General features: G+C 71.9%; 46 protein-coding genes and 3 pseudogenes (1 of these 49 running past the window's edge). 24 read left to right on the forward strand and 25 right to left on the reverse strand.

All coding sequences use genetic code 11. The features are described 5' to 3' along the window. Positions 1 to 302 (forward strand): hypothetical protein (locus OJ962_RS14815; RefSeq protein ID WP_270006434.1); only part of this gene is annotated, 302 nt, incomplete at its 5' end. Between the two features lie 475 nt (positions 303 to 777). On the opposite strand, the gene OJ962_RS14820 is transcribed toward OJ962_RS14815, so the two are convergent. The 4 genes and pseudogenes from OJ962_RS14820 to OJ962_RS34425 all read right to left on the reverse strand — a co-directional run bounded on the left by OJ962_RS14820 (position 778) and on the right by OJ962_RS34425 (position 4,774). Continuing rightward, a complete protein-coding gene (locus tag OJ962_RS14820; protein WP_202953503.1) occupies positions 778 to 1,527 on the reverse strand; it encodes an alpha/beta hydrolase in 750 nt (249 codons plus the stop codon). Beyond that, positions 1,524 to 2,483 (reverse strand): MopE-related protein, encoded by a 960-nt coding sequence (locus OJ962_RS14825; RefSeq protein ID WP_202953502.1) that lies wholly within the window; start codon positions 2,481 to 2,483, stop codon positions 1,524 to 1,526. The genes OJ962_RS14820 and OJ962_RS14825 overlap by 4 nt, the downstream gene beginning before the upstream one ends. Positions 2,484 to 2,526: 43 nt before the next feature. Further along, positions 2,527 to 3,783 carry a cation:proton antiporter gene (locus tag OJ962_RS14830; RefSeq protein WP_202953501.1) on the reverse strand — a complete coding sequence of 419 codons (1,257 nt, stop codon included), beginning with the start codon at positions 3,781 to 3,783 and terminating at the stop codon, positions 2,527 to 2,529. Positions 3,784 to 3,800: 17 nt separating this feature from the next. Continuing rightward, a pseudogene (locus OJ962_RS34425) lies at positions 3,801 to 4,774 on the reverse strand (LysR family transcriptional regulator). Here OJ962_RS34425 and OJ962_RS14850 point away from each other — a divergent pair. From OJ962_RS14850 to proC, 4 genes are all read left to right on the forward strand, one after another. Further along, positions 4,773 to 6,038, forward strand: a complete 1,266-nt coding sequence (locus OJ962_RS14850) for an MFS transporter (RefSeq protein WP_202953499.1) — start codon at positions 4,773 to 4,775, stop codon at positions 6,036 to 6,038. The pseudogene OJ962_RS34425 and the gene OJ962_RS14850 overlap by 2 nt on opposite strands. Before the next feature lie 244 nt (positions 6,039 to 6,282). After that, on the forward strand, positions 6,283 to 7,767 hold the full coding sequence (locus OJ962_RS14855; protein ID WP_202953498.1) for a PP2C family protein-serine/threonine phosphatase: 1,485 nt from the start codon (positions 6,283 to 6,285) through the stop codon (positions 7,765 to 7,767). After that, positions 7,715 to 8,083 (forward strand): thioesterase family protein, encoded by a 369-nt coding sequence (locus OJ962_RS14860; RefSeq protein WP_202953497.1) that lies wholly within the window; start codon positions 7,715 to 7,717, stop codon positions 8,081 to 8,083. The genes OJ962_RS14855 and OJ962_RS14860 overlap by 53 nt, the downstream gene beginning before the upstream one ends. Next, positions 8,080 to 8,862 carry a pyrroline-5-carboxylate reductase gene (gene proC, locus OJ962_RS14865; protein ID WP_202953496.1) on the forward strand — a complete coding sequence of 261 codons (783 nt, stop codon included), beginning with the start codon at positions 8,080 to 8,082 and terminating at the stop codon, positions 8,860 to 8,862. The genes OJ962_RS14860 and proC overlap by 4 nt, the downstream gene beginning before the upstream one ends. On the opposite strand, the gene OJ962_RS14870 is transcribed toward proC, so the two are convergent. The 4 genes and pseudogenes from OJ962_RS14870 to OJ962_RS14875 form a co-directional block, all read right to left on the reverse strand. Next, on the reverse strand, positions 8,859 to 10,841 hold the full coding sequence (locus tag OJ962_RS14870; RefSeq protein ID WP_270006436.1) for an HYR domain-containing protein: 1,983 nt from the start codon (positions 10,839 to 10,841) through the stop codon (positions 8,859 to 8,861). The two genes, proC and OJ962_RS14870, sit on opposite strands and share 4 nt — an antisense overlap. Next, positions 10,772 to 11,968: an SGNH/GDSL hydrolase family protein gene (locus OJ962_RS34430; RefSeq protein WP_407697515.1), complete on the reverse strand. Its 1,197-nt coding sequence runs from the start codon at positions 11,966 to 11,968 to the stop codon at positions 10,772 to 10,774. The genes OJ962_RS14870 and OJ962_RS34430 overlap by 70 nt, the downstream gene beginning before the upstream one ends. A gap of 735 nt (positions 11,969 to 12,703) precedes the next feature. After that, a pseudogene (locus OJ962_RS34435) lies at positions 12,704 to 13,006 on the reverse strand (hypothetical protein); the annotation flags it as partial. After that, positions 12,963 to 16,871 (reverse strand): annotated as a pseudogene (locus OJ962_RS14875) (FlgD immunoglobulin-like domain containing protein); the annotation flags it as partial. The pseudogenes OJ962_RS14875 and OJ962_RS34435, both read right to left, overlap by 44 nt. Before the next feature lie 217 nt (positions 16,872 to 17,088). Here OJ962_RS14875 and OJ962_RS14880 point away from each other — a divergent pair. Beyond that, positions 17,089 to 19,884 carry an amidase gene (locus OJ962_RS14880; RefSeq protein WP_202953492.1) on the forward strand — a complete coding sequence of 932 codons (2,796 nt, stop codon included), beginning with the start codon at positions 17,089 to 17,091 and terminating at the stop codon, positions 19,882 to 19,884. Here the strand turns inward: OJ962_RS14880 and OJ962_RS14885 are convergent. Next, the gene (locus OJ962_RS14885; protein WP_202953491.1) at positions 19,859 to 20,377 is read right to left on the reverse strand and encodes a hypothetical protein; all 519 of its coding nucleotides are present in this window, start codon (positions 20,375 to 20,377) and stop codon (positions 19,859 to 19,861) included. The genes OJ962_RS14880 and OJ962_RS14885 overlap by 26 nt on opposite strands. Before the next feature lie 130 nt (positions 20,378 to 20,507). On the opposite strand from OJ962_RS14885, the gene OJ962_RS14890 reads away from it, so the two are divergent. The 7 genes from OJ962_RS14890 to OJ962_RS14920 all read left to right on the forward strand — a co-directional run bounded on the left by OJ962_RS14890 (position 20,508) and on the right by OJ962_RS14920 (position 26,956). Beyond that, positions 20,508 to 20,666 carry a hypothetical protein gene (locus OJ962_RS14890; RefSeq protein ID WP_270006437.1) on the forward strand — a complete coding sequence of 53 codons (159 nt, stop codon included), beginning with the start codon at positions 20,508 to 20,510 and terminating at the stop codon, positions 20,664 to 20,666. A gap of 87 nt (positions 20,667 to 20,753) precedes the next feature. After that, the gene (locus OJ962_RS14895; RefSeq protein ID WP_202953489.1) at positions 20,754 to 21,602 is read left to right on the forward strand and encodes a hypothetical protein; all 849 of its coding nucleotides are present in this window, start codon (positions 20,754 to 20,756) and stop codon (positions 21,600 to 21,602) included. A 46-nt stretch (positions 21,603 to 21,648) separates the two neighbouring features. Beyond that, positions 21,649 to 22,263: a hypothetical protein gene (locus tag OJ962_RS14900; protein ID WP_202953488.1), complete on the forward strand. Its 615-nt coding sequence runs from the start codon at positions 21,649 to 21,651 to the stop codon at positions 22,261 to 22,263. Positions 22,264 to 22,497: 234 nt separating this feature from the next. Next, positions 22,498 to 22,632: a hypothetical protein gene (locus OJ962_RS14905; protein WP_255525773.1), complete on the forward strand. Its 135-nt coding sequence runs from the start codon at positions 22,498 to 22,500 to the stop codon at positions 22,630 to 22,632. Positions 22,633 to 22,674: 42 nt separating this feature from the next. Further along, positions 22,675 to 23,454 (forward strand): class I SAM-dependent methyltransferase, encoded by a 780-nt coding sequence (locus tag OJ962_RS14910; protein WP_270006438.1) that lies wholly within the window; start codon positions 22,675 to 22,677, stop codon positions 23,452 to 23,454. Positions 23,455 to 23,601: 147 nt separating this feature from the next. Next, the gene (locus tag OJ962_RS14915) at positions 23,602 to 25,221 is read left to right on the forward strand and encodes a M28 family peptidase (RefSeq protein ID WP_202953486.1); all 1,620 of its coding nucleotides are present in this window, start codon (positions 23,602 to 23,604) and stop codon (positions 25,219 to 25,221) included. A 94-nt stretch (positions 25,222 to 25,315) separates the two neighbouring features. Further along, a complete protein-coding gene (locus tag OJ962_RS14920; RefSeq protein WP_202953485.1) occupies positions 25,316 to 26,956 on the forward strand; it encodes a calcium-binding protein in 1,641 nt (546 codons plus the stop codon). Between the two features lie 47 nt (positions 26,957 to 27,003). Here OJ962_RS14920 and OJ962_RS14925 read toward each other — a convergent pair whose 3' ends face one another. The 3 genes from OJ962_RS14925 to OJ962_RS14935 all read right to left on the reverse strand — a co-directional run bounded on the left by OJ962_RS14925 (position 27,004) and on the right by OJ962_RS14935 (position 30,324). Continuing rightward, on the reverse strand, positions 27,004 to 28,407 hold the full coding sequence (locus OJ962_RS14925; RefSeq protein ID WP_202953484.1) for a sugar phosphate isomerase/epimerase family protein: 1,404 nt from the start codon (positions 28,405 to 28,407) through the stop codon (positions 27,004 to 27,006). A 103-nt stretch (positions 28,408 to 28,510) separates the two neighbouring features. After that, positions 28,511 to 29,059, reverse strand: coding sequence for a S1 family peptidase (locus OJ962_RS14930; protein WP_270006439.1), 549 nt, complete (start codon positions 29,057 to 29,059; stop codon positions 28,511 to 28,513). 257 nt (positions 29,060 to 29,316) lie between these two features. Further along, the gene (locus OJ962_RS14935; RefSeq protein ID WP_202953482.1) at positions 29,317 to 30,324 is read right to left on the reverse strand and encodes a LacI family DNA-binding transcriptional regulator; all 1,008 of its coding nucleotides are present in this window, start codon (positions 30,322 to 30,324) and stop codon (positions 29,317 to 29,319) included. Between the two features lie 94 nt (positions 30,325 to 30,418). Here OJ962_RS14935 and OJ962_RS14940 point away from each other — a divergent pair, with 94 nt between their 5' ends. From OJ962_RS14940 to iolD, 10 genes are read left to right on the forward strand one after another with little or no spacing between them, the layout of a single operon-like run. Next, positions 30,419 to 31,324 carry a TIM barrel protein gene (locus tag OJ962_RS14940; RefSeq protein WP_270006440.1) on the forward strand — a complete coding sequence of 302 codons (906 nt, stop codon included), beginning with the start codon at positions 30,419 to 30,421 and terminating at the stop codon, positions 31,322 to 31,324. Beyond that, on the forward strand, positions 31,321 to 32,295 hold the full coding sequence (locus tag OJ962_RS14945; RefSeq protein WP_202953481.1) for a sugar ABC transporter substrate-binding protein: 975 nt from the start codon (positions 31,321 to 31,323) through the stop codon (positions 32,293 to 32,295). Before OJ962_RS14940 ends, OJ962_RS14945 begins: the two co-directional genes overlap by 4 nt. After that, positions 32,292 to 33,344: an ABC transporter permease gene (locus OJ962_RS14950; RefSeq protein WP_202953480.1), complete on the forward strand. Its 1,053-nt coding sequence runs from the start codon at positions 32,292 to 32,294 to the stop codon at positions 33,342 to 33,344. The genes OJ962_RS14945 and OJ962_RS14950 overlap by 4 nt, the downstream gene beginning before the upstream one ends. Beyond that, positions 33,341 to 34,117: an ATP-binding cassette domain-containing protein gene (locus OJ962_RS14955; RefSeq protein WP_202953479.1), complete on the forward strand. Its 777-nt coding sequence runs from the start codon at positions 33,341 to 33,343 to the stop codon at positions 34,115 to 34,117. The genes OJ962_RS14950 and OJ962_RS14955 overlap by 4 nt, the downstream gene beginning before the upstream one ends. 37 nt (positions 34,118 to 34,154) lie before the next feature. Then, positions 34,155 to 35,294, forward strand: coding sequence for a Gfo/Idh/MocA family protein (locus tag OJ962_RS14960; RefSeq protein ID WP_202953478.1), 1,140 nt, complete (start codon positions 34,155 to 34,157; stop codon positions 35,292 to 35,294). Further along, a complete protein-coding gene (iolG, locus tag OJ962_RS14965; protein ID WP_202953477.1) occupies positions 35,291 to 36,301 on the forward strand; it encodes an inositol 2-dehydrogenase in 1,011 nt (336 codons plus the stop codon). The genes OJ962_RS14960 and iolG overlap by 4 nt, the downstream gene beginning before the upstream one ends. Beyond that, the gene (locus OJ962_RS14970) at positions 36,298 to 37,143 is read left to right on the forward strand and encodes an SDR family oxidoreductase (protein ID WP_202953476.1); all 846 of its coding nucleotides are present in this window, start codon (positions 36,298 to 36,300) and stop codon (positions 37,141 to 37,143) included. Before iolG ends, OJ962_RS14970 begins: the two co-directional genes overlap by 4 nt. Beyond that, complete coding sequence (gene iolC, locus OJ962_RS14975) at positions 37,128 to 38,030, forward strand: 5-dehydro-2-deoxygluconokinase (protein ID WP_202953475.1); 903 nt, start codon at positions 37,128 to 37,130, stop codon at positions 38,028 to 38,030. Before OJ962_RS14970 ends, iolC begins: the two co-directional genes overlap by 16 nt. After that, entirely contained in the window at positions 38,023 to 38,751 is a 729-nt protein-coding gene (iolB, locus tag OJ962_RS14980) for a 5-deoxy-glucuronate isomerase (protein ID WP_202953474.1), read from the forward strand. Before iolC ends, iolB begins: the two co-directional genes overlap by 8 nt. Continuing rightward, positions 38,748 to 40,604 (forward strand): 3D-(3,5/4)-trihydroxycyclohexane-1,2-dione acylhydrolase (decyclizing), encoded by a 1,857-nt coding sequence (iolD, locus tag OJ962_RS14985; RefSeq protein ID WP_202953473.1) that lies wholly within the window; start codon positions 38,748 to 38,750, stop codon positions 40,602 to 40,604. Before iolB ends, iolD begins: the two co-directional genes overlap by 4 nt. On the opposite strand, the gene OJ962_RS14990 is transcribed toward iolD, so the two are convergent. After that, positions 40,548 to 42,608: an MMPL family transporter gene (locus OJ962_RS14990; RefSeq protein ID WP_202953472.1), complete on the reverse strand. Its 2,061-nt coding sequence runs from the start codon at positions 42,606 to 42,608 to the stop codon at positions 40,548 to 40,550. The genes iolD and OJ962_RS14990 overlap by 57 nt on opposite strands. Positions 42,609 to 42,672: 64 nt before the next feature. Here OJ962_RS14990 and OJ962_RS14995 point away from each other — a divergent pair, with 64 nt between their 5' ends. Further along, positions 42,673 to 43,266, forward strand: coding sequence for a TetR/AcrR family transcriptional regulator (locus OJ962_RS14995; protein WP_202953471.1), 594 nt, complete (start codon positions 42,673 to 42,675; stop codon positions 43,264 to 43,266). On the opposite strand, the gene OJ962_RS15000 is transcribed toward OJ962_RS14995, so the two are convergent. From OJ962_RS15000 to OJ962_RS15055, 12 genes are all read right to left on the reverse strand, one after another. Beyond that, on the reverse strand, positions 43,256 to 44,449 hold the full coding sequence (locus OJ962_RS15000; protein WP_202953470.1) for a threonine/serine exporter family protein: 1,194 nt from the start codon (positions 44,447 to 44,449) through the stop codon (positions 43,256 to 43,258). The genes OJ962_RS14995 and OJ962_RS15000 overlap by 11 nt on opposite strands. Positions 44,450 to 44,487: 38 nt before the next feature. Then, a complete protein-coding gene (locus OJ962_RS15005; RefSeq protein ID WP_202953469.1) occupies positions 44,488 to 47,007 on the reverse strand; it encodes a nucleoside hydrolase-like domain-containing protein in 2,520 nt (839 codons plus the stop codon). Next, the gene (locus OJ962_RS15010; protein ID WP_202953468.1) at positions 47,004 to 48,917 is read right to left on the reverse strand and encodes a DUF1593 domain-containing protein; all 1,914 of its coding nucleotides are present in this window, start codon (positions 48,915 to 48,917) and stop codon (positions 47,004 to 47,006) included. The genes OJ962_RS15005 and OJ962_RS15010 overlap by 4 nt, the downstream gene beginning before the upstream one ends. Further along, positions 48,914 to 49,870 carry a D-ribose ABC transporter substrate-binding protein gene (locus tag OJ962_RS15015; RefSeq protein WP_270006441.1) on the reverse strand — a complete coding sequence of 319 codons (957 nt, stop codon included), beginning with the start codon at positions 49,868 to 49,870 and terminating at the stop codon, positions 48,914 to 48,916. Before OJ962_RS15015 ends, OJ962_RS15010 begins: the two co-directional genes overlap by 4 nt. Before the next feature lie 65 nt (positions 49,871 to 49,935). Then, entirely contained in the window at positions 49,936 to 51,015 is a 1,080-nt protein-coding gene (locus tag OJ962_RS15020; protein ID WP_270006442.1) for an ABC transporter permease, read from the reverse strand. A 14-nt stretch (positions 51,016 to 51,029) separates the two neighbouring features. After that, on the reverse strand, positions 51,030 to 52,529 hold the full coding sequence (locus OJ962_RS15025; RefSeq protein WP_407697514.1) for a sugar ABC transporter ATP-binding protein: 1,500 nt from the start codon (positions 52,527 to 52,529) through the stop codon (positions 51,030 to 51,032). Beyond that, the gene (locus OJ962_RS15030) at positions 52,526 to 53,152 is read right to left on the reverse strand and encodes a DUF2291 family protein (RefSeq protein WP_202953464.1); all 627 of its coding nucleotides are present in this window, start codon (positions 53,150 to 53,152) and stop codon (positions 52,526 to 52,528) included. The genes OJ962_RS15025 and OJ962_RS15030 overlap by 4 nt, the downstream gene beginning before the upstream one ends. After that, complete coding sequence (locus OJ962_RS15035) at positions 53,149 to 54,132, reverse strand: sugar-binding transcriptional regulator (protein WP_202953463.1); 984 nt, start codon at positions 54,130 to 54,132, stop codon at positions 53,149 to 53,151. Before OJ962_RS15035 ends, OJ962_RS15030 begins: the two co-directional genes overlap by 4 nt. After that, positions 54,129 to 55,451 carry an FGGY family carbohydrate kinase gene (locus OJ962_RS15040; RefSeq protein ID WP_202953462.1) on the reverse strand — a complete coding sequence of 441 codons (1,323 nt, stop codon included), beginning with the start codon at positions 55,449 to 55,451 and terminating at the stop codon, positions 54,129 to 54,131. The genes OJ962_RS15035 and OJ962_RS15040 overlap by 4 nt, the downstream gene beginning before the upstream one ends. Further along, on the reverse strand, positions 55,448 to 56,389 hold the full coding sequence (locus OJ962_RS15045; protein WP_202953461.1) for a transketolase family protein: 942 nt from the start codon (positions 56,387 to 56,389) through the stop codon (positions 55,448 to 55,450). The genes OJ962_RS15040 and OJ962_RS15045 overlap by 4 nt, the downstream gene beginning before the upstream one ends. Then, entirely contained in the window at positions 56,386 to 57,216 is an 831-nt protein-coding gene (locus tag OJ962_RS15050) for a transketolase (RefSeq protein WP_202953460.1), read from the reverse strand. Before OJ962_RS15050 ends, OJ962_RS15045 begins: the two co-directional genes overlap by 4 nt. Then, on the reverse strand, positions 57,213 to 57,671 hold the end of the coding sequence (locus tag OJ962_RS15055; protein ID WP_202953459.1) for a sugar phosphate isomerase/epimerase family protein. It continues 519 nt past the right edge of the window; the window shows 459 of its 978 coding nt (coding positions 520-978); the start codon falls outside the window, past its right edge; the stop codon is at positions 57,213 to 57,215. The genes OJ962_RS15050 and OJ962_RS15055 overlap by 4 nt, the downstream gene beginning before the upstream one ends.

Consider the following 57,671-nt stretch of genomic DNA (forward strand, 5'->3'; position numbering starts at 1 on the left):
AGATCGAGGCGACGGTCGACCGTCGTGATCCGTCCGCGGTCGAGGTCGTGCTCGATCCCCGCAGGGACGGGCGATACCTCGCGCTGATGTTCCACTGGCGCGAGGGAGAGCGGACCTACGGCGTCTCGGTCTGGATCGAGCCGCTGGCGAGCCCTCAGGTGGTTTTGCCGTTCCAGGGTCCAGACTTCGCCGAGGCGGTCGACGCCGCCGCCGACTGGTTCGACGGGACGGACTACCACGGACGCGACGGCACGTGGGCGGCGCGGACCTTGCGCGAGCTCGCGGAACTTCGACCGAAGTAGCGCTTCTCGACGGTTCCGCCACTTCGCCGCCGGCCGTGGAGCTGTCGCGTTGCATGGAAGACGATCGCGGCAACTGCCGCGCGAAGTGCGACGAACCCTCCGGATAGCGAAAGGTTCGTTACGCCGACGCAGATCTTGTCGCCGCTGCTTGGGACGAGAAGCAAAGTAGTGCTCTTCGACGATATTCGCCGCTTTCGCGTTCGCGTGAATGCGGGAGGGCCGACCCTGATCTCTGGGAAGCCAAGGAGGCGTCCCGCCACCCACGAACCACCCACGCCACCCTCGCACGCCGCCCCCAGGAGAAGCCGCCGCGCTTGCCGACCCAGCTTCCTGGGCGGCACGCGGCGGTACCTCCCAGCGCGCTCAAGTGCCCCGCGAACGACCCACATCGCCACGCGAGGGAGAGGGCGAGCGCGGGGAGGTGCCGTCGCGGGCCGACTTCCAGCAGCGGGCGTCTATGCGACCACAGACCGACTCAGGCGACCCGTTCGACGAAGTCCGCCACGCGCGCGATCGTCGTGGCCTGGTCGGTCTCGTTGAAGACCTCGTGGCGCGCGCCGTCGATTACGACGAGCTCGCTGTCCTCGCCTGCGAGGCGTTCGACGACGGGCCGGGCGAACGCGACCGGGACGAGCTGGTCGTCGCCGCCGTGCACGTAGAGCAGCGGCAACGCGCCGAAGGCCGGGCCGTCCGCGATGGCGCGGTCCGCGTCGATGAAGGCCTGGATCGTGGGCCGCTTCCAGCCGCCGTGGTAGACGAGCGGATCGGCCGCGTAGGCCTCGCCGACCGCGGGATCGCGCGAGAGCACGGCGCCGTCGATCGGGTCCGACGGCGGGTCCGCGAGCCAGCTCTCCAGCACGGGCGAGAGCCCGATCGCCGGACCGCTGAGCACGAGCCCGGCGAGGTCCTTGCCGAAGCGCTGGGCGTAGCGGGTCGCGATCAGGCCGCCCATCGAGTGGCCGACCATCACGACCGGCAGGTGCGAGCGCGCGCCCGTGACGACCGCCCGCAGATCGTCGACGACCGGCTCGAAGTCCTCGATCAGCGCCGGCTCGCCGGGCGAGCGCCCGTGGCCGATGTGGTCGGGCGCGACGACGGCCGACCCGCGCGCGTTGAGCGCCGCGGCGACGTGCGCGTAACGCCCGCTGTGCTCGCCGTAGCCGTGCACCAGCACGACCAGGCGTACGGGATCTTCGACCGGCCATTCGCGGACGTGGAGGCTCATGCCGGGAGCGTCCGCGTCGTGAGCTTCGGCGTGCGGTTGGAGCGGATCTTGAACTGCAGCGCCTTGCCCTCGTGGCCCGGGGCCGTGATCCGCAGCGTCAGCGTCGCGCCCGGCCGCAGCTTGGCCTTCTTCATGCGCGAGAGCAGGTTGAGCGTCGCGCTACCGCGGCTCGCGGCGGCCCTGCGCGACTTGAACGGGCAGCCCTTGCCCGAGCAGGTGAGCTCGACGGTCGCGTTCGCGGGCAGCTCGCGCACGCGCAGCAGGTTCACGCGTGACCACGTCTTCTTCGCGTTGAAGCCGTAGCTGACCGGCGACTGGATCCGGGGCGCGGGCGGATCGACGCCGTTGCAGTCCTGGTCGACGCCGTCCTGGGGCGTGTCCACGGCCCCCGGCCGGATCGCGGCGTTGAGGTCGTTGCAGTCGAGCGTGTTCGCCACGCCGTCGCCGTCCATGTCGTTGAACGGCGTCGCGGGCGGCGGGGTCACGCCCGGCTGCACCGTCCCGCCGCCCGGAGGCGTCCCCGGCGGCAGCGCGCGGAACGCCGCGCGCAGCTCGAAGTAGTGCTCGCCCGTCGTGCTGCCCTGCAGGACGTGCAGCTCGCACGTGGGCGAGGCCGGGTTGGCGCAGTAGTGCCCGTACTGCCGGGACTCGGGCGGAGCCGTGAGCGTCCAGCTGACGAACTCGTAGCCGGCGGCGGGCGTCGCGGTCACGGCGAGGGTGGCGGGCGCGGAGCCGTACCACACCGAGCCGCAGGTGCGGCCCGCGTCGGCCGTGGACTCACAGGCGAGCGGCCCGTACGCCGACGGCCCTCGGGTCCCACCGGTCTGCTCTGCTTTGCCACGACCCTCGATGGCGAGGCTGAAGTAGTTCCCATCCTGGTCGGCGAACGCCGGCGGCGCCCAGCCGAGAACGATCGTGAGGGCCCCCGCGAGCCCCACCCTGCGCGCGAACGTCATGCGGCCAATCGTAGGCGCGACCGCCGCTTGGCGGCGTATCCGCTCAGTGACCGAGCCAGCGGCGGCTCAGCCCGGTCGCGCTCACCCCGTGGGCGACGATCGAGACCACGATGCAGACGACCGTCGTCCACAGCACGACGGCCGCCTCGCCGCCGCTCAGCACCCCTGCGCCGACGGCGACGGCCGCGTAGTAGAGCGAGCCGATGCCGCGCACCCCGAACCACGCCACGAACAGCCGCTCGCGGGCCGTCATCGAGCTGCCGACGAGCGCGATCAGCACGCTCACCGGCCGCGCGACCAGCAGCAGCGCCGGGGCGAGCAGCCAGCCCGACCAGCCCGGCGCCTGCAGGCCGTCGAGCGTGAGACTGGAGCCGAGCAGCAGGATCAGCGCGAGCTCGCCGAACTTCTCCACCGTCTCGGCGCCGTCGTGGACGCTGCGGTTGTACTCGTGCCCGTGCTCGTAGCGCCGGAACGCGACGCCGCCGACGAACGCCGCCAAGAAGCCGTACGCGCTGACCAGCTCGGTCGCCCCGTAGATGACGAGCACCGCGGCGATCGCCAGCCAGCCGTCGAGCTCGGGCGCGAGCAGGTCCCGGTCGCGCAGCCACACGGCGAGCGCGGCGATCCCGTACCCGAGCGCGCCGCCGACGATCACGGCGACCACGACGCGGTAGGCGACGTCCGCGAGCAACCAGTCGGCCAGCCACCCGTCCGCCTCGCTGCCGGCGAGGATGATCCCGAGCAGCACGAACGGGTACGCGAGCCCGTCGTTGAGCCCGGCCTCGCCCGTGATCGAGAAGTTCGGCTCACGCTCCTCCTCGTCGCCGGGCGGGCCGACGCCGACGTCGCCGGCGAGCACCGGGTCGGTCGGCGCGAGCGTCGCCGCGAGCACGATCGCCGCGCCGAGCGAGAGGCCCATCATCTGGGAGCCGAACAGCGCGACGAGCCCGATCGTCAGCGGCATCGCCACCAGCAGCAGCCGCCCCACGTGCTGCCAGGCGGCCGCCTTGAGCTCGCGCTCGAGCTTGAGGCCCGTGCCGAACAGCGCCACGATCACCGCCAGCTCGGCGGCCTTCTCGAACAGCGACGACTTCTCGACCGGCTCCAGCCGCGGCAGGTCGAGCACCTGCATCACGACCGCGGCGAGCACGCCCAGGCCGAGGTAGATGAGGCTCGCCGAGAACGCGCGGTCGTGCTGGTGGGAGAGCGCGCCGACGGCCGCGAACACGGCGACGCCGGCGAACAGCAGCCCGATCGGGTACGGCTCGGCGAAGGTCAGACCAGGGGTGGCGGCGATCACGAGCGACGCCTACCCACTCACGGCGTGGCGACCCGCGACTGCGCGAGCGCCAGCAACGCCGCGGCGGCCGCGCCGAGACGCCGGGCGCTCGGCGCGGCGACGAACGTCTCGAACACCGGGGCGTGGTCGCGGATCGAGATCAGCGCGATGCCCTCGGGGTCGCGCACGAACGACGGCGCGAGGAACGCCACGGCCACGCCATGGCGGACGAACTCGACCATCGTGCGCGTGTCGTTGATCTCGAGCGCGACGCGGCGTTCGAGGCCGGCGGCGGCGAACGCGCGGGCGGCCGCCACGCGCGTGGCCCAGTTCGACGGTCCGCCCGCGAACGTCTCGTCCGCGAGCGCGGCCCGCTCCACCTCGGGGGGGCCCGCGAGCGGATGCTCCGTGTGGACGCCGAGCGCCATCCCTCCCGCCGCAGCGGCGTGAGCGCGAGCCCGCTCGCACGCGGCGTCGGCAGCGCCAGGAACGCGAAGTCCAGCCGGCCTTCGCGGACCTGCTCGGCCATCTCGGCGGAATAGCCCTGGCGGACGTGGAACTCCACGTCGGGATGCTCGGCCCGGAACGCGCCCAGCAGCCGGGCGAGGCTGAAGCCGACGAGCGCGTCGGCCTGCATGGTCCCGATGCGGACGAGCCCGCGCAGGCCGCCGTGGACGAGCTCGACCGCTTCCCGCGCGGCGTTCGCCGCCGCCAGCGTCGTCCGGGCCTCGGGCAGCAGCGCTCGGCCCGCGTCGGTGAGCGTCACCTGGTGCGTGGTGCGGTCGAAGAGCTGGGCGCCCAGCTCGCGCTCGAGGGCGCGCACCCCGGCTGAGACGGCGGACTGGACGACGTGCAGCCGCGCCGACGCGCGCGTGAAGCTTCCCTCCTCGGCGACGGCGACGAACGTGGCGAGGTGACGCAGCTCCATGCCGTCAGTTATCGCAGATCGCGATAGCCGATAGCGACTATCTGCGTTGAACGCGATGGTTGCGCGGGTCACCATGCTCGGCATGACCCTCTTCCCGCACTCCTCGCAGGCCGCGGCGGGCCGCCACGGCGCCGGGCTGTGGGCGGTCGCGCTCGCCTTCCTCGCCGTCCTCGCGTTCTCGACGGTGCCGACTCCCCTGTACGCGATCTACCAGGCCCGGGACGGCTTCTCGACGTTCCTGATCACCGTGATCTTCGCCGCCTACGCCGTCGGCGTCGCCGGAGCGCTGTTCTTCGCCGGCCACGTCTCGGACTGGCTCGGCCGCCGCCGGACGCTCGTCGCGGCCCTGCTGCTGGCGCTCGTCAGCGCCGCCGTCTTCCTGCTCTGGGACACCCTGCCGGGGCTGCTGGTCGGCCGCGTGCTGAGCGGGCTGGCGGTCGGCGTCGTGACGGCCACCTCGACCGCGTTCCTCGTCGAGCTGCACCTCGCGCAGCGGCCGGGGACCTCGCCGAAGCGGGCGCAGATCGTCGCGACGACCGCCAACCTGGGCGGGCTCGGGCTGGGTCCGATCGTCGCGGGTGTGCTGGCCGAGACGGTCGCCTCGCCGCTGACCGTGCCCTACGCCGTGTTCGCCGCGTTGCTCGTCGTCGCGGTGATCGCGGTCGCGCTCGCGCCGGAGACGGTCACGCGGCCGCAGCGGCGCCCGGCGTACCGCCCGCAGCGGGTGGCCGTGCCGGCCGCGGCGCGCGGAAGCTTCTTCAGCGCCGCCGCGGGCGCGTTCGTGGCCTTCGCGGCGTTCGGGCTGTTCACGTCGCTCGCGCCCTCCTTCCTGGCGGGCACGCTGGGCCACACGAACCATGCGCTCGCGGGCGTGCCGGCGGTCACGGGCTTCGGAGCGGCGATCGTCGCCCAGCTCGCCGCGGGCGCGTGGGACGTGCGGCGGCTGGTGGGCACCGGCACCGCAGCCCTGTCCGCCGGGTTGGCACTGCTGGTCACCGCGCTGTGGGCGTCGAGCCTCGCGCTCTTCCTCACGGGCGTCGTGATCACCGGCGTGGGCGCCGGGCTGCTGTTCAAGGGCGGGATCGCGCGCGTGTCGGCGCTGGCCGCGGCGTCGCCGAACCGCGCCGAGGTGCTCGCCGGCTTCTTCCTCGCCGGTTATCTCGGGCTTTCGGTGCCGGTGCTGGGGCTGGGAGTCGCGAGCCAGTTCATGGCGCCGAAGGTGGCGCTGCTGGGCTTCGCCGCCCTGCTGCTCGTCGGCGGGGCCTTCGCGGCGCGGCCGCGCACTGACCGCGAGCGTCACGGTCAGCGCACGGATGGCCCACGAGCGTTCGCAACCCAGAACGGTTAGCAAGACCACTGTGACCGATCGTCCTTCTGACCCGCGGGCCGTATGGGACTCCCTCCCCGTCAAGTGCGGCCGAGTTCGCCCTACCGGAGAACTCCTCGGGTTCGGGCTCTGACGCGATCGAGCACATCTCGCGACCACTGCGGGGCGCCGACGGCGCCCCGCAGCACGCGCCGTGAACCTGCGATCGCGGCCGCAAAGTTGCCAAACGCGCTGATCGTCGCGGGTTCGTGCCGATCACCCGTGCGTGCGTGAACGGTCGAACGGGTTCTGGCTCGCGCTCTGCGGCGCGTGGCTGATCACGGTCGTCGTCGCGGACATCGTGCTGGACCGCGAAGGGCATCACCCCGTCGTGCTCGTCGGCCTGGTCATCGGCGCGCCGCTGCTCGCCAGCATCCGGCTGAACGCCCGCCGTACCGCGTTCGTCGGGGCGCTCGCGCTGTGCGTCGCCGCCGTCCTGTGGCACATCAACGCCATGCCCGCCGGCGCCGACTCCGCCGCCCGGCTCGCGGCGCTCGTGTGCGCGTGCGCCTTCGGCGTGCTCGCGGCGCGGCGACGCGAGCAGCTGCAGGCGCTGTCGGATCAGCGCCGGCTGAGCGCGACCCGCGCCGAGTTCCTGGCCGCCGCCACCACCGAGCTCGTCTCCTCGCTCGACTACGTGCAGACGCTCGCGCACGTCGCCCGCGCCGCCGTGCCGGCGCTGACGGACCGCTGCGTGATCGACATCGATGAGGGCCGTGACGTCCGGCGCGTGGCCGAGTACGGCGCTGCGGCGCGCGGCTCCGCGGTCGCCGTGCCGATCGTGTTCGAGGGGCAGTCCATCGGCTCGATCACGTTCGCCAACGGCCCCCGCTCCCGCGTGCTCGACGACGAGGACCGCACGCTCGTCGTCGACCTCGCGGCGCGCACCGCGCGGGCGGTCGAGCACGCCCGCATCAACGCCGAACGCGATCACATCGCCCGCACGCTGCAGGCCTCGCTGTTCCCGCCCACCCTGCCCTCCGCTCCCGGGCTCGAGCTCGCCGCCCGCTACCGGGCCGCGCGCGGTGGCGCCGACGTCGGCGGCGACTTCTACGACTGCTTCCCGCTCGGCGACGGCGAGTGGGTCACGCTCGTCGGCGATGTCCAGGGCAAGGGTGTCGAGGCCGCCACCGTCGCCAGCCTGATCCACCACTCGCTGCGCACGATCGCCGTCCAGCAGGATTCCCCCGCCCGCATGCTCGAGCAGCTCAACGACGTGGTCCTGCGCCGCCGCGAGGGCTGCCACGGCCGCTTCTGCACGCTGGCCCTGGTGCGCCTGCGGGCGCGGGAGGACGGCGGGTTCGACGCGTGCGTCGCGCTCGCCGGCCACGCGCAGCCGCTCGTGCGGCGCGCCGACGGCGCGGTCGAGGCCGTCGGAGCGCACGGCACGCTGATCGGCGCCGTCCCGGACGTGCGCCTGGATGACGCCTCCTTCACGCTCGATCCCGGCGACCTGCTGCTGCTGTTCTCCGACGGCATCACCGAGTCCCGCCGCAGCGGCGAGCTGCTCGGCGAGCGCGGCCTGTGCGCGCTGCTGGCCGGCACCGGCGACGACGCCGACCACGTGTGCGAGCGCCTTGTCCTGGCCGCCAGCGCGGACGTGCCCGCCGACGACATCGCGCTGCTCGCCGTCGAAGTCCCCCGGGTAGAGTCCCGCCATGGCGTTCAACGAGGGCAGCGAGCGGACGGAGCACTTCCGCGTCGAGGGTGAGTTGCTGACCGATGTCGACGGCACCCTGCCGATGCCGGTGCTGTCGACTCCCGGGATGATCTCGATGATGGAGTGGGCCGCGTCCAACCTCGTACGCGAAGACCTTCCCGCCGGCCACGCGACCGTCGGGTTCGAGGTCAACGTCCGGCACGTCGGCGGCGCGCTCGAGGGCGCGGAGTGCACGGCCCGGGCGCAGCTGCGCGAGGTGATCGACGGCCGCAAGCTGCGCTTCGAGGTGGAGGTCTCCGAGGGCGCGCGCACGATCGGCGTCGGGACCCACGAGCGCCGCCTGATCTCGGTCGCGCCCGAGCTGTGAGCGTTCCTCTGCTGCTGGTCGGCGGCGGCCGCATGGGCGAGGCGCTGCTCGGCGGGATGCTCGCCGCGGGCCGTCCCGCGCAGGACTTCGCCGTCGCCGAGGTGTCCGCGGCGCGCCGCGCGGCGCTGACCGCCACGTACCCGGGGGTGCAGGTCGTCGAGCAGCCCGTCGCCGCCGAGGGCGTCGTGCTCGCGACCAAGCCGAACGACATCGCCGCCGTCGCGGCCGCCGCCGCGCAGGCCGGCGCCCAGCGGCTGCTGTCGGTGGCCGCGGGCATCACCGCCGCCGCGATCGAGGCCGCCGCGCCATTGCCGGTCATCCGCGCGATGCCGAACACGCCCGCGCTGGTCGGCGCCGGCGTGACCGCGATCGCCCCCGGCGCGCACGCCGGCGAGGACGACCTCGCGTGGGCGGAGGCGATCCTGGGCGCGGTCGGCGTCGTCGTGCGCGTGAAGGAGGCCCAGCTGGACGCCGTGACCGGCGTGTCCGGCTCCGGCCCCGCGTACGTCTTCCTCATCGCCGAGGCGCTGAGCGACGCCGGTGTGCTCGCCGGCCTCCCCCGCGACCTCGCGAACACGCTCGCGTTCCAGACGCTGCTCGGCTCGGCCCAGCTGCTCATCGACGGCGACAGCCCCGCGAACCTGCGCGCGGCCGTCACCTCCCCCGGCGGCACGACCGCCGCCGGCCTGCGCGAGCTCGAGCGCGGCGGCGTGCGCTCGGCGTTCCTGGAGGCCGTGATGGCCGCCACGGAGCGCTCGAGGGAGCTCGGCAGCCGCTAGCGACGGAGGGTCACGGCGCGCTTGCCGAGCACGGTCGTGCCCTGACGGAGCTCGAGTGTCGCCTTCACGCGGCCGCGCTTGAGCAGGGCGCGGCCCTTTGCGTTCAGCTTGACCGTCAGCTTGGCCGTCTTGCCGCTCGCGAGCGCGCCCGTGCGGCCCGTGCCGACCACGGAGCGCTTGACCATCAGCCGCGCGGTCACGGCCGCGCAGCCGGACGTCCCCGCGGGACACGCGAGCTGGGCCGTGACCGTTTGGCCGCGCACGATCGCGCGCTTGAGCGCCGTGCGTCCCGCCGCGACCGGCTTGGGGTCTGCATGCCGGGGCGCCGGAGCGACCACCGGGTCGATCGTCACGACGAAGCGCACGCTCGCGGCGTTCCCGGCTCGGTCCGCGGCCGAGCACGTCACCGGCGTCGCGCCCACGGCGAAGACGGCGCCGGACGCGGGGGAGCAGCCCACGTCGACTGCCCCGTCGACCGTGTCCGTGGCGACCGGCACGGCGAACGCGCCCGTCCGGACGTCGGGCGCCGGACCGAACACGGGCGGTGTCGTGTCCTGCACGCGCACCGTGAATCGACTCGTGACGCGCTTGCCGCCGGCGGTCGCGCTGCAGGTCACCTCCGTCGCGCCGAGCGCAAAGACGCTGCCGGAAGCCGGTGCACATGTGGTCCCGATCGGCGCGCCGACCCCGTCGGTGGCGGACGGCGGCGTGAACTCGACCGCGCGTCCCGCACCCGAGGCGGCCTCGGCGACCACGTCGGCAGCCGTGGCGATCACCGGCGCCGACGCATCCGCCCCGCGCACGGTCAGCGGCGTCCACGTCGTCTGTCCGTCGGCAGCTGCGGTCTTGAGCGTCGCCCACAGCTCCCCCGCGTTCGTGAAGCGGTGTTCGACGCGCGCGCCGGTCGCCACGCCACCGTCGGAGAACGCCCACGTGTGCGTCGCGTCCGCGGGGCCGTCCGCGATCAGCCGGAACGTCGAGGCCGTCCCGTCCACCCGCTCGGCGCGCGCCGCCACGCTCGGTGGGGCGCGGTCGGGCGTCGTCGTGAACGCCTCGACGTCCACGGGCTCGTCCTCGTGCACGTCGTCACCCGTGACGCGCAGCTTCCACGTCCCCGGGCCCGGGTTGGCGAGCACGAGCTTGTGCGACGTCGGCGTGCGCATGCTCACCACGCCGGGGGAGTCCTCGTCCACCACGGTCCCGCCCGGGCTCACGAAGGAGAGCGAGACCGTGCTGCCCGGCCAAGTGGCCTGCGCCTGCAGGGTGTCCGCGCCGGCGGCGGGCTGCAACGTGCCGACGTCGATCGTCTGGCCGAGGTCGAGCAGCACTCGCTGCGGCGCGATGCGCTCGTTCAGCGCGCGCTTGAGCGCGCTCGCGTAGGCCTCTTGGCCGCGCGCGTTCGGGTGGAAGGCGTACGAGATCGGGCCGTAGTTGCCCGGCGTGCTGAAGAACGGGTTGGTCGCCGAGTTGAAGCCCGTCTGCGGGTTGATCCGGCCGTTCTTGCACAGCGGGATCTGGTCGAAGTCCGTGCCCAACTCGACGTAGCTGATGCGCGAGGACCCGGTCGCCTTCACGGCCTTGTGAACCTCGGCGTTGAGCATGGTGATCACGGAGTCGATCGCCCGCCGGTCGCCGCGGGTCAGCGACGGCTCCCCGGGGCCGAGCAGCTCGCAGTCGCCGTCGACATCGGCGCCGTCGACGATCTTCGGGTAAGGCATCACGTACACATGGGCCTTCGGCGCGCGCCCGAGCAGCCGCTCGTACGCGGACACGAGCCGGTCGTGGAGATCGTCGTCGACGAGGTTCAGCGGTGACACACGCCGCTCCTGGTTGATCGCTTCGTCGAAGTCGTTGATCAACCGCTCGCTGCGGTACTGGCAGAAGATCTTCTTCGGGATGTTCGCCCAGTTCAGGCATGAGTCCGCCCACTCGACCACATCGCGGATGTCGCTCGCGAGCGCGAACTGGTCGTCCCACACGTGCGCGAAATTGCGCAGCCAGGGCTCGCTGCCGAGCGCCTGAAGCGGCGCAGCGCTGCAGTCGATGACCGGCAGGATGCACGCGATCGCGATGTCCTTGAATCCGATGTCGTTGCCGCCCATCGACAGCGTGACGACATCGGTGAAGCGGTTGACGGACTGCTGCTGCGGGCCCTCGTCCGGATTGCGGCGGTTATCCATCCAGATGCCGCGGCGATCGCGCCCGAGCACGCGTCCGCGGTCATCGGCGCGAGGTTGCGCTGGATGCCGTCGTCGGCCGCGACCAGCCGCCCGTAGCTGCCCACGGAGCGGTGGCACTTGTTGCCGCCGTCACCGTCGACGTCCCCGGCGGTCCCCGGGTCGAACGCGGGCACGCCCTCACCCGAGGAGAACGAGTCACCGAGCGAGACGTAGCGCGAGGGGCCGACGCCGATCAGGTGCTCGAAGCGGACATCCTCCGGGCCGTGCTCGGTCGCGATCATGTAGTAGCGACCGGCGTCGCGGTCCGTGTCCGGGATCGTGGCGGCCTCGGTGATGAAGCGGTCGCCGTAGCGCTCCCACGTCCCAGAGTCCAGCCGCTGGCGCGTCCACAGCTGGTAGCCGGTGATCGGCGCGTCACCCGGCTCGACCGCAGGCCGGTCCCAGGTCACGACGATTCGCTCTCCACCACCGGACGGCTCGACCCGGTGGCGCACGTCGTACCGGGGCGGCGGCTCCGGCGGGCACGGCTCGCGTTTGACAAGCTCCGGGTCGAGGTCGACGTCGCCGCCGGTGCGCTGCACGAACGAGCGGTCGAGAGCGAGCTCCAGCGGGCGCGGGTCGTCCTCGTGCCCCAGCCCGGCGAACACCGTGTAGCGCGCCCGGAACGTCTCCCCGGGTGCGAGCTCGGCGATCCGCTGCCTGCGGTCGGCCGAGGCGTAGAAGAAGTCGGCGTGTTCAGGGGGCTTGTCCGCCGCCTGCTCGAACATCTCGACCTCGAGGTTGTAGACCGGCGCGTCCTTGACATTGGTGATCTCGACCTCGAACCCGTACGGGCCCCAGCGGTGGGTGTAGCAGTCGAGCACGATCCGCGTCTTGAGCGCGGATGCCCCGTAGACGTCGAGCGGCGTCCGGGTGCCCGCGGTCATGAACACCGGGGCGTCGACCGGCGCCAGCGTCGAGGAGTAGGTCGCTCTCAGGTCGTAGCTTCCCTCGGTGTCCCCGCGCACGATCCACTCCACGGCGCGACTGCGCCCGCCCACGATTGCCCCGACCTCTTGGGTCGCGGATTGCGGTCGTGGTAGCGGCGCGAGTGATAGGCCCGGCGGGAGCTGCAGGCTCGCGACCCCCGGCTCGAACGTGAATCCCGGGTCGGCGAGGTTCTGCACGATCAGCTGGACGTCGAAGAACGCCTTGAGGAACGACGCCTTCATCGGCAAGACGAGCCAGTGGATGAACGGCTTGCCGGCGACGTGGGTGAGCGTCGGGAGGTACTGGCGGCCGTTGAGCACCCAGCAGCCGATGAGCGTGTCGGCCTCCGGGCACGGGTTGGCGCCACCGCCACCACCACCGCCGCCACCGCCGCAGTTGGACGCGCAGACGATCTGCCCGTCCCAGTACCACAGATGCACGGTCTCGCTCGCGGGCGGGTCTTCCTCCTCGGCGCCGACCGGGTCGAACCAGAGGTGCACCTTCGCCTCGTACACGTGCGTGTTGGCGGGGTCGTCGACGTCGATGCCGGCGTCCAGGATCTCCGCGAGCGTCATGCGGCGATGCTCGAGCGTCGTGGCGCCGAGCTGGCCCTGCTCGAGATCGACCGCCACCTCGCCGCGGCCATCGGTAACGGTGACGGGCGCGGTCCGGGGCCGGTAGCCCGGCGCATAGAGATACAGCGTGTGGGTGCCGTCGGGGAGGCCGCGCAGGCGCGCGACGCCATCGGCGCCGCTCGTCGCCGACGTACGGCTGCCGTCCCCCGCGATGTAGGTGACAGTGGCGTCGCCCACCGGCATCCCGGACCCGGTCACGCGCACGGCCAGCGCTCGGTCGGCCGGCGGCGGGTCGGTGACCGTCACCCGCGCCGTGTCCGTCGCGGTCGACGTCCCGATCGTCGTGGTCAGCGTGACCGTGTAGGTGCCCGGCGCGCGCGAAGGGGTGCGTGGCCGCGCGGCCAGTCGCGCTCGAGCCATCGCCGAAGTCCCACTCGTAGCGAGTGATCAGCGCCGCGGGACGCGAGCCGCCGCCGTCGAACGCGACCGCCTCGCCCGCCTGCGCCTGCTGGTCGTCGCCCGCTGCCGCGGTCAACGGCTCCGACAGCGCCGTGACGACGCGCACGGTCCTGGTCGTGGTGCGCTCGCCGTCGTTGACCGAGAGTCGGACGAGGAAGCTGCCCGCGGTCGCGTACGTGTGCGTGAGCGGCGTCTGCGGAAGCGTGCCGGTGCGCTCCGGGCTGCCGTCGCCGAACGACACCCGATACGTGAGCGCATCGTCGTCGGCGTCCTCACCCGTGATCGTGGCGGTGACCGCGAACGGCGCGCTGCCCTCGTCGCGATCGAGTGTCAGCACGGCCGTCGGCGGGCGGTTGGGCGGCGCGGTGACCGTGACGAGTGTGCTGCGGCGCGCCCCGTTGCCGGCGCCGTCGTCCACGTCGGCGAGCACGCGGTAGGCGCCCGGCCGCGTGAACGCGTGCTCGAGCTCCAGGGGCGTGTGCGGGCTGGCCCGCGTGCCGGTCACGACTGGGCTGCCGTCACCGAAGTCGAGGCGATAGCTCAGTTCGCGCCCGCTCTCGCTGCGCGCATCGAGCCGGATGCGGCTGGTGACCGGCGCCTCGCCCGCCGCCGGCGCGGCCTCCAGCTCGAGCTGCGGCGCGGCCGTGTTGACGGTGACGGGCACGGGCGGCAGCGACGTTTGGTGGGCCGATCCGTATGCGTCGCGCCAACGGACCGTCACGGCCAGCGTGCGATCGCCATTGAGGTGCGGCGCGAGCTGCATCGCCGTCGCCCATTGACCGCTTGCGTTCGCGGCCGTGATGGGGAAGCAGACCGCCGTCGTCACGCACGGGGCGACCTCGGTGACCGGCACGTCGGCGGGCGTGAACGTGAACGCCGCCGAGCGCGAGAGCACGTCGGTCGCCACGGGCCGCAGCACGCGCCCCGGCGGATCTCGACGAACGCCGATCCGGCCGGCGACGGTCGTAGCTAGCCCTTCCGGGCCGGTGGCGACCAGTGTGTACGCGTAGCCGCCGTCGGGCGCCGCAGCGCCGTCCTCGTTGCGCCCGTCCCAGCTGAACGAGTGACAGCCCTGGGTGCGGTCGTCGCTGCGCACGGTGCGGACGGGCTTCCCGTCACGAGTGATCGCCAGGCGCATGTCCGCAGGCGCGTCGATGCAGTACGACGGGCCGCCCGTGTCCTCGCCGCCGTCACCGTCGGGCGTGAAGTAGCGGTCGCTGGAGACGTTGCTGATCTGTACCGCGCGCGTCACTACGACTCGCCGCGTCGCCATCGCATACGAGTGCGACGCCCCGAAATCGTCCTGGTAATACACGTGGCCCCACAGCCAGGTGGCGCCCGTGGGTGTCGTCGCGGTGTTCCATTCGAGTCCACGCGTGCCGTCGAAGTCGGGGACTCCGAGCGACCCGATGCCCTGCCAGCTACAGCGGAGGTCGGCGTAGCAGAGATAGAGCGAGCCGCCGGTGATCGTGCGGCCCTCTGCGGGGGCGATCTTGACGCGCACGCTGCCCGTGACGACAGCGTCGGCGGCGGGCGCGAGCAGCGTGGCGACCGGGCGCGTGTCCACGCCGAACCTCCCGCTCGCGATGACGGGTTCGCCGATCTCACCCGCGGCCTCGACCGAGTACCGGTAGACGCCGTCCGCGACCCGCTTGCCGTCCTCGTCGCGACCGTCCCAGGTGAAGCTGTGACCGCCCTCGTCGCGGGCCACGTCGGTCTCCAACCGGCGCACGAGTCCGCCGGCGTCGTCACGCACGCGGATGGTGACGCGCGCCGCGGCCGTGATCACGTAGCTGACGCCGACCGCGTCCTCGTGCCCGTCGTCGTCGGGCGAGAAGTACCGCTCCGGTGACTGCAGCGTCAGCGTCACCGCGCGCCGCACTTGCACGCGCCGCACCGCCAACGGGTACGAGTGGCCGGCGCCGAACGCGTCCGTGTAGTACGCGTAGCCCCATAGCCCTTTCTCACCCGTCGGGAACGCGACCGTGTCGAAGGTGACGCTCCGGACGCCGAACGCGTCCGCCTCCCCCAACGACCCGATCCCGTACCAGGCGCACTGCCCGGCGTAGTAGCACCCGTACAGCGTCCCGCCGGTCAATGCGCGCCCCGGATGCGGCGCCACGCGGACCGTCACCTGCCCGTCGACCACCGCACCGTCCTCCGGCGCGACGATCCGGGCCACTGGCGCCGTGTCCACGCCCACACGCAGGCTGGCGGATTGCGGCTCTCCGATCGCGCCGACGGCCCGCACGGTGTAGGTGTAGACGCCGTCGGGGACGCGCTCGCCGTCATCGTTGCGGCCGTCCCAGGAGACGGAATGCCCGCCCTCGGCGACGGCGACCGCGTCGGCGATCCGGCGCACCGGCTCGCCTGCGGCGTCGCTGACGTTGATCGTCACGGTCGCTGCGGCGGTGACCGCATAACTGAAGCCGACGGCGTCCTCGTGCCCATCGCCGTCGGGCGAGAAGTACCGCTCCGGTGACTGCAGCGTCAGCGCGACCGCGCGCCGCACGTCGACCCGCCGCACCGTCAGCGGGTAGGAGTGGCCGGCGCCGAACGCGTCCGTGTAGTACGCGTAGCCCCACAGCCCTTTCTCACCCGTCGGCAACGATGCCGCGTTCCAGGTGAGTCCGCGGACGCCGAGCGCGTCCGCTTCGCCCAGCGACCCGATCCCGTACCACGCGCACTGCCCGACGTAGTAGCACCCGTACAGCGTTCCGCCGGTCAGCGACCGCCCGGACCGAGGCGCCACCCGGATCATGACCTCCCCGTCGACCACCGCGCCCTCGTCCGGCGCCACGATCTCCGCCACCGGAGCCGTGTCCACGCCGACCCGGCCGCTGGCGCTCGCAGGCGCTCCGACGGCCCCGACGACGTCCACGGTGTACGAGTACTCGCCGTCGGGCACCGTCGCTCCGCTATCGTCGCGCCCGTCCCAGCTGACGCTCGAGCCGCCCTCGGCGACGAAGACATCGCTCACGAGCCGGCGCACGACGCTTCCTGCCGCATTGCGAACGCGCACGTTCGCCGTTCCGGGCGCCGTGGTGACGTAGCCGATGCCGTACGCGTCCTCGTGCCCGTCGCCGTCGGGCGAGAAGAACCGCGCCGCGCTGTTGACGCTGACGGTGACCGGCCGTTGGACGACAACGTGACGAGCATCCACCGGGAAGCTGTGTGAGGTGCCGAATTGGTCCGCGTAGTACACGTAGCCCCACAACCACGTGTCGCCGGTCGAGGAGGAGCGCGTGTCCCACTCGAGGGTGTCGTCGGCGTCCAGCGAGCCCAGCGACTGCCACGCGCACTGTGACGCCCAATAGCAGCGGTACAGGTTGCCGCCAGAGAGCGACCGACCGGCGTGCGGGGTGACGACCACGCGGACCGTTCCCGTCACGGTGGCGTCGGCCGCGGGAGCCGTGATCGCCGCGACGGGTGCGGTGTCGATGGCGATCCGCCGCTCCGCGCTCCCCGTCTCCCCCGCCTCGTTGACCGCCGTGATCCGGTAGCGATAGACGCCGTCCTGGGCAACAGCGGTGCTCGCGTCGCGACGGCCGTCCCACGCGAACGACGCCGACCCTTCCGTCGGCACGTCTGTCTGCACCCGGCGGACGACCTCGCCGCTCGCATCGACCACGACGATCGACACGCGGGAGCGCTCGGAGACCTGGTAGGAGAGCCCGAGGACGTCCTCGTGCTGGTTGCCGTCCGGGGAGAAGGATCGCTCGGGCGTCTGCAGCGTCACGGTCGGCGGAGCCGCGCTCGCCGGTGCGGCGAACGCGAGCAGACACAGCAGCAGTGCCGCCAGGGACAGCACTGAGCGCTGAGCCATTCGCGCGACCCTAGTGGAGAACCCGCGCCACGTTCAATCAAGCCTGACCGATGGTGGGGGTCGGCGTGCTCTCGGTCGAACGCGACGGCCGAGCGGTACGCCAAGACGTCGCTCCGGTTTCGACCGGCGGTCCAGGGTCCCCGGACCGCCTGCCGGATAGGTTCGGGCCGCCGCTCCAGCGAGCGGCGTCGGGTCAACCTTCTCCGGAGCATTCCCTTTGCGCAGACTTCCTCTCGCGTCGGCCGCCGCATGCGTGCTGCTGGCCGCATCGGCGTCCACGGCCTACGCCTGGACGACCGTCACGAACGCCAACCGCGACATCTGGAACGTCAATGACGCCGCGGACCCCGGGATGGACACGGGCTCCATCCACAACACGGGCACGAACTCGCTGCAGGGCTACGGCGGCCTGCGCGTGCAGGTGCCGGGCAGCCCGCGCATGAACGGCGTGCTGCTGCGGGGGTTCGACCTGACGGCCGACAGCGCCACGCAGTACACGAGCAAGAAGGCCGTCAAGCTCGGCGGCGTCGCGATCAAGCGCTCGATCGCGTTCAACACCGAGGAGGCGTACGCGCGCTTCTTGGACACGTTCACCAACACGACGGGCGCGCCGATCACGATCGAGACCGCGTTCGGTGGCCAGCTGGGCTACAACACCGGCACCAACCAGAGCGCGATCGCGGCGACCTCGAACGGCGACACCGCGCTCACCGCCGCCGACAAGTGGGCCGTCCACTACTCGCCTTCGGCGGGCGCCGGCTCGGCCACCGTCAACGGCACGAGCGCGACCGTCCCCGGCACGTTCGACCGCACCGGCAACTTCCTGCGCGGCCCGTTCGAGTTCCCGCTCGAGACCACGGGCGATCACGCCAACCACGTCGGCTACGTCAACACGCTCACGATCGCGCCGGGCGCGACCGAGGCGCTCGTCCGGTACGTCGTGACCGGCCTGTCGGAGACGCGCGCGCCCACCGGCGGCGGCAGCACGCCCGCCGCGGGTTCGCAGGTCGCGGCCGTCACGGCCAAGGCCACGGCGCTCGCCGCGGCGCCGCCGCTCGGTGACCTCGCCCCGGCCGAGGCGTGCGCGCTGGTCAACGTCGACATCTCCGCGATCAACTGCGGCAGCGCGCCGGCCTACGCGCTCGGCCCGGTCGCCGGGGACAAGGCGATCGGCGCGACCACGAAGTCGCCCTACAACGTCGTCGGCAAGACGATCACGCAGCTGATCGCGGACCTGCAGGCCGGCAAGACCACATCCGAGCAGATCACCCAGGCCTACCTGGACCGGATCGCGGCCTACGACCGCGGGCCGTTCGGCCTGAACTCGATGATCACGCTCGCTCCGGACGCGCTCGCGCAGGCCAAGGCCGCCGACGCCGCCCGCAAGGCCGGCGACACGCGTCCGCTGCTCGGCATCCCGATCGTCGCCAAGGACCTGATGTCCACCAAGGACATGCCCACCACGGGTGCCTCGCGCGTGTTCGAGGGCTTCCAGTCGACGACGGACGCGTGGCAGGTGATCAAGATCCGCGAGGCGGGCGCGATCGTGATGGGCAAGGCCAACCTGGCCGAGTACGCCAACGACGGCCACTTCTCACCGTCCGCGTACGGCCAGGTGTGGAACGCGTACAACCCGTCCAAGTCGCCGATCGGCTCCTCCGGCGGCACGGCCACGGCGGTCGCCTCCTCGTTCGCCGCCGCGGGCTTCGGCACGCAGACCGGTGACTCGCTGTGGGGCCCGTCGTCCGGCGCGTCGCTGGTGTCGCTGCGCGGCACCGACGGCATGCAGTCGAGCGACGGGACGATGCCGCTGACCTACATCCAGGACTACGTCGGCTGGATCGCCCAGTCGACCGCCGACCTCGCGCTGCTGCTCAACGCCACCGCGCGCAGCGACGCGCCCAACGACCCGCTCGACGACGTGGCCAACGGCAAGCGTCCCGCGGACTGGACCGCCGGGCTGGACACGAACGCGCTCCAGGGCAAGGTCATCGGCGTGCCGGACGGCACCGCGTGGGAGGACCCGTTCGGCACCGAGGGCACCGAGGCCGCGCTGCGCGACGCGTTCAAGTACTTCGTGCAGGCCGGCGCCACGATCACGACGATGCCGGCGGCGCCCAACGGCCCGTCCAACCCGCCCGGCGACCGCGGCTACGAGGGCTGGCGCCAGTGGCTGCTCGCGCACCCGAACGCGCCGTACACGGACGCCGCGCAGATCCTGCGCAGCCCGCTGCGCCTGCCGCAGTTCCGCAACACGACGCCCTACACCGGCACCGGCGCGATGACCGTCGAGCAGACCAAGGCGTGGGAGGCCCAGCGGGCGGAGTACCGGGCGCGGCTGGCCACGTGGATGGACGAGAGCGGCGTCGACGCCGTCGTCCTCCCCGGCCTACTCAGCGACATCCACCTCAACGACTCGATCCAGCCGTCGTTCGGCCGGCGCGATCCGCAGTCGTCGGCGGCGGGCGTCCCCACGGTGATCTTCCCGGCCGGCGTCAACGACCACGGCCAGCCGATCAACCTGCAGCTCCAGGGCAAGGCGTTCCAGGACCTCGAGCTGCTGAGCTTCGCGCACGCGTTCGAGGCCAAGGCGAACGGGCGGCTCGCGCCTCCGGTCGACGTCACGCCGGTGCTGCCGTTCGCGACCACGACGCCGGGCACGGTCGGCGGCACGGTCCCGGCCACGCTCAGCCTGACGCTGGCGGGCACGCCGACCTTCGGCGCGTTCACGCCGGGTGTCGAGCAGGAGTACACGGCGGGCGCGACCGCCAGTGTCATCTCCACCGCGGGTGAGGCGAAGCTCAGCGTGTCCGAGCCGGGGCACCTGGCCAACGGCGCGTTCACGCTGCCGGAGCCGCTGCGCGTCGAGTTCAGCAAGGCGAGCTGGACCGCGCCGGTGACCAACGACCGCGTCGACATCGCGTTCAAGCAGCTGATCAAGCGGACCGATCCGCTGCGGACCGGGACCTACAGCAAGACGCTGACGTTCACGTTGTCCACGACGACTCCGTAGCGGCGCTCGGGGGCGGCACGGCGATGATCGGCCGTGCCGCCTCCATCCGCTTGTGCAGCAGCGGGTTGGCCGTACTCGACCCCGCCGGGATGTAGCGCGCGAGCTCCCCGTAGAGCGGCTTCAAGCGCAAGTTCGTGGCGTCGAGCACCACGCGCTTGCCGTCCGCCCGGGTCAGCCACAGCTGGCGTCCGCGGTAGCGCTCGAAGCCGGTCAGCTCGGCGCGGAGCAGCTCGTCCATCCGGATCGGCTCCCGGTAGCCGAAGACGTGGCGCGAATACAGGGTGGGCCCGTCCACCCACACGCGCGCGTACGCGATCGAGGCCAGCCCGAACAGGGCGAGCAGCGTGAACGGGATGCCGATGACGAGCGACATGCTGATCCCGCCGAAAACGAGGACGGCGACGCCGATCAGCCCGAGGTAGAGCCAGATCGGGACGGCGAGGAGGCGCCCGCGCCCCACGAGGCGCGCGTTCGGGGACTGACGGTTGGACATCTCGGTCCGCTTACCCGCTAAACCTTCGGCCATCGCGGCCGATGTCTGGGTCGTGGGCCTCTCCGCGACCTCCGTCTCCGCGCCGTCGCAACCGGTGGACTCGGTTGCGATCATCGCCCCTGCGGCTGACGTGGCAGCCCCGAGCGAATTCGCCGCGATCCTGCGCTGCTACATCCCCGAGCAGGAGTGCGAGAAGACGGCGGGACGCTTCACGCGCCTGAACATGGCGCTGCGGGCCGGCCCGCCCTACCAGGACGCCGAGGGCGCGCGCTCCTGGTGGGCCTGGTAGCTCCCGGCCTCAGGGGTACGCGAACACACACCTTGGTGGTTGGCCGGACCCGGCGCCGGCTGAGAACGTGCTCCTATGCCTTCCCGGGTGAAGCGACCGCTCCTCTGGCTCGCGCTTGCTCTGCTGCTGCTCGTGGTGGGCGCTTCGGTGGCCGGCCGCTCGAGCTCACCCGCGCCGCCGGCTGAGCCTGCGGACGTGGCGGTGGTCCGCGGTCCCCCAGCGGACGCCGTCACGATTGCCAAGCCCGCCTCCGGCCTCGTGACGAGCGCACGATCGGTCCAGGTCCGTGGGTCGGCACCGTGGATCTCGCCCGACGACGGCGAGGCAGTGGTCCGCGTGACCGTCAACCGGCGACCGCACGAGGTGTTTCCCACGGCTCAGGGGTACGCGACGGTCGTCGCGCTCGAGCTGGGGCGCAACGAGATTGTCGTCCGCGGCTCGGCGTCGCGCTTCGACGATGATGAGGCGGTCCGGGGGTCGGCGCGCGTGGTCATCGAGCGACGCCGGGCGCCCGGCGATGACACCGGCGTGCTCGACCGGGCGACGGCCTCCATGCTGGCGGACAGCACCGAGGAGGCCTACTGGCTCTGCGGCGAGGACGACGGATGCTCCACCGAGCCGGTGTGCTTCAAGCTCGGCGCCCGACGCGTCGACTGCGCGATCGCGCGGTGGTACACCGAGGACCCAGTCCGCCGCTGCGGGCACGTCTACACGTTGCGTCTGCGCGGCGAGCGTCTCTATGCGGGGTCCTATGCATGCCGCGGGCGCGTGTCCCCAGATCCGCGCCGGCTCGTGCGCGCGAGCGTCACCCCGATCCTGAGTCGCGTCGTCATCGACGCCGACGATGAAGACACGTGGTCACGGTTCGTGGTCAACGAGCCCAACGCCTACGGGGCGCCGCGGTTCAACATGGCCCGAGACCGGTTCATGCCTTAGCGGTTCGTACCGGAATGCGCGCCGCCGATCGATCGTCGCTGGTGGTATGTCCGCCACCGCCCACCGGCACGCTGCCGCCAAGACCCGTCCGGCGCTGGTGGCCGGTGCCGTCGCCGGCGCCGCCGGACTGCTGGTGTTCCTCGTCATCCACCACGTGTGGATCATGCCGATCTGGTTCATCCTGCCCCCGGGGCTCGCCATCGCCGGCGTCGGCGGGCTGGCGATCGGCTGGGCCTACGGCGAGCTGGAGCATCGTCTGCCCGCGCGCCCCTGGCGACACGTCGCGTGGGTGTGCCTCGTCGCGTTGACGCTGGCGCCGAGCGTCGCGCTGGCCGAGTTGCGCCCGGCACTGTTCGACGCAGACACCGGCGAGCTCCGGCCGGGCACCGATCTGATGACCGTGGCCACGCGCTTCGGAGCCGAGTTGCTGTTGCCGGCAGCGCTCGTCGGCGCGCTCGTCGGCTGGCGTCTCGCGGGCCGGCGGGCGGCCTGGATCACCGGCCTGGCGGGCTTCGTGCTGGCTCTTGGGCCCGGGCACAACATCCCGTTGTTGGGCGGCACCGCGGGCGCGGCGAAGGGGGCGATCCTGCTCGCGTCCATCGTCGTGGTCTCGACGTTCGTGCTCGTGGAGACCCACGCGCGGCTGTCGCGGCGGAGCTGATCACGCCCCGCCCCTGACCGGGCCGTGTTCGTCGCGCGTCTTCACTGGGGTAGGCCGCCCGGGTGTTCCTCTTCTTCTCCAGCCGTCTCGGCTGCCTCGGCTCGCTCCTCGTATCGGTGATCATCACCGTTGTGCTGCTGTTCCTCCTCGGCGTGCTCTGACCACCCCGCCGGTCGGGGGGAATGGCTCTATACCGTTGCCGCAAGCGCTTGCGGACGCGGTATTACGGAAGGGATGCTGAATCGAATCCTCTCCGCCCTGACCCGCCAGTTCCCCACCGCCCACGCCCCCGAGGCCGGGCACTTCCACGCCGGTCCGCGCGGCCCGTACCCCTGTTTCGACGCGAATTGCCGCCAGGCCGCCAAGTAGGCGCGGCCTCAGGCGGTCCGCCAAGCCGTCATGATCCCGGGCATGGTGGACTGGGGCGCGGGACGCTACGAGACGACAGCCGAAGAACTCGCCCCGGTGTCGGAGCGGGTGGTCGACCGTTCCGGCGTCGGCGCGGACACTGACGTGGTCGACGTTGCGTGCGGCACGGGCAACGCCGCGCTGCTCGCCGCCGCGCGCGGCGCACGCGTCATCGGCGTGGACGGCGCGCCGCGCCTGCTCGCGGTCGCGCGCGAACGCGCGGCGGCGCGCGGCCTGGAGGTCGACCTGCGCGAGGGCGACCTCGCCGCGCTTCCGGTCAACGACGGCGCCGCCGACGTGGTGCTGTCCGTCTTCGGCGTGATCTTCGCGACCGATCCCGCGGCCGCCTTGCGCGAGATCGCGCGCGTGCTGCGCCCCGACGGCCGCGCACTGGTGACGGCCTGGGTGCCCGCGGGCCCGATTGACGCGATGCTCGGCGCGGCGGGCCGCGTGATGGCGCGCGTGGCCCCAGGGCCTCCGCGCAAGCGCTTCGCGTGGTTCGACCCCGAGGCGCTCGCCCCCGTCGCACGCGAGTCCGGGCTGACCCTCGCCACGACGGAGCCGGCCGAGCTCGAGATCCGCGCCGCTTCGCCCGAAGCCTACGTGGACGCCGGCAGCGAGCACCCGATGGCGCTCGCGATGCGGCCGGCGCTCGAGCGGGCGGGCGCCGGCGAGGAGGCCCGCGCCGCGATGATCGACGTGCTGCGGGAGGCCAACGAGTCTCCGTCCGCGTTCCTCGTGCACAGCCCGTACGTTCTGCACGGGCTGCGCCGCACGAGCTGAAGGCGCCGCGTCCGGTCGCCAACGCGCTTGTCTCGCGCGCGAGACGAGCGCTTCCGTGCGGCGGGTCGCGGCGGTAGCGTTGCGCGCAATCGCGAGGCCGGTCGACGGCCTCCACGTCTGACAACTCGCCCAGGAGAGGGGGAGAGAGTGAGAAGGCTCACCGCGCTGTCGGTGACGACTTGTGCTGTCGTCATCGGTTCCGTCGCACCGGCCAACGCCGATCCGCGCGACGTCTCGTCGGAGAAGCTGCGCAAGTCCGTCACGCTTCAGGGGCTGCAGGAGCACCTGGAGGCGTTCCAGGCGATCGGCTCGGCGAACGGCAACACGCGCGCCACCGGGACGCCCGGATACGAGGCGTCCGTCGAGTACGTCGTCGCGACGCTCAAGAAGGCCGGATACCGCGTCACGACGCCGGAGTTCAACTATCCCGTCTGGCAGGAGAACACCCCGGCCAAGCTGACGTGGGGTTCCAGGTCGTTCACGTCCTCGCCGTCGTCGGCGTCCGGCACGCCCGTCGACATGATCACCTTCGGGTTCACGCCGTCGGAGACGCTGACCAACCTCCTCGTGGTGCCGACGAACGACATCGTCATCCACACCGGTTCCGACAACACGTCCACCAGCGGGTGCGAGGAGGAGGACTATCCGGCGGCGGCCGCCGGCAACATCGCGCTGATCCAGCGCGGAACCTGCCCGTTCGTGCAGAAGCTCGCCCTCGCGGAGGAGGCCGGGGCGGCCGGCGTGATCCTCTTCAACGAGGGCAACAGCCCCACGCGCGTGAACCCGCAGTTCATCGAAGGGCCGTTCGACCTCGGCATCCCGGCCGTCTACCTCAGCGCCACGCTCGGCAAGGAGCTCTACGCCGCGACCCAGCAGGGTCCCGTACGCGTCACGTTGACCACGAACACGACGACGACGCCGCGCTTCTTCCGCAACGTGATCGCCTACTCGTCCACGGGCGACCCGGACAACACGGTCATGCTCGGCGCGCACCTGGACTCGGTGCCGGCCGGCCCGGGCGTCAATGACAACGGCTCTGGCTCCTCGGCGCTGCTCGAGATCGCCGAGGGCATGGCGCAGCTGGCCAAGAACAAGAACAAGGGCAGCCTCACCAACCGGGTCGCGTTCGCGTTCTGGGGTGCCGAGGAGTCCGGGCTGATCGGCTCGACCTACTTCGTCGAGCACCTGTCCGACGCCGAGAAGGCCGACATCCTCGCGAATCTGAACTTCGACATGCTGGCCTCACCGAACTTCGCCCGCATGGTCTATGACGGCGACGGCAGCTCGTTCGGCACGGAGGGCCCGGCCGGCTCGGACATCATCGAGCACGTCTTCAACCAGTATTTCGAGTCCGTCGGGCTGACATACGAGGCGACGGCCTTCACCGGCCGCTCCGACTACGGCCCGTTCATCGCCGAGGGGATTCCGGCCGGCGGCCTGTTCACCGGCGCCGAGCAGCCGAAGACCGCGGCGCAGGTCGCCCGCTACGGCGGCGTGCAGGGCGCCTGGCTGGACCCCTGCTACCACCAGGCCTGCGACACGTTGAGCACCCTGCTCGGCTCACCGCCGCTCGACGCTCAGGGGTTCCTGCCGCTGCCGGTCGCCCAGTGGCCCGCCGCGGCCGCCGCGCTCGCCGGCAACGGCCTGGTCGGCTTCGACCAGATGGCCGACGCCGCCGCGCACGCCACCTGGTACCTCACGATGGCGGACGACCCGCTCTCGGGCGAGCCGACGCTCACCCTGCCCAAGCGCGCCGGCGGCCACTAGCCGCCGCGGGAGCGGCGCCACACGGCGCCGCTCCCCACCGCAGCGTTCGCGGTTCAGTGGAATACGCAGCGCCGGGCGGCGTCTTGTCCGAGCGATGACCCTCCCCAGAACCCTCCTCGCCGGCGGCGTGCTCGCCGCCGGTCTCTTCACCGTCATGACCGCGTCCGCGCAGGCCGCGGTCACGTCGAGCTTCAACAACGGGACGCTGAGCGTCAACGGCGACAGCCTCGACAACAACGTGACCATCAGCCGCAACGCCGCGGGTCAGATCCTCCTCAACGGCGGCGCGATCCCGGTGGCCAACGGCACGCCGACCGTCGCCAACACCAACCTGATCCAGGTGTTCGGCCTCGGCGGCAACGACGTCCTCACGCTGAGCGAGATCAACGGCGCGCTGCCGCGCACGAACCTGTTCGGCGGTAGCGGCAACGACACGCTGACCGCCGGGTCGGGCAACGATCAGCTGTTCGGACAGGCCGGCAACGACACGCTGCTCGGCAAGGGGGGCTTCGACTTCCTGTTCGGCGGCACCGAGAACGACACGCTCACCGGCGGCGACGCCGACGACCAGGTCTTCGGCGAGAGCGGCAACGACCGCATGGTCTGGAACCCGGGCGACGACACCGACCTCAACGAGGGCGGGGCCAACACGGACACCGTCGAGGTCAACGGCGGCGGCGGCGCCGAGCAGTTCACGACCACCGCCAACGGCACCCGCGTGCGCTTCGACCGCATCAACCCGGCGCCGTTCTCGATCGACATCGGAACGTCCGAGAACCTCGTGCTCAACGCCAACGGCGGCGACGACAGCGCCTCCGCGACGGGCAACCTCGCCGCGCTGATCAAGCTGACGACCGACGGCGGCACGGGCAACGACACCCTGCTCGGCTCCAACGGCGCCGACATCACCATCGCCGGTGACGGCAACGACTTCGTCGACGGCCAGCAGGGCAACGACGTCGCCTTCATGGGCGCCGGCGACGACACGTTCCAGTGGGACCCGGGTGACGGCAGCGACGTCATCGAGGGCCAGGACGGCGCGGACAACATGCTCTTCAACGGCTCCGCAGCCAACGAGAACATGGCGGTCTCGGCCAACGGCGGGCGCGTGCTGTTCACGCGTGACGTCGCGGCCATCGTGATGGACCTCGACGATGTCGAGACGATCACGCCGAAGCTGCTCGGTGGCACGGACCGGCTGACCGTCAACGACCTGTCCGGCACCGACGTCCAGAACGTCAACCCGGACCTCGCGCAGTTCGGCGGCGTCAACGACGCGGCGGCCGACAACGTCGTCGTCAACGCGACCAACGGCGACGACGTCGCGGTGGTCGCCGGCGCCGGCACCAACGCGCAGGTGCTGGGCCTGGCCACGCGCGTGAACATCGCCGGCGGCTTCGCGGCCAGCGACCGCGTGACGGTCAACGCGCTCGCGGGCGACGACGTCGTCGACGCCTCCGGGCTCGCCGCGTCCGCTCTGCTGCTGTCGGTGGACGGCGGCGACGGCGCCGACGTGATCGTCGGCGGCGCCGGCAACGACACGCTCAACGGCGGCGCGGGCGACGACGTCGTCCTCGGTGGCCCCGGCACCGACGTGATCGACGGCGGCCTGGGCGACAACGTCGTCCTCCAGCTCGTCAAGTCCGCTCGCACGGTCTCGGGCAAGACGGTGCTCTCGCTCGACGGCGAGCGGCGCGAGCTCCCGCGCGCGGACGTCAGCCAGCTCACGCGCTGAGTGCACGGGCGGGGCGGCTTCACGCCGCCCCGCCCGCGTGAACCGTCCTACGGCTGAGTGGTGCTCAGCGTGAAGGTGACGGTCTTGCTGTAGCTGCCCGTGCGCAGCGGGTCGGTGCTCTTGATCAGCTGCTTGAACGTGACGTCGACGTTCTCGTTGCTCGTCGGGCCGTTCCAGGTGGACTTGCTGAACTCGACCTTCAGCGGCTCGGCGAGGCTGAACGCGCCGTTGGTCAAGTGACCCGGCTCGCTGACGGCGAGCGTCGCGTCACCGGCGGTCGAGGTGACCGTCGCGCTCGTCGACGCGGTGTACTCCTTGGTCGGAGCGCCCGCGATGAACGGCTCGAACGTGGCGCCCGTGCCGAGCGTGAGCGCGAGCGTCGCCGGGACCGTGCCGCCGACCGTGCCCGGCTCGTCGCGGACCTTGCCGAACTTGATCGTGTTCATCAGGTTGAAGGCGACCTTCGACGAGTTGAACGGGTCCAGCGACAGGTCGTACTCCCAGTGGTAGTAGTCGACGTCGGCCGCGGCCTCGAAGATGCGCTTCCAGTCCGTGACGTCGTTCGGGCCGCCGGCGTCGGTGACACGCGACATGTCCGTGGACGGGATCGTCTGCGGGTTCTTGGTCGGGTCCGAGCCCTTCACGTGCAGCATCGAGATCCGCTTGGAGTGCTTGCGCAGGAACGCGACGGCCGCGTCCTGGTCGTACGACAGGCCCTCGAGCAGCCAGTGCACGTCGATCTCGAACGTGACCAGCGACGGGTCGGTGTTGAGGATCACGACCTCGAGCGCGGACACCGTCTCCTTGACGCCGTCACCGTTCGTGTCGTACTGGAGCTTGGTGGAGAGCTCCTTGTCGTGGTTGTGGCCGTAAACCCACAGGTCCTGCGCGCGGGCCTTGGCGCCCAGGCGGTTCATGACCGCGCCCATGTTGACGGCGCCCTCGACCGTGTCCATGTTCGTGCCCGCCGGCCAGCCGCCCGAGCCGACGTACTTGAGGCCCAGCGCCTTGGCCTGGGCCAGGCGCGCGTCCCAGCTGCCCTCGTCCACCGCGCCGTGGTCGGCGACCGCGTGCAGCCCATGCTCCTCGTACTTGGCCCGGTACTCGGCGGCCGTCCAGCCGAACGTGCCGTTGAAGTTCTCGAACGCCGTGAAGCCGTTGGCCGACATCTGCGCGAACACGTTCTGGACCGCGGCCTGCATCTGCGCCGGCGTGTTGGGCGTGCCGCCGGGCGGGAAGTAGTTGCCGCCGCCGAAGTCGATCGCCCCGAACACCGGGACGAGGAAGTTGTAGAGCTGGAAGGAGATCTTCTCCTTCGGGATCATGCCCGTCGGCTCCGTCTGGGCACCGGCGGACGGCGCGACGATGGCGGCCGCGGCCAGGCCCGCGACCGCGGCGGCCCCGAACCCCGAACGCACGCGACTGGCGATCGCGTTGCGGTTTGACCTCACGTGGACTCCTCCTCTGGGTTTGACGTCCATCAACCTACTGGCATGTAGGTCGTTCCGTCAAGTGTGCGCCGAAAGTGGTGCGAGAGGCGGTCGAAACCCGTCGTCAGTCCAGGCGCACCGCCCAGGCGCCGCGTGAGCCGCGGGCGAAGACGAGGCCCAGGAGTCGTCCGTGGCGGTCGAGGACCGGGGCGCCCGAGTCGCCGGGCCGGACGGCGGTCGCGAGCTCGAGCACGGGGCGATCGCGCACGTCCCCGATGGACGCGGTGGCGCGCCGGCGCACGCGCGTGGAGAGCGTGACGGCGCGTCCGTCGCGCAACACGCGGACGGTCGCGCCACCGTGCCCGCCGAGGCGCAGCGACGGCGCGACGAGGCCAGGCACGGCGAGCTCGGCGAGATCGAGCCGCCGGTCGATGCGCAGCACACGGGCGGGACGGGCGCCGACGTGCACGGTGCGCGCACCGTCGAGCACGTGCGCGACCGTGAGCACGCGGCCAGGGCCGGCCGGAACCGCGGTCGCGATCGCGCCGCCCGACACGGTCACCCGCAACGGCTCGGGCGGCGAGGGCGAGTCCCGCCACCCGGGGACGAGCGCGACGACGGCGAGGCCGGCGAGCGCCGCGGCGCGCCGGGACCGGGCGAGGCGCGCCGGCACACCGGGCGGCGGGGCGGGCGCGCGAGGGCCAGACCGGACGAGGCGCGCAGGCACACCGGGCGGCGGCGCGGGCTCGCGAGGGCCAGACCGGGCGAGGCGCACAGGCACACCGGGCGGCGGCGCGGGCTCGCGAGGGCCAGACCGGGTGGCGGGACCGGGGGTGCGGCAACGGGGCGCCACCTGTCGGCGGTCAGTTGACGCACCCTCCTCCCCGGGTCGCGATGGGCCCGTCGGCGTGTCGTGCGCCGCGCCCCGGCTCATCGGGGCGCCGGGCCGGTCGTCGCGCGCACCACCAGCGTCGGTTCGTGCACGCGCGTCACCTTCTCCGCGCGGCCCTCGGTGCGTTCCAGCAGCAGCGCGAAGGCCTCGGCGCCGATTTCGCGGCGCGGCTGGTTGATCGTGGTCAGCTGGATATGGGCGAGGCCGGCGACGAACGTGTTGTCGTAGCCGATCACCGAGACGTCCTGCGGGATGCGCAGGCCGTCCTGCTCCAGCCGGTCGATCAGACCCAGCGCGACGAGGTCGTTGGCGGCGATGACCGCGGTGGGCAGCGTGCGGGCGCGCAGCAGCCGGGCGGCGGCGTCGGCGCCCGCGCCCTCGGTGAACTCGCCCGCCACCACCCGGGCGGCACGGGCCAGGCCGGCGTCCTGCATCGCGCGCTCATAGCCGGCGCGGCGTGGGGCAGCGCCCGCGCCGTCGCCGCCGTCGACGTGCACGATCGACGAGTGACCGAGCTCCACGAGGTGCTCGACGGCGAGGTGCGCGCCGACCGACTCGTCCGTCAACACGCAGTCCAAGGTCGACGCGCGCACGCGGCGGCCCGTCACCACGCACGGCAACCCGCCGGTGGCGGCCGCGATCTGCGGACCGGGCAGGTGCGGGGAGACGAGGATGAGCCCGTCCGTGCGGTACTCGAGCAGCGCCTCGAGCATCGCCTGCTCGCGCTGCTTGCGCCGGCCTCCGGTGATGAACAGCAGCCGGTAGCCGGCGTCCGACGCACCGTCCTCGATGCCCTCCGCGATCTCGGCGAAGAACGGGTTGTGGAGGTCGTTCAGGAGGATGCCGACCGTGTTGGTGCGGTGCGAGGCGAGGTTGCGCGCGATCGCGTTCGGCCGGTAGCCGAGCCGCGCGGCGGCATCGCGCACGCGCTCACGGCGCTCTTGGCTGACCTTCGAGCTGCCGCGCATCACCAGCGACACGAGCGCGCGGGAGACGCCGGCCTCGCGCGCGACGTCGTCCATGGTCACGTACGACCCTCGCGTCATCTGGCGCTCAGTATCCCAGGTTGCGTTGGAGCGCTCTAATCCGTAGGCTTCCCGTTAGAGCGCTCTAACGGGCGCAACCGGCGGAGGAGAGAGCGTGGAGAGACAGATCGACTCGGGGTTGCCCGGGCGACTGGCGGCAGCCCCGATCTCGTGGGGCGTGTGCGAGGTGCCCGGCTGGGGCCGGCAGCTGGCGCCCGAGCGCGTGTTCGGGGAGATGGCGCAGCTCGGCATCACCGCGACCGAGCTGGGCCCGCTCGGCTGGCTGCCGCACGACAGTGCCGCGGCCAAGCGCATCCTCGATCGCCATGGTCTGCAACTGGTCGGCGGGTTCGTCCCGGTCGTCGTGCACGAGCCCGAGCTGGACACCGACTACGCGCGCCGCGCCGCCGCGCACCTGGCCGCGGCCGGAGGCGAGCTGTTCGTCGCCGCCGCCGTGCAGACGCTCGGCTGGGCCACGCCCGTCCCGCTCACCGACGAGCAGTGGCAACGGGCCGGCGACCACCTGGACACGCTCGCCCAGGTGGCCCGCGAAGAGGGCGTCGAGCTCGTCCTGCACCCCCACGTCGACACGCTCGTGGAGACGGCGCAGGACGTGACGCGCGCGCTCGAGCACACCCGCGTCCCCTGGTGCCTGGACACGGGCCACCTGCTGATCGGCGGCACCGACCCGGTCGCGTTCGCCACCGAATACGGCGACCGCATCGGCCACGTGCACTTCAAGGACGTCGACGCGCGGGTCGCCGCGCGCACGGACCTCACCCTGATGGAGGCCGTCCAGCACGGCCTGTTCCAACCCCTTGGACGCGGAGACGCGCGCATCGACGAGGTCGTCGCCGCGCTCCGCCGCTCGGGCTACAACCGCTGGCTCGTGCTCGAGCAGGACCTCGCCATCACCGGGTCGGAGCCCCCGGTCGGCACGGGTCCGGCGCAGGATGTCGCCACCAGCATCGCGTTCCTTTCCACGTTGGCTCCGAGCAAGGAGGAGGCGGTCAACCGATGAAGCGACTCACGATCTTCCTCGCGCTCGCGCTGACGTTCGCGGCGTGCGGGAACTCGGGCGACGACAGCACCAAAGAGGGCGGCGACGCGGTCGAGCTCACGCAGGGCTCGGGCCTGACGATCGCGATGGTCACGCACTCCGACGAGGGCTCGTTCTGGTCCGTCGTCAAGAAGGGCGCCGAGCAGGCCGCCAAGGACCAGGGCGTCGAGCTCGTCTGGAGCCCGTCCAACAACGACCCCGAGAAGGAGGCGCAGCTGATCGACGCCGCGGTCTCCCAGAAGGTCGACGGCATCGCGGTCAGCGTCCCGAACGCCGACGCCATCAAGGGCTCGCTGACCAAGGCCAAGGACGCCGGCATCCCGATCATCACGCTCAACTCCGGCGCCGACCAGTCGCAGGCGCTCGGCGCGATCACCCACGTCGGCCAGGACGAGGCGATCGCCGGCCAGGCCGCCGGCCAGCGCCTGAAGGAGGCGGGCGCCAAGAAGGTGTTGTGCATCATCCACGAGCAGGGCAACGTCGGCCTCAACCAGCGCTGCGACGGCGTCAAGCAGGGCTTCGGCGGCGCCGTGGAGAACCTGCAGGTCAAGGGCACGGCGGACGTCGCCACGACGCAGACCGAGATCAAGTCCAAGCTGCAGGCCGACAAGTCCTTCGACGCCGTGATGGCGCTCAACCCGGACATCGCCAACGCCGCCTCGACCGCCGTCAAGGGCGCGAGCAGCCAGGCCAAGCTCGCGACGTTCGACCTCAACCCGGACGTCACCAAGCGCATCAAGGACGGCTCGATCCAGTTCGCCGTCGACCAGCAGCAGTACCTGCAGGGCTATCTACCGATCGTCTTCCTCAAGCTCTTCAAGGCCAACGCCAACACGGTCGGCGGCGGCCAGCCCGTGCTCACCGGCCCGGGCTTCGTGGACCAGAGCAACGTGGACACCGTCGAGAAGCTGGCGGGCGAAGGCACGCGATGAGCGCGGTCGGGGCTCCGCCCAAGCCGGTCCCCGTCGCCGACGAGCGGCTGGCCAACATCAGCCTGACCGCGCGCCTGCTCCGGCGCCCGGAGATCGGCGCGCTGCTGGCCGCGATCGTCGTCGCGATCTTCTTCTGGACGCAGAGCAGCCTGTTCCTGCAGCTCGACGGGATCGCGAACTGGACCGACGTGGCGTCCACGATCGGCATCCCCGCGGTGATGGTCGCGCTGCTGATGATCGGCGGCGAGTTCGACCTCAGCGCGGGCGTGATGACCGGCACGGCGGGGCTCACGCTGGGCGTACTGGCGACCGAGGTCGGCCTGAACATCTGGTTGGCGATCGTGCTGACGCTGATCGGCGCGACCGCGATCGGGTTCGCCAACGGCTACATGGTGATGAAGACCAAGCTGCCGAGCTTCATCGTCACCCTGGCGACGTTCTTCATCCTGCAGGGCGTCAACCTCGGCGTGACGAAGCTGATCACCGACCAGGTGACGGTCAGCGGGATCGACCTCGCGGCGGGCTACTCGTCCGCGAACGCGATCTTCGGCGACAGCTTCACCAGCCACGGATTCCGGATCACGGTGCTGTGGTGGATCGCGATCACGCTGGTCGCCACCTGGGTGCTCACGCGCACGCGCACGGGCAACTGGATCTACGGCGTCGGCGGTGACGCGAACGCGGCGCGCAACGTCGGCGTCCCGGTCGCACGCGTGAAGATCGGCTTGTTCATGGCGACGAGCTTCGTGTGCGCACTCACCGGCATCATGGTCGCGCTGCGGCTGGCGTCCACGCAGGCCGGCCAGGGCGTCGGCGAGGAGTTCCAGTACATCATCGCCGCGGTCGTCGGCGGCTGCGTGCTCACCGGCGGCTTCGGCTCGGCCGTCGGCGCTGCGCTCGGCGCGACGATCATCGGCATGGCGTTCATCGGCATCCAGTTCAGCGGCTGGAACACCGACTGGCGCTTCCTGTTCCTGGGCGTGATCCTGCTCGTCGCGGTCCTGGTCAACAACTACATCCGCAAGCGCGCCGAGGGGGCCCGGCGATGAGCGCCACGCTGCTCGAGACGCGCGACGTCGCCAAGTACTTCGGGAACGTCGTCGCCCTCAAGGACATCTCCGTGGCGGTCGGCGCGGGCGAGGTGACGTGCGTGCTGGGCGACAACGGCGCGGGCAAGTCGACGTTCATCAAGATCCTGTCCGGCGTGCACCGGCACGACGAGGGCGAGTTGCTGGTGGAGGGCGAGGCGACGCACTTCTCCAACCCGCGCGACGCGAAGGAGCGCGGCATCGCCACCGTCTTCCAGGACCTCGCGACCGTCCCGCTGATGTCGATCTGGCGCAACTTCTTCCTCGGCTCGGAGCCGACGAAGGGCGCCGGGCCGCTGCGCCGCATCGACGTCAAGGGCGCGCAGGCCACGATGCGCGAGGAGCTGCGCAAGATGGGCATCGACGTGCGCGACGCCGACCAGCCCGTCGGCACCCTGAGCGGTGGCGAGCGGCAGGCGGTCGCGATCGCGCGCGCTGTGTACTTCGGCGCGAAGGTGCTGATCCTCGACGAGCCGACGTCCGCGCTCGGCGTCAAGCAGTCGGGCGTCGTCCTGCGCTACATCGCCCAGGCCCGCGACCGCGGGCTCGGCGTCATCTTCATCACCCACAACCCGCACCACGCGTACCCGGTCGGCGACCGCTTCGTCATCCTCAACCGTGGCCGGCTCGCAGGCACGTGGACCAAGGACGAGATCGGCCGCGACGAGCTCGTCAGGCAGATGTCGGGCGGAGCGGAGCTGGACGCGCTGGAGCACGAGCTGAGGCGGGCATGACTCGCGCTGCGCGCTCGCATGCTTCGGGAGGCCGGGGATGATCGGCGTCGGCGTGATCGGGTTCGGCTGGCTCGGCCAGGCGCACAGCCGGTCGCTGCTGCGGATTCCCACGCTGTTCCCCGAGCGCGCCGACACGAAGCTCGTCGCCTGCGCGGACCCGCTGCCCGAGCGGCGCGAAGACGCGGTGCGCTCGTTCGGCTTCGAGCGCGCCACCGACGACTGGCGCGTGGTGATGGACGCGCCCGACATCGACGCGGTATGGGTCGCCGCGCCCAACATGCTGCACGTCGAGCTCGTCGAAGCAGCGGCCGCGGCCGGCAAGCACGTGTTCTGCGAGAAGCCCGTCGGCGGCACGCCCGCGCAGACGCTGCGGGCGGAGGCGTCCGCGCGCGACGTGATCAGCGGCGTCGGTTACAACTACCGCTGGGCGCCGCTCGTGCGCTACGCGCGGCAGCTGATCGCCGACGGCGTGCTGGGCGAGATCACCAACTACCGCGGCCGCTTCTTCTCGATGTACGGCTCAGATCCGCTGGGCGTGCTGTCGTGGCGCTTCCTCGTCGACCAGGCCGGCCACGGCGTGACGACGGACCTGATGAGCCACTCCGTCGACCTCGCGCACATGCTGCTCGGGCCGATCACGCGCGTGGTGGGGACGACCGAGACGTTCATCGCCGAGCGCCCCCTCCCCACCGCCGCCGGCAGCCACTACGGGCGCGGAGCCGCCACCGACCCGAAGGGCGCCGTCACCAACGAGGACTACGCCGCGATGCTGTGCGAGTTCGCCAACGGCGCCCGCGGGACGTTCGAGGCCAGCCGCAGCATCATCGGCCCCGAGTCGCAGATGGCGTTCGAGGTCTACGGCACCAAGGGCGCGCTGAGCTGGAACCTCGAGAAGCTCAACGAGCTGCAGCTCTACCTCGTCGAGGACGAGCTGCACACGGGCTACCGCACCGTCTACGGCGGCGACCGCTTTCCCTACCACGGGCACTTCGTCCCCGGCAGCGCGAACGGGATCGGCTTCGAGGACCTGGTCGTGATCGAGGACTACGAGTTCTGCCGCGCCGTGGCGGACGAGCGCCCGTTCGAGCCCGGCTTCGAGCAGGCCGTGCAGTGGGTGCATGTACAGGACGCGCTGCTGCGCTCCGCCGAGTCCGGGCGCTGGGAGGACGTGGCGTGAGCGTGACCGCCACCAAGACGGTCCGGATCGGCGTGATCGGCGTCGGGCGCATCGGTTCGATGCACGCCGACCTGCTCGCGCGCCAGGTCCCGGGCGCGGAGGTCACGTGCGTCACGGACGCGCGGCCCGACAGCGCCCGCGCCGTCGGCGACCGGCTGCGCGTGCGCGCCTCGACGATCGACGGGCTGCTCGCGGCCGGCGACGTGGACGCCGTCGCGATCTGCACCTCCACCGACACGCACGCGGACCTGATCGTCGCGGCCGCCGAGGCGGGCAAGGCGATCTTCTGCGAGAAGCCGGTGTCGCTCGACCTGGCCGAGGTCGACCGCGCGCTCGCCGCCGTGGAGGCGGCCGGCGTGCTGTTCCAGATCGGGTTCAACCGGCGCTTCGATCCCGCGCACGCGGCGGTCGCCCGCGCGGTGGCCGAGGGCGAGGTCGGCGACGTGCAGATCCTGCGCATCACCTCGCGCGACCCGGCGCCGCCGCCGATCGAGTACGTGCGCACCTCCGGCGGGATCTTCCTCGACATGACGATCCACGACTTCGACATGGCGCGCTTCGTCGCGCAGAGCGAGGTCGTCGAGGTCTACGCGCGCGGCGCGATACGGATTGACGCGGACTTCGCCGCCGCCGACGACGTGGACACCGCGGTGATCGTGCTCGAGCACGCCAACGGCTGCCTGACGACGATCGACAACTCGCGCCAGGCCGTGTACGGCTACGACCAGCGCGTCGAGGTGTTCGGCTCGGCGGGGATGGCGGCGTCGGAGAACCCGCTCGCGCACTCGACCATCGTCCGCACCGCGACCGGCGTGCGCGCGGCGACGCTGCCGTACTTCTTCCTCGAGCGCTACATCCCGAGCTACCTGCGTGAGTGGGAGGCGTTCGTGACCGCGATCGCGACGGGCACCGCGCCGCCGGTCGGACCCGCGGACGCGCGGGCGCCGCTCGTGATCGGGCTCGCGGCCTGGCGGTCGCTGCGCGAAGGGCGGCCGGTCCGCCTATGAGGGTGCTGGTGACGGGCGCGTCGGGGTTCGTCGGCTCCAACCTCGTGCACCTGCTGCGCGAGCGCTGCGACGTGCTCGCGCCGTCCCACGCCGAGCTCGACCTCACGACGACCGTGCCGCCGAAGGTCGACGCGATCGTGCACGCAGCGATCTGGAACGCGCTCGACGGCCTGCTGGCGAACCGCAGGAAGGCCTGGGCGGGCTACGTCGAGGCCACCCGCAACTGCGTGCGTTCGGGCGCACGCGTCGTGCTCGTCTCCACGGACTGGGTGTTCGACGGCACGCAGGGCCCGGCGCGCGAGGACGAGCCGCCGAACCCGATCAACGCCTACGGGTTCCTGAAGGCCGCGTCCGAGCTGGTCGTGCTCGAGGCGGACGGGACGGTCGCGCGGATCGCCGGCGTGCAGGGCGTCCACCGGGCCAAGCCGGAGACGCCGCGCGCGCAGGACGCGGGCTTCGGCTACCTCGTCGCGTCGGTGGTCGACGCCCTCAGCGCGGGCCGCCCGTTCACGGTCTGGGACTCACCGGACATCAACCGGATCGCCACGCCCGTGCTGGCCACGGACGCGGCCGAGCTGATCTGGCGCGCGCTCGAACGGCGGGTCACGGGCATCCTGCACTGCGTCGGGAGCGAGCACGTCGACCGCGTCTCGCTCGCCCGCCGCGCGGTGGAGGCGTACGGTCTGGACATGGAGTTGCTCGAGGTCGGCGCGCCGCCGCCGCAGCGCGAGCGGATCCCGTACGACACGCGGCTGGACGCGACCGAGACGGCGCGGCGGCTGGACGTCGAGTTGCCGGACGTGAACCGCCTGCTGGAAGGGTTGGCATGGGCTTCGACGTGATCACGATGGGCCGGATCGGCGTGGACGTCTACCCGCACCAGGTCGGCGTGTCGCTGCGCGAAGTGACGTCGTTCGGCAAGTTCCTCGGCGGCTCCTCGACGAACGTCGCCGTCGCCGCGGCGCGGTTCGGACGCGACGTCGCGACCATCACGCGGACGGGCCGCGACCCGTTCGGCGAGTTCCTGCACGACGCGCTCGGAGGCTTCAACGTGGACGACCGCTGGGTCACGCCCGTGGACGGCCTCCCCACCCCGGTGACGTTCTGCGAGATCTTCCCGCCCGACCACTTCCCGCTGTACTTCTACCGCGAGCCCAAGGCGCCGGATCTCGAGATCCGGGCCGAGGAGCTCGACTTGGACGCGATCCGCGCGGCGCGCGTGTTCTGGGCCACCGTCACGGGGCTCTCACAGGAGCCGTCGCGCAGCGCCACGCTGGCCGCGCTGGAGGCGGCGCAGGGCATCACCGTGCTCGATCTCGACTGGCGCCCGATGTTTTGGCCCTCGCGCGCGGAGGGCCGCCGCTGGGTGCGCGAGGCGCTCCGGCATGCGGACGTGGCCGTCGGCAACGAGGACGAGTGGGAGACCGCGGGCGAGGCCGACGTGGCGCTGCGGATCGTCAAGCGCGGTCCGCGCGGCGTGTTCGCGCAGCGGGGCGACGAGACCGTCGAGGTGCCGCCGGCCCCGGTCGAGGTCGTCAACGGGCTCGGCGCCGGCGACGCGTTCGGCGGCGCCCTCTGCCACGGCCTGCTCGCCGACTGGCCGCTGGAGCGGATGATGCGCTTCTGCAACGCGGCGGGCGCGATCGTCGCGGGCCGGCTCGCGTGCGCGGACGCCATGCCCACCGCCGAAGAGGTCGAGGACAAACTGCGAGAGGCTGTCAATGCTTGAGTACGCGAAGCTGCGGATCGTCACCGACGCGGACACGTTCAACACCGGTGGCGACGAGGTGATCGTGCTGCCGCTGGCGGGCTCGTGCGCGGTGACGATCGACGGCGAGCGCTTCGAGCTCGAAGGCCGCGAGAGCGTGTTCTCGGCGGTCACGGACTTCGTGTACGCGCCGATCGGGTCGCACGTGGTGATCGACGGCGAAGGCCGCTTCGCGCTGCCCGCCGCGCCCGCCTCCCGCCGGCTGCCCGCGCGCTACGGGCCCGCGGAGGACGTGCCCGTCGAGCTGCGCGGCGCGGGCAACGCCTCCCGCCAGGTGAACAACTTCGCGTCCGTCGAGGCCTTCGAGTGCGACACGCTGATCGCCGTCGAGGTGCTCACGCCCAACGGCAACTGGAGCTCCTATCCCCCGCACCGCCACGACGACCTCGAGGAGATCTACTACTACGAGGTCAGCGGCGGCGGATTCGCCTATCAGCGCGTGTACGACGGGATGGAGCTGCTGGCCGAGGTGCGCAGCGGCGATCGCATCAACCTGCCGCTCGGCTACCACGGCCCGTCGATGGCCGCGCCCGGCTACGACCTCTACTACCTGAACGTGATGGCCGGCCCGGTCCGCGAGTGGAACTTCGTGGACGACCCCGACCACGCGTGGATCCGTGACACGTGGGCCGAGCAGGAGCTGGACCCGCGGCTTCCGATGACGAAGGCGAGGACCAAGTGAGACTCACGGTGGCGCAGGCGCTCGTCCGCTTCCTGAGCGTCCAGCACAGTGAGCGTGACGGCGTCCGGCAGCGGCTGATCGCGGGCTGCTTCGGCATCTTCGGCCACGGCAACGTGGCGGGCGTCGGCCAGGCGCTGCTCGAGGCCCAGGACACGATGCCCTTCTACCACGCCCGCAACGAGCAGGCGATGGTGCACACCGCCGCGGCGTTCGCGCGCCAGAAGAACCGGCTCTCGACGCTCGCGTGCACGAGCAGCATCGGCCCGGGCGCGACGAACATGGTCACCGGCGCCGCGCTCGCGACGATCAACCGCCTGCCCGTGCTGCTGCTCCCCGGCGACGTGTTCGCGACGCGCGCGCCCGGCACCGTGCTCCAGCAGCTCGAGGACGACCGCACGTTCGCGAACACCGTCAACGACACGCTCCGGCCGGTCTCGAAGTTCTGGGACCGGATCGAGCGGCCCGAGCAGCTCGCGCCCGCGTTGCTCGCGGCGATGCGCGTGTTGAGCGACCCCGCGGAGACCGGCGCGGTCACGCTCGCGCTGCCGCAGGACGTGCAGGCGGAGGCGTACGACTTCCCCGACGAGCTGTTCGAGCCGCGCGTGTGGCGGATCCGCCGCCCGCTGCCGGAGCCGGACGTGCTCGAGGAGGCGGTCGCCCTCCTGCGCGGCGCGCAACACCCCTTGATCGTCAGCGGCGGCGGCACGATCTACGCCGAGGCCACGGAGGCCTTGCGCGAGCTCGCGGAGGCGACCGGCATCGGCGTCGGTGAGACGCAGGCCGGCAAGGGCTCGCTCCCGTACGACCATCCGCAGGCGCTGGGCGCGATCGGGGCCACCGGCACCACGGCGGCCAACGCCGCCGCGCGCGCCGCCGACGTGATCCTCGGTGTCGGCACCCGCTGGAGCGACTTCACCACCGCGTCGCGCTCGCTGTTCGCCGCCGACGCCACGTTCATCAACCTCAACGTCGCGTCCGTGGACGCGTTCAAGCACGCGGGGATGCCGCTCGTCGCCGACGCGCGGCTCGGGCTCGAGGCGCTCAACGAGGCGCTGAACGTCACGTTCGACACGCCGGCCAACGACTGGGACGCCGTCGTCGAGCGCGCGTACACCGAGCGCCACGACTCACCTTCGCAGGCCGAGGTGATCGGCGTCGTCAACCGGGTCAGCGGCCCGCGGGACGTCGTCGTGTGCGCGGCGGGCTCGATGCCCGGCGACCTGCACAAGCTGTGGCGCACGCGCGACCCGAAGGGCTACCACGTCGAGTACGGCTACTCGACGATGGGCTACGAGATCGCCGGCGGGCTCGGCGTCAAGCTCGCGGCGCCCGACCGCGAGGTGTTCGTCATGGTCGGCGACGGCTCCTATCTGATGATGGCCTCGGAGATCGCGACCGCCGTGGCCGAGGGCATCAAGCTCACGATCGTGCTCGTGCAGAACCACGGCTACCAGTCGATCGGCGCCCTCAGCGAGTCCGTCGGCTCCCAGCGCTTCGGCACGGCCTACCGCTTCCGCGGCACGGACGCCAAGCTGCCGATCGACCTCGCCGCGAACGCGGCCTCGCTCGGCGCCCGTGCCATCGACACGCACACGATCGACGAGTTCGAGGCCGCACTGCGCGAGGCGGCCGCGAGCGAGACGACCACCGTGGTCCAGATCCACACCGACCCGATGGTCGGCGCGCCCGACTCGGAGGCGTGGTGGGACGTGCCCGTGGCCGAGGTCGCCGCGCTCGCCTCCACCCGCGACGCGCGGGCGCAGTACGAGCGCGACAAGGCGACCCAGCGGACCTACCTAGGTGCGGGCGAGCGCCGCGCCCTCGATGTCGAGGTTGGGGATCACGCGTTGTAGCGGGCGCGGAAGCCACCAGGCCCGGGCGCCCAGCAGCGTCATCAGCGCCGGGATCAGCGTCATGCGGATCAGGAACGCGTCGATCGCGATGCCGACCGCGAACGCGAACCCGATCGACTTGATGATCGGGTCGTCCGGGATGACGAAGCCCGCGAACACGCTGATCATGATCAGCGCGGCGGCGGTGACGACGCGCGCCGAGTGCCGGAACCCGTCGGCCACGGCCTCACGCGCCGTCGAGCCGTGCGCGTACTCCTCGTGCATTCGGGACACGAGGAACACCTGGTAGTCCATCGCGAGGCCGAAGATCACGCCGATGATCAGGATCGGCAGCAGCGAGATCAGCGGGCCGGTCTGCGTGACGCCGATCAGGTCCGCGCCGAAGCCCTCCTGGAAGACGAGCACGACGGCGCCGAAGCTCGCGGCGATGGTGAGCAGGAAGCCGCCGATCGCAGTCAGCGGGACGAGGATCGAGCGGAACGCGATCATCAGCAGGATCACGGCCAGACCGACGACCACCGCGAGGTACGGGATCAGGCTGTCGGACATCTTCTGCGAGACGTCGATGTTGGTCGCGGTCTGGCCCGTCACAAGCACTTCGGCGCTGAAGCGCGTGTCACGGATGCGCTCCACCAGCGCCTCGGTGGCCGCGCTCGACGGTCCGCTGGCCGGCGTGACGGAGATGAGCGCGAGCTCGCCGACCGGCTGCGGCGGGGCGACGGCGGCGACGTCCGGCAGGGTCGCGAGCGTCTTCGCCGTCGCCGCGGGGTCGCCGCCGCGGGCGACGATCGTCAGCTGGCCGTTCGCGCCGACGCCGAAGCCCTTCGCGACGAGGTCGTAGGCCTGACGCTCGGTCGTCTCCGGGCCGGAGGTGCCATCGTTGGGCAGGCCGAGGCGGACGTCGAGCGCCGGGATGGCGAGCGCGCCGAGCGCGACGATCACCGCGCCGGCGGCGATCAGCGGGCGGCGCATGACCAGCGCCACCCAGCGCGCGCCCAGCGTGTGCGTGTCCGACTTGGCGCCGCCGAAGACCTTGCCGCGCACGAGCCGCTCGCCGCCGAACGCGAGCAGCGCCGGCACGAGCGTGATGCTGGCGAACACGGCGATGGCGATCGTCGCGGCGGCCGCGATGCCCATCTGCGCGAGAAACGGCGTGCCGGTCATCAGCAGCGCGACGAGCGCGATCATCACGGTTGCGCCGGCGAACACGACGGCGCTGCCCGCGGTGCCGACCGCGAGCGCGATCGAGTCCGGGATGCCCATGCCGTCGCGGACCTGCGTCCGGTGGCGCGAGAGGATCAACAGCGCGTAGTCGATGCCGACCGCGAGCCCGAGCATCGCGGCCAGCGTGATCGACGTCGACGTGAGGTCGGTCAGGCCGCTGGCGAGCTGGATGCCGAGCATCCCGAAGCCGACGCCGATCAGCGCGGTCAGCAGCGGCAGCCCGGCCGCCAGCAGCGAGCCGAACGTGACCGCGAGCACGAGCATCGCCACCAGCACGCCGACCGCCTCGCCGATCGGCAGCTCGCTGTGCGCGGGCGCGGCTGCGCCGCCGAACTCGACCTGGGGCGCCGCGTCCTCCGCGGCCTGCGCGATCGCGTCGGTCTGCGCCGCGGTCACCTCCATCTCGGGCACCGCGAACTGCAGATCGGTGTACGCGACCCGGCCGTCCTGGGAGACGACCGGCGGCGTCGCCGACGCGATGTCGGGCACGCCGCCGAGCCGTTGCACCGCGGCGCCGAGCGCCTCCCGGTCGAGCGCCTCGTCGGACGCAAACACCACGCGGCCGGTCGCGCCGTCCGCTCTGGCCTGCGGGACGGCGCGCTCGATCAGCTCGACCGCCGCCTGGGACTCGGTGCCCGGAACCTTGAACTCGTCCGAGAACGAGCCGCGGAACGCGAGCGCGAGGCCGGCGAGGACGATCAGGCCGAGGAGCCAACCGGTGAGGACGAGCCGTCGGCGACGCGCCGAGAAGGCGCCGAGGCGGTGCAGAAGTCGAGCCATGGACCACGAGAATACATCGTGATGCATAATTGCCATCTAAGGCATCGTTGCTACCGTTGATCGCATGGACGTCGAGCTCGACCGTCGTGCACGCAAGACGCTGCGGACCCGGCGCGAGATCGTGCGGGCCGCGACCGAGCTGGTGCTCGAGGAGGGCTACGAGCGCGCGACGATCACCCGCATCGCCGAGCGCGCCGACCTCGCGACCCGCACCGTGACGACCCGCTTCCCCTCCAAGGAGGCGATCTTCTTCGAGGGCTTCGACGTCGTGCTGGGCCCGCTCCAGCGCCACCTTCAGGCGTCCGAGGGCGACGTGGTGGATCGTCTGCAGGCCTGGATCGCCGAGCTCGCGGGGACGCCGGACGTCGAGGACCCGGAGATGCGCCGGCTGCGTAGCCGCGCGATCGCGGTCGATCCGGACCTGCGCGCGATGCGCGTGCAGCACTTCGACCGCGCCCACGAGCTGATCGCCGCCGCGGTGGCGGCCGACACCGGCACGGCGCCCGACAGTGCCGGCCCGCAGATGTTCGCCGCGGCCACCGTGGCGCTGTTCGGCGTGGTCGAGCCGATCGCGGCCGTGGACGGTGACCTGGCGCTGCCGGAGCTCGAGCGCGGCTTCGGCGTCCTGCGCGGGACGCTCGCCGCGCTCAAGCCCTGAGCCTGGCGTTCCCGGCCGCCGCGCCGACGAGCACGCCGAGCGCGATCGCCAGGCCGGCCGCCACCGCGCCGGTCGCGGTGGCGAACCCCTCGCCGCCCTCCGTCGCGACCTGCGTGGCGGTGACGACGCCGAGGCTGCCCGGCACGAGCAGCCAGAACGACGGCAGGAACACGCTCAGCGAAGGCGGGCCGTGCGGCAGCCGGTGCACGAGCGCGGCGACCAGCGCCGCGGTCACGCCGCCGGCGAAGCCGCCCAGCGCCGCGCCGCCGACGTGCTGGCCGAGCGCCTGCACCACGGCGGTCGTGAGCAGGCCGAGCAGCATCCACGGGAGCACGCCGGGCGGCGCGCTCAGGTGCACATAGACGCCGACGCCGACCAGGACGACGCCGACGAGGATCGCGGCCGGCCCGAGGTCGTCGAGCCGCACGTTGGTGAGCGTGTCCGGGTGCAGGCCGACGACGTGCGCGGCCAGGAAGACGCCGAACGTGATCAGCAGCAGCTGCACCGTGCCGTACGTGAGCCGCGCCGTGCCGGCGACCATCGCGCCCTGCGCGAGCTCCGACATGCCCGTGACGATCAGCGCGCCCGGCAGCAGCACGGCGACCGGCGCGAGCGCGGTGCGCAGCGGCGCTTCCAGCAGGTCGAGCTCGGCCGCCAGGAACACGACGCAGCCCGCGCCGAACGCGGCCACGACCGGCAGCAGCGTGCGCAGCAGCTGCGAGCGGTCGGCGAGCAGGTCCAGCGCCGCGACCACGAACGCGGCCACCATCGCCGTCAGCGCGCTCGCGACGGTCGGCTGGAGCACGAGCGCGACCCCCGTCGCCTGCGGCACGTGCGCGAGCGCGACGATCGGCCGGGACACGCGCGGCGACTCGTACTTGATGTCCTGGACGGCGTCCAGCGCTTCCTGGGGCTCGACGCGCTTGCCGAGCAGTGCGGTCGTGATCTGCTCCACCTTGGCGGCCTGGTCGAAGCGCAGCGGCGGGCCGACCGCGGCGAACCCCGCGGAGGCGTCCGGGGCCAGGCTCACGAACATGCCGGTCGGGGTGGCGGCCACGCGCGTCTCCGGATAGCCGAGCGCGTTCGCGACGCGGCGCACCTCGCCCTCGACCTCGTGCACCGGCCGGCCGGCCGCGAGCGCGGCGACGCCGAGCTCGAGCAGCAGTTCGCGCGGGGCGGTCACGGCGCGGCCACGATAGCCGCGCCGTGACCGCAGCCCCGTTACGGGGCCGTCGTCGACAGCGTGAACGTCAGCGTCTTCGAGTAGGTCCCGGTGCGCAGCGCGTCCGTCGCGCCGATGGCCTGCTTGAACACCACGTCGGACGTCCCGTTGGACACGGGCCCGTCCCACCCGGACGGCGTGAGCTCGACCCGCAGCGGCTGCGGGAGCGAGAACGCGCCGTTGGTCATGTGCCCGGGCTCAGAGACGCTCAGCGCCGCATTGCCCGCGGTGCTGATGATCGTCGCCTTCGTGGTCGCCGTGTATTCCTTCGGCACGCCCGGCAGGAACGGGTCGAACGTCGGCGCCGCGCCCAGCGAGAGCGAGAGCGTCGCCGGCACCGTCCCGCCGACCGTGCCCGGGACGTTCGTGCCGACCGTGACCACGACCCGCTGGTAGCGGGTGAGCGCCGGGGTCCCAGCGTCCTTGACCTCGAGGATCGCGTGGATGGTGTCGCCGGGCTTCGCGTCGGCGGGGACGACGAAGCTCGCGTTGCGCGTGTCGGCACCGTCCATCGCGATCCGGCCCGCGTAGGTGTCGGCCTCGTAGTACTGCCACCACTTGAACGTCACCGCGTCGCCGTCCGGGTCGACCGCCGCGCCGTTCAGCCCGACGCGCTGGCCGGGGGCGAAGACCATGTCGGGATGCGGCGTGGTCACGGTCGGCGGGTGGTTGGCGTCCTCGTAGGACTTGACCATCCAGTCGGCGCGCGCGGCCCAGTCGTTCTGGATCACGTCGACCCAGCGGGTCTGCGGGTACGTCGTGTTCCAGTGGCTGGAGATGGTCGTGCCGGCCGGGACCGCCTCGCTCAGCGGCTCGGTCAGCGTCACGCCCGAGCCGGCGCCGCGCACGCCGGTGTTCATCGGGTGCGCCGCGGTCAGCGCGGGCGCGAACGTGATCCCCGTACCCGGCTTGCTCTGGTCGCGCACCGGAGCGTTGTTGGCGTGCGCCAGCGCGAGCGCCGGCGTCACGTCCACGCCGGTGCCGGTCGCGCCCGGCGTGCCGACGGCGGAGATCGTGACCGTCTCGGCGTTGCCGCCGCTGTCGACCGTCAGCGTGTCACCGGCGGCGAGGTTGTTCACCGACGCCACCTTGAGGTTGGTCGCCCCCGCCACGTGCGCGCCGGCCAGTGCCGTCGCGACCCCGGCGGTGCCGACCTCGGTCACCGTCGGCGTCTCTTGGCCCGCGCCCGTGTTCAGCAGCAGCTTCTGGCCGACGACGAACCCGGCGACGCTCGGAACCTTGATGTTCGTCGCCCCGGCCGCGGCGCCCGTGAGCAGGGTCGTGTTCGCTCCCTGCGCCGTGCCAACCGTGGCCACCGTCCGCGTCTGCGTCCCGATCGTGATCGGCAGGCCGGCACCGATCGGGTTCGTGCTGGCGACGTGCACGGTCGTCGCCCCCGCCGCGGCGGGCAGCACGGCGGTCGTCGTGGCCGCGGCGTACGGGTTGTAGTCGCGCGTGTTGGGCAGGTCCTCGACCCGGTACGGGTTGGTCGGGCTCTGGGTGAAGCGCCCGCCCCAGCCGCCCCAGGTCGGGTGGTCGAGGTTGCGCAGGCCCGTGTCCATCAGGTGCAGATAGGCCGGCGTGTCGCCTTCGGAGATGAAGTCGTTGAGCTGCGCCGGGTTGGGGTTGAGCCCCTGGTTGTGCTCGGGGTCACCCGGGATCTGCCGCCCGTCGCCCCACGTGTAGTACTGCGCCATCAACGGCCCGTGGCCGGTGAGGATGTTCTCGCGCATCCACGGGCCCTGCAGGTACGGCCGCAGCTCGGCCGGCACGCGCGTGCGCCACTGGTAGGCGAAGCTCCAGAACTGGTCGGCGTTGTAGATCACGCGGATCTTCGGCCAGTTCGGCAGCACGTAGGCGTTGTAGGTGATGTCCTGGTCGAGCACCGTGTAGATCACGGCCTTGCGTGAGACCTTCTCGTAGATCGCGTCCCACGCCGGCGTGTGCTTGTACTGGTCCTCGATCGACTTCAGCGCCCGCGCGACCGTGTTCGTCCCGCCCCAGATCTGCAGGTAGACCGGCGACGGGTCCTCGTCGAGCAGCACCTGCTTGATCAGGTCCGAGCCGGGCGTGTCCTTGGCCATCTCGCCCTCGAACTCGATGTTGCCGATCCGCACCAGGCTCTTCAGGTGCTCCGGGGTGGGATAGCCGGGGGCGTGGGTCTTGAGCGTGTCGTAGCTCTCCGCGTACTTGTCGATCAGCTCCTGGATCCAGGTCTCGTCCGGGTTCGTGTTCCCGGGGATCAGGCTCTTGACCCAGCGCAGGTCAGTGCGCGTCCCGTAGCGCGGGTTGGTCGGCGAGGTGAACAGCGTGCCTTTGCCGTCCCCCTTCCAGTGCCACTGCGAGCTGGAGTAGACGAGGCCGACGGGTTCCATCTCGTTCGCGTACAGGAACCAGCGGATCATCGTGTCGATGTCGTCGACCTCACCGTCCGTCGTGAGGATCGTGCGCGGCTTGGCGGCCTGCGCCGGCGCGGCGAACAGCAGCGCGGCGAACAGCACCAACAGGAGTCGTCTCATGGTGTGGTGGTGGAGAGGGTGAACGTGAGCGCCTTCGAGTACGACCCCGTCCGCAGCGTGTCCGTCGCCAGCAGGTTCTGCGTGTAGGTGAGCGTGGTCGCGTCCGCGGTCACCGGCCCGCTGTAGGTCTTCAGCGCCAGCGGCGTGGTGGCGAGGTCGCCGCCGTTGACCTGCAGCGGCGCCGTCAAAGCGTGCGCCCCGTTCACCAGCCGCCCAGCGTTCACCGGCGCCAGATCCTGCACGCTCAGCGTCGCCTCCCCCGCCGTCGAGGTCACCGTCGCCGTGCTCGTACCCGTGTAGGCCCGAGCCGTGCCCGGCACCAGCGCACCCAGGTTCGGCGCCGTACCGAGCGACAGCGACAACACCGGCGCGACCGTGGCGGTCGGGTACTGCGTGGCCCGCGCGCTCACGGTCACGATCACGCGCTGGTAGGCCTTCAGCGCCGGCGCGCCGTCGTCGGTGACCTCGAGGATCAGATGGATGGTCTGGCCCGGCACCGCGTTGGGCGGCACGACCGAGTTGGCCGGCACCTCGAAGCTCGTCGACAGCGTCTCCGGCGTCGTCAGCGCCACCGCGCCGGTGTACGTGTCGGCGTCGGTGTACTGCCACCACCGGTAGGTGAGCGCGTCACCGTCCGGGTCGCTCGCGGTCCCCGACAGGCGCACGGTCTCGCCGGGTGCGGCCGTGACGTTCAGCGGCCCGTTGACGCTCACGACCGGCCGGTGATTGGCGTCCGCGTAGCTGGCCTTGACCGTCCATTGCATGCGGGCGGCGAAATCCTGCTGGGCGGCGTTGAACCAGCGCGCCGCGGCGTACGCGTTGGTGGGCGCCCCCGTCGCCGGGTTGACGTCCTGCGCGTTGCGGCCGCCCCAGCCGCCGTAGGAGTGGTCCTCGTCGGCGCGCAGGCCGTTGTCGAGGTTGTTCATGAAGATCGGCGTGTCGCCCTCGGAGATCCAGGCGTCCGGCGCCTGCGGGGGCGTCCAGACGGCGTAGCCCTTCGCCGTCAGCTCGGCCGCGGTGAGCCCACGCTCGCCGAAATAGTCGAAGATGTCGCCCGCAACCATCTGCTTGCCGTCGCCCCACACGCGGTAGAAGGGCCCGAACGGGCCGACCTTGGACACCCAGTTCTGCATCCAGGCCGGCTCGAGCAGGTAGCGGTCGGCGGGCAGGATCGAGTTGCGCGCGCCGTAGCCCCACACGCCGGCCGACATGTTGCGGTAGAAGATCTCCGGGAAGTTCGGCCGGATGTACGTCGCGTACGTGTTGTCCTGGTCGCCCCAGGACTGGATCTTGGCCTTGCGCGAGACCTTCGTGTAGATCGCGGGCCATTCCGGCGTGCCCTCGTACTGCTGCTTGATCGACTTCAGCGCGCGGGCGATGGAGCTGTGGCCGGCGCCGGTCAGGAGATACAGCGGGCCCGGCACGTCGTCGAGCAGCAGCTCCTTGATCTTGTTCGAGCCCGGCGTGTCCTTGGAGATGTCCGTGTCGAACTCGATGTTGCCGTTGAGGATCTTCGACCGCAGCGACGCGGGCGTCGGGTAGTCCGGGTGATGGACGCGCAGGTTCGGATAGACCTGCTCGTAGATGTCGACGGCTTCCTCGATGAAGCGCTCGCCCTGCTTCCAGCGCCAGGACGTGCAGGGGCACAGGTTGCGGCTCGCGTACTCACGGCCCGGGACCGCCCACAGCGTGCCCTTGCCGTCGCCCGCCCAGTGCACGCCGCTGCTCTGGTAGAGGATGCCCTGCGTGTCGAAGTCGGTGGCGTAGAGCAGGTACCGGATCAGCGTGTTCTGATCGTCGAGCTCCGGGTCGAGCAGGATCACCGCTCGTGGCTTGGCGTCGGCCGCGCCGGCCGTCCCCACGAGGACGAGCGCCAGCGCCAGCATGAGGACCTTCGCGAGCTTGCTCATGACTTCTTGGCGAACACGCCGTAGTCGTCGGCGTTCTCGGCCGTGATCAGCTCGCAGTCGATCGACTGCTTCTCCGGCTGGCCGGTCTTGCCGGTCTTGATGAACTGGTCGGCCTGCTCGACCGCCATCTCGGCGATCAGGGCGGCCGGCTGGAGCACCGTGGCCTGCATCTCGCCCGCCTTGATGGCGGCGATCGCGTCCGGGGACCCGTCGAAGCCGACGATCTTGATCTTGTCGGTCAACCCCGCGGCCTTGACCGCGGCCACCGCTCCGAGCGCCATCGTGTCGTTGCCGGCGATGATCCCGTCGATGTCCTTGGTCCGCTGCAGGATCGTCTCGACCTTGGTGAACGCCTCCTGCTGATCCCAGTTGGCCGATTGCTTGTCGACCTCTTCCAGGTCCGGGACCTGCCCGATGACGTCCGCGTAGCCGCCGCTGCGCACGCCGGCGTTGGTGTCGGTCTCCTTGCCGACGAGCTCGACGTACTTGCCCTTGCCGCCGAGCGCCTTGACGAACTCCTGGGCGCCGAGCTGCGCGCCCTGCGCGTTGTTGGACACGATCTGCGCCGCCGCGATGCCGGTCTCGTTGATCTCACGATCGATCAGGAACACCGGGATGCCCGCGTCCTTGGCCTTCTTGACCGCGCCGATCGACGCGTCGGCGCCCGCGTTGTCGAGGATGATCGCCTTCGCCTTGCGCGAGATCGCGGTGTCGATCAGCTGCGACTGCTTGTTCGGGTCATCGTCGTGGGACGCGACCGACGTCTCGTAGCCGAGCTCCTTGGCCTTCGCGTCCGCCGCGTCGGCCTCGGCCTTGAAGAACGGGTTGTCGCTCGCGGGCGTGATGATCGCGATCAGGCCGCCCGCCTCGGCCTCCTTGGACGCACCACCCGCAGGCGTCGCGGCCGGTTCCTCCTCCGAGCCGCAGGCGACCGCCAGCGCGCTGCAGGCCACGACTCCCAGAATCGCGAGGCGACCTCGCATCCGGCTCAACATGGGCTCTCTCCTCCTCTGTGGGTTTACGCGCGAGCGGCCGCGGGCCGCTCGGTTGCCGCGGCCGCCGCGATCGCGGCACCCCGGCGCTGGATCTTCTGCTGGCTCTGGTCGAGAATCACCGCGAGCACGATCACCGCGCCCTTGATGACGATCTGCCAGAACGTGGATACGCCGAGGATCACGAGGCCATCCGCCAAGAAGCCGATGACGAACGCGCCGATCAGCGCGCCCCGCACCGCCCCGCGACCGCCGCTCAACGACGCGCCGCCGATGACCACCGCGGCGATCGCGTTGAGCTCGAACGTCTCACCCGCCTGCGGAGCCGCCGACGTCAGCTCCGAGGCGATGATCAACCCGGCCATCGCGGCGCACAGGCCGGAGATCATGTACACGCGCATCGTGACCCGCCGGACCGGCACGCCGGAGAGCTCGGCTGCGCGCGCGTTGCCACCGAGGGCGTAGACCCAGCGCCCGAACGGTGTCCTGCGGGTGAGGAAGACGGCCGCGATCCCGAACGCGACCATCAACCAGATCGAGACCGGGATGCCGGCGAGCTTGCCGGTCCCCAGCACGTCGAAGCCGGTGTTGCCGAGCGCCGGCGACCCGCCCAGGTTCGGGTAGGTCTCCCCGCCTGAGATCAACAGCGCGACGCCGCGCGCCATGTACAGCGTCCCGAGCGTGGCGATGAACGGCGCCACGTTGAAGCGCGTGACCAGCGCGCCGTTGACGGCGCCGACGCCGGTGCCGACCGCGAGCGCGCACAAGATCACGCCCCACACCGGCAGATACAGCACGCTGCCGCCGATCGTCAGCCCTTCCAACAACACGCCCGCGACGATCCCCGCGAGCCCGACGATCGACCCGACCGACAGGTCGATCCCGCCGGTCAGGATCACCATCAGCATCCCGATGGCCAAGATCGCGTTGATCGCGACGTGCTTGGTCATCGTGACCAGGTTGTCCCAGGTCAGATACGCGTCGGACATCAACCCGAACACGACGATGATCACGATCAACGCGATGAACGCCCGCAGCTCCAGCACCAAGTTGAACGCCTTCAGCCGCCGGCCGGCGCCCTGCGACGGAGCGTCGGCGACGCTCATGGGCGGGGCGACCGTCATCGCTCGCCCCCTTCCGATGCGACCATGATCTCCTCCCGGCTCGCGACGCCCCGGCGGACCTCGCGCACCACCTTGCCCTTCGCCATCACCAGCAGCCGGTCGGGCACGTGCAGCGCCTCCTCGAGCTCTGAGGTGGCGAACAGCACCGCCACCCCGCGGCCCGCCAGCTCGGTCGTCAGCCCGAAGATGTCGGCCTTGGCGCCGACGTCGATGCCGCGCGTAGGCTCGTCGAGCAACAACACGCGCGGCTGCGTGAGCAGGGCCTTGCCCAGCACGACCTTCTGCTGGTTGCCACCGCTCAGCGAGGTGATCGGCGCGTCCGGCCCGGCGGCTTTGACCGTGACGTCGCGCATCGTCGCCGCGACCGCCGCGCGCTCGCGCTGGGCCGACACGAGCGGCCCGCGGATGAAGCGCCGCAGCCCCGCCAGGGACAGGTTCGCGCCCACCGACATCGATTGCACGAGCCCGTCGCGCTGGCGGTCCTCGGGTACGAGCGTGAGCCCGCGCGCGATCCGCGCCGCCACCGGGCCCTCGATCAGCTCGCCGTCGATCTCGACCTCGCCGGACACCGCCTTCAGCCGCCCCGCCAGCGCTTCCAGCAGCTCCGTGCGCCCCGCGCCCATCAATCCGTAGAGCCCGACGATCTCGCCCGCCCGGACGCTCAGGCTCACGCCGTCGACCGACAGCCGGCCCGGGTTGCGCGGGTCGGGGACGCTCAGCTCGCTCACGCGCAGCAGCTCGCCGCCGGACTCGACGTGCTCCTCAGGGAACAGCTCGTCCTGGCTGCGGCCGACCATGTGCTCCACGATCCAGGCGAGGTCGACGTCGGCGGCCTCGGCCTCGGCCACGAGCCCGCCGTCGCGCAGGACGACGACATGGTCGGCGATCTCCAGCGCCTCCTCGAGGTGGTGGGAGATGTAGACGATCGCGACGCCGTCCGCGGTCAGCTCGCGGATGATCCGGAACAGCACCTCGACCTCGGCCGCGCTGAGCGCCGACGTCGGCTCGTCCATGATCAGCACGCGCGCGTCCTGGGCCAGCGCCCGCGCGATCTCGACGATCTGCTGCTGGCCCAGCCGCAGCTCGCTCACGTCCGTGCGCGGGTCGATCGGCTCCTCGAGCCGCGTCAGCAGCGCGGTCGCCGTCTGGCGCTGCGCGCGGTCGTCGACCATCCCGTGCCGCACCCGCTCGCGCGCCATGAAGACGTTGTCCGCGACGCTCAGGTTCGGGAACAGGCTGAGCTCCTGGTGGATGATCACCACGCCGCGGTCGGCCGCGGCGCGCGGCGAGGCGAACGTGACCGGCTCGCCGTCGAGCTCGAGCTCGCCCGTGGTGGGCTGCTCGATCCCGGCCAGGATCTTCATCAGCGTGGATTTGCCCGCACCGTTCTCGCCGAACAACGCGGTGACACGGCCGGCCTCGACCGCGAAGTCCACGCCCTTGAGCGCGTGCGTGGCGCCGAAGACCTTCGTCACGGCGCGGGCCTCCATGATCATCCGGACACCTCGAGCTGCGCCGGGGTGATCGTGATGGCGGTCGGGGCCAGGAAGGTGAACGCGCCCATGAACGTGACGGCCTTGCCCTCGAGCGACTCGCGGTCGAGGTCCTGCAGCACCGTGGCCTTGACCTCGTTGTTGAGCGCCGTGCCGGCGGCGGCGTAGTCGACCTGGTTGAGGAAGTCGTTGAAGCCCCACAGGCCGGTGGCGTCGCGCAGCGCGCTGCCGTTGATCGCCGGGCCGATCTGCAGCGACACCGTCACGTCGGACGGCACGCCCTCGACGTCGACCTCCACGACGTTCCCGTCCGGCGCCTTCGCCGTGCCGGTGCCGCGGACCGCGAAGGTGTACGGCGAGGAGCCGTGCCGCACGCCGAAGCGCTCCCCCGCCGCGTCGGCGTCCTGCTCGAGCGCGGGCACGAGCTCGGTCAGCTCGACCGCCCGCCGCTCCAGCTCCGGCACGACCTTGGGCGCGAAGTTCTCGCGCCCGAAGGCCTCGGCGTCGAACGCCTCGCGGCCGTTGGTGGCCGCGCGCGGCTCGTCGGCGGAGCGCCAGCTGGCGTCCAGCAGCATCAGGCCGAGAACGACCACCACGATCCCCGCGCCGATCGCGCGCGCCTTCACGCGCTGACCTCTTCCGGCACGGAGCTCCAGTCGCCCGCGAGCCGCTCGGCCGTGAAGCGATCCGTGATCAGCACGTTCACGAAGCGCCCGCGCAGCGCGCCCTGGATGGCGGAGAACTTGCGCGGGCCGCCGGCCAGCGCGAGCGTGCGCCGCGGGCGCTTGATCTGCTCGAGGTCGAGGCCGATGACGCGCTCGTCGAGCGTCGACGCGACCGGCACGCCGTCGGCGTCGAAGAAGCGCAGGCAGATGTCGCCGACCGCGCCCAGCTCGTCAAGCTCGTGCAGCTCCTCGGCCGTGAACACGTTGCCGGAGGCGGCGAGCAGCTTGGAGGGCGTGAGCGCGCCGATGCCGACGATCGCCAGCGTGATCTCCTCCATCCAGCGCATCGCGGCGGCGACGAACGGGTCGTCCAGCAGCGCGCGGGCGCTCTCGCGCGAGCCGACGACGCCCGGCGCCGGCAGGAAGCGCGCCTCGCCGCCGACCAGCTGCGCGAGCCGGCTCGTGAGCCGCGTCGCGTGCCCCTCGGCCGCTGGGTTCCCGGAGCCGCCGAGGATCTGCACGACCGCCTCGGCCCCGGGCTGCGCGGACGGGTGCATGTTGTCGAGCATCGCCAGCAACGTCTCGCTCCAGCTCGAGATGCCGAGGATCTCGCCGGACGTCAGCGTCGTCTCCAGGTACGCCGCCGCGGCCGCGCCGATCGCCCGCAAGGCCTCCTGGTCGTCGTCGTGCTCGCAGTCCACGACCACCGCCTCGCGCAGCCCGTACAGCACCTGCAGGCGGTCCTCGAGCTCGGCGTGGAAGCCCTGCGGCACCGCGACCGTGATCCGCACGATGCCCTCCTTCTCGGCCTGCTTGAGCAGGCGCGAGACGCGCGACTGGCTGAGGTCGAGCTGCGCCGCGATCTCGGCCTGGCGCATGCCCTGCTCGTAGTACAGGCGCGCGACCTTCGTCATCAGCCGCAGCAACGGGGTCGGGGTCATCGCAGGCTTCCTTCCAACTCTGGGGACGCCATCCGGGAGCGGCGGACGGCCGCGTGCCACGCCTCGCGGCGCGCGTGCCGCTCGTCGTCGGAGATGGCGGGGACGAACGTGCGCGTCGGCCGCTCGCGCCGGCCGCCGGCGGCGAGGTCGGCGACGCCGAGCGCGGACATCTCGGGCGAGGTGCTCACGTGCACCGGGACGCCGGCGAGATCGGCCTGCAGCTGCATCAGCAGCTCGCTGGCGGTCGCGCCGCCGTCGGCGTGCAGGGCGTCGAGCTCGACCCGATCGACGATGTCGCAGATCTGGTGGGCGACGGACTCGAACGCTGCGCGCGCGAGCTGGGCGGGCGTGGTGCCGAGCGTGAGGCCGGCGATTACGCCGCTCGCGTCACGGTCCCAGTGCGGCGCGCCGAGGCCGCCGAAGGCCGGGACGAGGTGGACGCCGTCGGTGGTCGGCGCCTGCCGCGCGAGCGGCTCGAGGTGCTCGACGCCGAGCGTGCGCGCCATCCAGTCCAGCGCGGCGGCGGACGCGAGGATGTTGCCCTCCACCGCGTACACGGCCGAGTCGGTGCGCCACGCGAGCGTGTGCGCGAGGCCGTCGACGGCGCTGTCGGAAGGGACCATCACGGAGCTGCCGGTCCCGTAGGTCGCCTTGGCCGCGCCGTGCGCGTAGAGCGCCGCGTGGCTGTCGGCGAGCACGGCCGCGACAGGGACGCCGCGGTGGGAACCGAACCCGGCGTCGGAGCGCCGGATCTCCGGCAGCGTGTGCAGCGGGACGCCGAACAGCTCGCACAGCTCCGGGTCCCACTCGAGCGTCTCGAGGTTCAGCAGCAGCGTGCGCGAGGCGTTGCCGGCCTCGGTCGCGAACTCGCCCGTCAGGCGGTGGACGAGGAAGGCGTCGATCGTGCCCGCGCGCCGGTCGTCGCGCCCGCCCAGCAGCCGGTGCAGCTTGGTGGCGCTGAACATCGGGTCCAGCGCCAGACCGGTGCGGGCGCGCACGAACGGCTCGTGCTCGCGCAGGCGGTCGCAGTCGGGCGCGGTGCGCGCGTCCTGCCAGCCGATCACCGGGCTGACCGACGTGTCGTCCCACACCACGGCGGACTCGCGCTGGTTGGAGAGCGCGATCGCGTCCGGCGCCGGCAGCTGGTCGATGACCGCGAGCACGCTCTGCCAGATCTCCTCCGCGTCCTGCTCGACCCAGCCCGGGTGCGGATAGCAGCACTTGACGGGGACGCTCGCGCGGGCGAGGACGGCCCCGTCGTCGCCGACGAGCACGCCTTTGGTGGACGAGGTGCCCTGGTCGATCGCGAGCACGGTCACGCCGCGGCCCTCCGGAGCAGCAGCGCCGACTCGGCGATGCCGGCCGCGGTCAGCCCGAAGCGCCGGAACAGGGCGAGGGCCGAGCCGGTCGGCGCGAACACGCCCGGGACGCCCATCAGCCGCATCGGCACGGGCGCCTCGGTGGCCACGACCTCGGCGATCGCGCCGCCCAATCCGCCGTGGATCGTGTGCTCCTCGACGGTGACGATCGCTCCGGTCTCGACCGCGGCCCGGACCACGGCTTCACGGTCGAGCGGCCGGACCGTCGGCATGTTCAGCACGCGCGCCTCGACGCCGCGGGCAGCGAGGAAGGTCGCGGCCTCGAGCGCGCGCTCGACCATCGTCCCGCACGCGATGATCGCGATGTCCGCGCCATCGCGCAGCGTGGTGGCGCGGCCGAGCGCGAACGTATACCCCGGCTCGTTGACGTTCGGGACCGGCACGCGGCCGATGCGGATGAACACCGGGCCCTCGGTCGCCGCCGCCCAGCGGATCACGGCCTCCGTCTCGATCGGGTCGACCGGCACGATCACGGGCAGGTTCGCGATCGCGCGCAGCCACGCCAGGTCCTCGATCGAGTGATGCGTCGGGCCGAGCTCGCCGTAGGCCATCCCGGGCGACTGACCGCACAGCTTCACGTTCGTGTTCGAGTACGCGACGTCGGCCTTGATCTGCTCCAGCGCACGGCCGGTCAGGAACGGCGCCGCGCCGGAGACGAACGGGATCCGGCCGCCGTTGGCCAGCCCCGCGCCGACGCCGACCATGTTCTGCTCGGCGATCCCGACGTTGATCAGCCGGTCCGGGAAGGCCTGCTCGAAGGCGCCGAGCTTGGAGGAGCCGACGCTGTCGTTGACCACGGCCACGATCCGCTCATCACGCGTGGCGAGGTCGACCAGCGTGCGCTGGAACGCCTCGCGGCAGTCGTAGCGCTCGCTCACGACAGCTCCTCCAACGCCTGCTCGGTCTGCTCGGCGGAGGGCACCTTGTGGTGCCACTCGACCCGGTCCTCGATGAACGACACGCCCTGGCCCTTGGTCGTCTTGGCGATCACGCACGTCGGGCGCCCGCGCTCGAACGGGACCGCGCGGAACGCGGCCAGCAGCGCTTCCACGTCGTGCCCGTCGACGGTGCGCACGGCCCAGCCGAACGCGGCGAACTTCGCGTCCAGCGGGTCCAGCGCGTTGGTGGCCTCGGTGCGCGCGCCCTGCTGGAGCCCGTTGCGGTCGACGATCGCGACCAGGTTGTCCAGGCCGCGGTGGCCCGCGGCCATGATCGCCTCCCAGTTGGAGCCCTCCTGCAGCTCGCCGTCACCGACGAGCACGAACGTGCGCCGCGGAGAGTGGTCGAGCTTGGCGGCGATCGCCGTGCCCACCGCCACCGGCAGCCCGTGCCCGAGCGGCCCGGTGTTGGTCTCCACCCCGGGCACCTTGTTGCGGTCCGGGTGCCCGTTGAGCGCCGACCCGTCGGCCATGTAGGTGTCCAGCAGGCTGTCGGGGATGAAGCCGGCGGCGGCGAGCGTCGTATACAGCACACCGGACGCGTGCCCCTTGCTCTGGATGTAGCGGTCGCGCTCGGGGTCGTCCGGATGCTCCGGATCGACGTTCAGGACCGCGAAGTACAGCGTGGCCAGGATGTCGGCCGCCGACAGATCGCCGCCGATGTGCCCCAGCCCCGCCGCGCGGATGATCTCGACGTTGCGCCGGCGGATCGCCCGCGCCTTCTCGCGCACCTCCTCGGCGGTCGCCTGAACGTGCAGTTGGCTCATGCGACCGGCGCCTGCCCGAGCAGCAGCTCGGTGACCAGCCGGTGGGCGGCGAGCGGGTCCTGGCGCGCGTGGATCTCGGCCAGCTCGTCCATGTCGATGCGGTCGATCGCGGCGTCGATCGCCTTCATCGTGTTGATGCTCGACCGCGCCGCCTCGACCGGGTCCTCACGGAACGGGAACTGGTCGAGCAGGATCGGCTGGTCCCACTCGATCTGGCGCAGCGCCACGAAGAACTCGAGCGTCTCGACCAGGTGGATCGCACCGACCGGCTGGTCGTCGTCCCACTCGCGCCAGTTGTCGTTGACCTCGACCGTGAACAGCCGGCCATGGTCGTTGATCAGGTGCAGGACGTCGGCGGGCGCCTCCTTGGCGAAGAGGGAATGGCCGAGATCGACGACGATGCCGATGTCCTCGCGGCCCATCTGCTGGATGCCGACCAGCGTGCGCGCCGCGGT

The organism is Solirubrobacter deserti (genome assembly GCF_027587175.1).
Taxonomy (GTDB): domain Bacteria; phylum Actinomycetota; class Thermoleophilia; order Solirubrobacterales; family Solirubrobacteraceae; genus Solirubrobacter; species Solirubrobacter deserti.

Bases quoted from the DNA above. Each gene is read 5' to 3' on its own strand.
- OJ962_RS15050 (WP_202953460.1), bottom strand. From the start codon at position 57,216: ATGAGCCAACTGCACGTTCAGGCGACCGCCGAGGAGGTGCGCGAGAAG.
- iolC (WP_202953475.1), top strand. From the start codon at position 37,128: ATGGGCTTCGACGTGATCACGATGGGCCGGATCGGCGTGGACGTCTAC.
- OJ962_RS34430 (WP_407697515.1), bottom strand. From the start codon at position 11,968: ATGACCGCGGGCACCCGGACGCCGCTCGACGTCTACGGGGCATCCGCG.
- OJ962_RS15005 (WP_202953469.1), bottom strand. From the start codon at position 47,007: ATGAGACGACTCCTGTTGGTGCTGTTCGCCGCGCTGCTGTTCGCCGCG.
- OJ962_RS14960 (WP_202953478.1), top strand. From the start codon at position 34,155: ATGATCGGCGTCGGCGTGATCGGGTTCGGCTGGCTCGGCCAGGCGCAC.
- OJ962_RS14955 (WP_202953479.1), top strand. From the start codon at position 33,341: ATGAGCGCCACGCTGCTCGAGACGCGCGACGTCGCCAAGTACTTCGGG.
- OJ962_RS14945 (WP_202953481.1), top strand. From the start codon at position 31,321: ATGAAGCGACTCACGATCTTCCTCGCGCTCGCGCTGACGTTCGCGGCG.
- OJ962_RS14905 (WP_255525773.1), top strand. From the start codon at position 22,498: ATGCTGAATCGAATCCTCTCCGCCCTGACCCGCCAGTTCCCCACCGCC.
- OJ962_RS15020 (WP_270006442.1), bottom strand. From the start codon at position 51,015: ATGAGCGTCGCCGACGCTCCGTCGCAGGGCGCCGGCCGGCGGCTGAAG.
- OJ962_RS15035 (WP_202953463.1), bottom strand. From the start codon at position 54,132: ATGACCCCGACCCCGTTGCTGCGGCTGATGACGAAGGTCGCGCGCCTG.
- OJ962_RS14920 (WP_202953485.1), top strand. From the start codon at position 25,316: ATGACCCTCCCCAGAACCCTCCTCGCCGGCGGCGTGCTCGCCGCCGGT.
- OJ962_RS15010 (WP_202953468.1), bottom strand. From the start codon at position 48,917: ATGAGCAAGCTCGCGAAGGTCCTCATGCTGGCGCTGGCGCTCGTCCTC.
- OJ962_RS14850 (WP_202953499.1), top strand. From the start codon at position 4,773: ATGACCCTCTTCCCGCACTCCTCGCAGGCCGCGGCGGGCCGCCACGGC.
- OJ962_RS14820 (WP_202953503.1), bottom strand. From the start codon at position 1,527: ATGAGCCTCCACGTCCGCGAATGGCCGGTCGAAGATCCCGTACGCCTG.
- OJ962_RS14990 (WP_202953472.1), bottom strand. From the start codon at position 42,608: ATGGCTCGACTTCTGCACCGCCTCGGCGCCTTCTCGGCGCGTCGCCGA.
- OJ962_RS14900 (WP_202953488.1), top strand. From the start codon at position 21,649: ATGTCCGCCACCGCCCACCGGCACGCTGCCGCCAAGACCCGTCCGGCG.
- iolB (WP_202953474.1), top strand. From the start codon at position 38,023: ATGCTTGAGTACGCGAAGCTGCGGATCGTCACCGACGCGGACACGTTC.
- OJ962_RS14825 (WP_202953502.1), bottom strand. From the start codon at position 2,483: ATGACGTTCGCGCGCAGGGTGGGGCTCGCGGGGGCCCTCACGATCGTT.
- OJ962_RS14860 (WP_202953497.1), top strand. From the start codon at position 7,715: ATGGCGTTCAACGAGGGCAGCGAGCGGACGGAGCACTTCCGCGTCGAG.
- OJ962_RS14970 (WP_202953476.1), top strand. From the start codon at position 36,298: ATGAGGGTGCTGGTGACGGGCGCGTCGGGGTTCGTCGGCTCCAACCTC.
- OJ962_RS15025 (WP_407697514.1), bottom strand. From the start codon at position 52,529: ATGATCATGGAGGCCCGCGCCGTGACGAAGGTCTTCGGCGCCACGCAC.
- OJ962_RS14885 (WP_202953491.1), bottom strand. From the start codon at position 20,377: ATGTCCAACCGTCAGTCCCCGAACGCGCGCCTCGTGGGGCGCGGGCGC.
- OJ962_RS14910 (WP_270006438.1), top strand. From the start codon at position 22,675: ATGGTGGACTGGGGCGCGGGACGCTACGAGACGACAGCCGAAGAACTC.
- OJ962_RS14935 (WP_202953482.1), bottom strand. From the start codon at position 30,324: ATGACGCGAGGGTCGTACGTGACCATGGACGACGTCGCGCGCGAGGCC.
- OJ962_RS14950 (WP_202953480.1), top strand. From the start codon at position 32,292: ATGAGCGCGGTCGGGGCTCCGCCCAAGCCGGTCCCCGTCGCCGACGAG.
- OJ962_RS14995 (WP_202953471.1), top strand. From the start codon at position 42,673: ATGGACGTCGAGCTCGACCGTCGTGCACGCAAGACGCTGCGGACCCGG.